At 59.8% G+C, this 57,671-nt stretch carries 48 protein-coding genes (2 of these 48 only partly in view); 26 read left to right on the forward strand and 22 right to left on the reverse strand.

The features are described from left to right. A protein-coding gene (locus tag ACQZ40_RS04325) for a DUF2867 domain-containing protein (protein WP_448747459.1) crosses the window boundary here: on the forward strand, window positions 1–343 show its 3' portion. Its footprint begins 146 nt before the window's first position; only the last 343 of its 489 coding nucleotides appear in the window; its start codon lies off the left edge, out of view; its stop codon occupies window positions 341–343. Here ACQZ40_RS04325 and ACQZ40_RS04330 read toward each other — a convergent pair. Continuing rightward, window positions 327–1,424 carry a TraB/GumN family protein gene (locus ACQZ40_RS04330; protein ID WP_125145308.1) on the reverse strand — a complete coding sequence of 366 codons (1,098 nt, stop codon included), beginning with the start codon at window positions 1,422–1,424 and terminating at the stop codon, window positions 327–329. The two genes, ACQZ40_RS04325 and ACQZ40_RS04330, sit on opposite strands and share 17 nt — an antisense overlap. Before the next feature lie 80 nt (window positions 1,425–1,504). Beyond that, window positions 1,505–2,452: a tyrosine recombinase XerC gene (locus tag ACQZ40_RS04335; RefSeq protein ID WP_142844366.1), complete on the reverse strand. Its 948-nt coding sequence runs from the start codon at window positions 2,450–2,452 to the stop codon at window positions 1,505–1,507. 121 nt (window positions 2,453–2,573) lie between these two features. Between ACQZ40_RS04335 and ACQZ40_RS04340 the strand changes: the two genes are divergently transcribed. From ACQZ40_RS04340 to fdhD, 8 genes are all read left to right on the forward strand, one after another. Then, entirely contained in the window at window positions 2,574–4,790 is a 2,217-nt protein-coding gene (locus tag ACQZ40_RS04340; protein ID WP_142844365.1) for a primosomal protein N', read from the forward strand. Between the two features lie 79 nt (window positions 4,791–4,869). After that, window positions 4,870–5,256 (forward strand): AGROH133_08824 family phage infection protein, encoded by a 387-nt coding sequence (locus tag ACQZ40_RS04345; protein ID WP_003523527.1) that lies wholly within the window; start codon window positions 4,870–4,872, stop codon window positions 5,254–5,256. Window positions 5,257–5,517: 261 nt separating this feature from the next. Further along, window positions 5,518–6,084 (forward strand): F0F1 ATP synthase subunit delta, encoded by a 567-nt coding sequence (locus tag ACQZ40_RS04350; RefSeq protein WP_170988551.1) that lies wholly within the window; start codon window positions 5,518–5,520, stop codon window positions 6,082–6,084. Further along, on the forward strand, window positions 6,084–7,613 hold the full coding sequence (atpA, locus tag ACQZ40_RS04355; RefSeq protein ID WP_004443771.1) for a F0F1 ATP synthase subunit alpha: 1,530 nt from the start codon (window positions 6,084–6,086) through the stop codon (window positions 7,611–7,613). The genes ACQZ40_RS04350 and atpA overlap by 1 nt, the downstream gene beginning before the upstream one ends. A 30-nt stretch (window positions 7,614–7,643) precedes the next feature. Next, window positions 7,644–8,522: a F0F1 ATP synthase subunit gamma gene (locus ACQZ40_RS04360; RefSeq protein WP_035263533.1), complete on the forward strand. Its 879-nt coding sequence runs from the start codon at window positions 7,644–7,646 to the stop codon at window positions 8,520–8,522. 23 nt (window positions 8,523–8,545) lie between these two features. Then, window positions 8,546–10,000, forward strand: coding sequence for a F0F1 ATP synthase subunit beta (atpD, locus tag ACQZ40_RS04365; protein ID WP_065656966.1), 1,455 nt, complete (start codon window positions 8,546–8,548; stop codon window positions 9,998–10,000). Between the two features lie 130 nt (window positions 10,001–10,130). Beyond that, window positions 10,131–10,541 carry a F0F1 ATP synthase subunit epsilon gene (locus tag ACQZ40_RS04370; protein WP_003492358.1) on the forward strand — a complete coding sequence of 137 codons (411 nt, stop codon included), beginning with the start codon at window positions 10,131–10,133 and terminating at the stop codon, window positions 10,539–10,541. Between the two features lie 353 nt (window positions 10,542–10,894). Continuing rightward, window positions 10,895–11,701, forward strand: coding sequence for a formate dehydrogenase accessory sulfurtransferase FdhD (gene fdhD / locus ACQZ40_RS04375; protein ID WP_080856820.1), 807 nt, complete (start codon window positions 10,895–10,897; stop codon window positions 11,699–11,701). 45 nt (window positions 11,702–11,746) lie between these two features. On the opposite strand, the gene ACQZ40_RS04380 is transcribed toward fdhD, so the two are convergent. The 5 genes from ACQZ40_RS04380 to ACQZ40_RS04400 all read right to left on the reverse strand — a co-directional run bounded on the left by ACQZ40_RS04380 (window position 11,747) and on the right by ACQZ40_RS04400 (window position 21,110). After that, entirely contained in the window at window positions 11,747–13,516 is a 1,770-nt protein-coding gene (locus ACQZ40_RS04380) for a methyl-accepting chemotaxis protein (protein WP_080857099.1), read from the reverse strand. 331 nt (window positions 13,517–13,847) lie between these two features. Continuing rightward, window positions 13,848–14,324, reverse strand: coding sequence for a chemotaxis protein CheW (locus ACQZ40_RS04385; RefSeq protein WP_003504949.1), 477 nt, complete (start codon window positions 14,322–14,324; stop codon window positions 13,848–13,850). Window positions 14,325–14,551: 227 nt separating this feature from the next. Further along, window positions 14,552–18,712: a translocation/assembly module TamB domain-containing protein gene (locus tag ACQZ40_RS04390; RefSeq protein ID WP_448747460.1), complete on the reverse strand. Its 4,161-nt coding sequence runs from the start codon at window positions 18,710–18,712 to the stop codon at window positions 14,552–14,554. Window positions 18,713–18,757: 45 nt separating this feature from the next. Next, window positions 18,758–20,683 (reverse strand): autotransporter assembly complex protein TamA, encoded by a 1,926-nt coding sequence (locus tag ACQZ40_RS04395; RefSeq protein WP_078052390.1) that lies wholly within the window; start codon window positions 20,681–20,683, stop codon window positions 18,758–18,760. A gap of 175 nt (window positions 20,684–20,858) precedes the next feature. After that, window positions 20,859–21,110 carry a YMGG-like glycine zipper-containing protein gene (locus ACQZ40_RS04400; RefSeq protein ID WP_003492347.1) on the reverse strand — a complete coding sequence of 84 codons (252 nt, stop codon included), beginning with the start codon at window positions 21,108–21,110 and terminating at the stop codon, window positions 20,859–20,861. 370 nt (window positions 21,111–21,480) lie between these two features. Here ACQZ40_RS04400 and hemA point away from each other — a divergent pair, with 370 nt between their 5' ends. After that, entirely contained in the window at window positions 21,481–22,698 is a 1,218-nt protein-coding gene (gene hemA / locus ACQZ40_RS04405; RefSeq protein WP_078052391.1) for a 5-aminolevulinate synthase, read from the forward strand. Between the two features lie 35 nt (window positions 22,699–22,733). Here the strand turns inward: hemA and dxr are convergent, their stop codons facing one another. After that, window positions 22,734–23,927 (reverse strand): 1-deoxy-D-xylulose-5-phosphate reductoisomerase, encoded by a 1,194-nt coding sequence (gene dxr / locus ACQZ40_RS04410; RefSeq protein WP_448747461.1) that lies wholly within the window; start codon window positions 23,925–23,927, stop codon window positions 22,734–22,736. 188 nt (window positions 23,928–24,115) lie between these two features. On the opposite strand from dxr, the gene ACQZ40_RS04415 reads away from it, so the two are divergent. Together ACQZ40_RS04415 and ACQZ40_RS04420 are read left to right on the forward strand one after the other, a co-directional pair. After that, window positions 24,116–24,817: a phosphatase PAP2 family protein gene (locus tag ACQZ40_RS04415; RefSeq protein WP_448747462.1), complete on the forward strand. Its 702-nt coding sequence runs from the start codon at window positions 24,116–24,118 to the stop codon at window positions 24,815–24,817. Window positions 24,818–24,847: 30 nt separating this feature from the next. Beyond that, window positions 24,848–26,101: an FAD-dependent oxidoreductase gene (locus ACQZ40_RS04420; RefSeq protein WP_448747463.1), complete on the forward strand. Its 1,254-nt coding sequence runs from the start codon at window positions 24,848–24,850 to the stop codon at window positions 26,099–26,101. A 6-nt stretch (window positions 26,102–26,107) separates the two neighbouring features. Here ACQZ40_RS04420 and ACQZ40_RS04425 read toward each other — a convergent pair whose 3' ends face one another. The 4 genes from ACQZ40_RS04425 to ACQZ40_RS04440 are packed head-to-tail and all read right to left on the reverse strand — an operon-like array spanning window position 26,108 to window position 30,010. After that, window positions 26,108–27,034 carry an ROK family protein gene (locus ACQZ40_RS04425; protein WP_448747464.1) on the reverse strand — a complete coding sequence of 309 codons (927 nt, stop codon included), beginning with the start codon at window positions 27,032–27,034 and terminating at the stop codon, window positions 26,108–26,110. Window positions 27,035–27,037: 3 nt separating this feature from the next. After that, window positions 27,038–28,210, reverse strand: a complete 1,173-nt coding sequence (nagA, locus tag ACQZ40_RS04430; RefSeq protein WP_448747465.1) for an N-acetylglucosamine-6-phosphate deacetylase — start codon at window positions 28,208–28,210, stop codon at window positions 27,038–27,040. Then, on the reverse strand, window positions 28,207–29,229 hold the full coding sequence (locus ACQZ40_RS04435) for an SIS domain-containing protein (protein WP_448747466.1): 1,023 nt from the start codon (window positions 29,227–29,229) through the stop codon (window positions 28,207–28,209). The genes nagA and ACQZ40_RS04435 overlap by 4 nt, the downstream gene beginning before the upstream one ends. A 28-nt stretch (window positions 29,230–29,257) precedes the next feature. Continuing rightward, a complete protein-coding gene (locus tag ACQZ40_RS04440) occupies window positions 29,258–30,010 on the reverse strand; it encodes a GntR family transcriptional regulator (protein ID WP_448747467.1) in 753 nt (250 codons plus the stop codon). 153 nt (window positions 30,011–30,163) lie between these two features. Here ACQZ40_RS04440 and ACQZ40_RS04445 point away from each other — a divergent pair, with 153 nt between their 5' ends. From ACQZ40_RS04445 to ACQZ40_RS04470, 6 genes are all read left to right on the forward strand, one after another. Continuing rightward, complete coding sequence (locus tag ACQZ40_RS04445; RefSeq protein WP_065656974.1) at window positions 30,164–30,346, forward strand: hypothetical protein; 183 nt, start codon at window positions 30,164–30,166, stop codon at window positions 30,344–30,346. A 115-nt stretch (window positions 30,347–30,461) separates the two neighbouring features. Continuing rightward, on the forward strand, window positions 30,462–31,643 hold the full coding sequence (locus ACQZ40_RS04450; RefSeq protein ID WP_059759936.1) for a Gfo/Idh/MocA family protein: 1,182 nt from the start codon (window positions 30,462–30,464) through the stop codon (window positions 31,641–31,643). Window positions 31,644–31,655: 12 nt separating this feature from the next. Continuing rightward, on the forward strand, window positions 31,656–32,540 hold the full coding sequence (locus ACQZ40_RS04455) for a carbohydrate ABC transporter permease (RefSeq protein WP_003521273.1): 885 nt from the start codon (window positions 31,656–31,658) through the stop codon (window positions 32,538–32,540). Then, window positions 32,537–33,394 carry a carbohydrate ABC transporter permease gene (locus ACQZ40_RS04460; RefSeq protein WP_174036526.1) on the forward strand — a complete coding sequence of 286 codons (858 nt, stop codon included), beginning with the start codon at window positions 32,537–32,539 and terminating at the stop codon, window positions 33,392–33,394. The genes ACQZ40_RS04455 and ACQZ40_RS04460 overlap by 4 nt, the downstream gene beginning before the upstream one ends. Before the next feature lie 38 nt (window positions 33,395–33,432). Next, a complete protein-coding gene (locus tag ACQZ40_RS04465) occupies window positions 33,433–34,665 on the forward strand; it encodes an ABC transporter substrate-binding protein (protein WP_065656975.1) in 1,233 nt (410 codons plus the stop codon). Window positions 34,666–34,853: 188 nt separating this feature from the next. After that, complete coding sequence (locus ACQZ40_RS04470; protein WP_174036525.1) at window positions 34,854–35,966, forward strand: ABC transporter ATP-binding protein; 1,113 nt, start codon at window positions 34,854–34,856, stop codon at window positions 35,964–35,966. Window positions 35,967–36,118: 152 nt separating this feature from the next. On the opposite strand, the gene ACQZ40_RS04475 is transcribed toward ACQZ40_RS04470, so the two are convergent. Next, window positions 36,119–36,604 carry a hypothetical protein gene (locus ACQZ40_RS04475; RefSeq protein ID WP_003521277.1) on the reverse strand — a complete coding sequence of 162 codons (486 nt, stop codon included), beginning with the start codon at window positions 36,602–36,604 and terminating at the stop codon, window positions 36,119–36,121. Between the two features lie 244 nt (window positions 36,605–36,848). Between ACQZ40_RS04475 and ACQZ40_RS04480 the strand changes: the two genes are divergently transcribed. From ACQZ40_RS04480 to ACQZ40_RS04505, 6 genes are all read left to right on the forward strand, one after another. After that, window positions 36,849–37,712 (forward strand): MurR/RpiR family transcriptional regulator, encoded by an 864-nt coding sequence (locus ACQZ40_RS04480; RefSeq protein WP_448747468.1) that lies wholly within the window; start codon window positions 36,849–36,851, stop codon window positions 37,710–37,712. 81 nt (window positions 37,713–37,793) lie between these two features. Next, window positions 37,794–38,576, forward strand: coding sequence for an SDR family oxidoreductase (locus ACQZ40_RS04485; RefSeq protein WP_448747469.1), 783 nt, complete (start codon window positions 37,794–37,796; stop codon window positions 38,574–38,576). Window positions 38,577–38,620: 44 nt separating this feature from the next. Continuing rightward, window positions 38,621–40,540 carry a beta-N-acetylhexosaminidase gene (locus ACQZ40_RS04490; RefSeq protein WP_448747470.1) on the forward strand — a complete coding sequence of 640 codons (1,920 nt, stop codon included), beginning with the start codon at window positions 38,621–38,623 and terminating at the stop codon, window positions 40,538–40,540. Window positions 40,541–40,550: 10 nt separating this feature from the next. Next, window positions 40,551–41,984 (forward strand): M81 family metallopeptidase, encoded by a 1,434-nt coding sequence (locus ACQZ40_RS04495; protein WP_448747471.1) that lies wholly within the window; start codon window positions 40,551–40,553, stop codon window positions 41,982–41,984. Between the two features lie 62 nt (window positions 41,985–42,046). Beyond that, a complete protein-coding gene (locus tag ACQZ40_RS04500; RefSeq protein ID WP_020808536.1) occupies window positions 42,047–43,252 on the forward strand; it encodes an MFS transporter in 1,206 nt (401 codons plus the stop codon). 26 nt (window positions 43,253–43,278) lie between these two features. Continuing rightward, on the forward strand, window positions 43,279–44,019 hold the full coding sequence (locus ACQZ40_RS04505) for a copper homeostasis protein CutC (protein WP_271045514.1): 741 nt from the start codon (window positions 43,279–43,281) through the stop codon (window positions 44,017–44,019). On the opposite strand, the gene ACQZ40_RS04510 is transcribed toward ACQZ40_RS04505, so the two are convergent. The 7 genes from ACQZ40_RS04510 to ACQZ40_RS04540 form a co-directional block, all read right to left on the reverse strand. Further along, window positions 43,985–45,136 (reverse strand): glycosyltransferase family protein, encoded by a 1,152-nt coding sequence (locus ACQZ40_RS04510; RefSeq protein WP_448747472.1) that lies wholly within the window; start codon window positions 45,134–45,136, stop codon window positions 43,985–43,987. The two genes, ACQZ40_RS04505 and ACQZ40_RS04510, sit on opposite strands and share 35 nt — an antisense overlap. Then, window positions 45,133–46,380 (reverse strand): glycosyltransferase, encoded by a 1,248-nt coding sequence (locus ACQZ40_RS04515; protein WP_448747473.1) that lies wholly within the window; start codon window positions 46,378–46,380, stop codon window positions 45,133–45,135. Before ACQZ40_RS04515 ends, ACQZ40_RS04510 begins: the two co-directional genes overlap by 4 nt. A gap of 43 nt (window positions 46,381–46,423) precedes the next feature. Continuing rightward, window positions 46,424–47,632 (reverse strand): glycosyltransferase family protein, encoded by a 1,209-nt coding sequence (locus ACQZ40_RS04520; RefSeq protein ID WP_271045511.1) that lies wholly within the window; start codon window positions 47,630–47,632, stop codon window positions 46,424–46,426. Window positions 47,633–47,704: 72 nt separating this feature from the next. Further along, window positions 47,705–48,880 (reverse strand): ABC transporter permease, encoded by a 1,176-nt coding sequence (locus ACQZ40_RS04525; RefSeq protein ID WP_065656984.1) that lies wholly within the window; start codon window positions 48,878–48,880, stop codon window positions 47,705–47,707. Next, window positions 48,877–49,875 (reverse strand): ABC transporter permease, encoded by a 999-nt coding sequence (locus tag ACQZ40_RS04530; protein ID WP_080856806.1) that lies wholly within the window; start codon window positions 49,873–49,875, stop codon window positions 48,877–48,879. The genes ACQZ40_RS04525 and ACQZ40_RS04530 overlap by 4 nt, the downstream gene beginning before the upstream one ends. A gap of 1 nt (window position 49,876) precedes the next feature. Further along, the gene (locus ACQZ40_RS04535; RefSeq protein ID WP_448747474.1) at window positions 49,877–51,778 is read right to left on the reverse strand and encodes an ABC transporter substrate-binding protein; all 1,902 of its coding nucleotides are present in this window, start codon (window positions 51,776–51,778) and stop codon (window positions 49,877–49,879) included. Then, window positions 51,775–53,667, reverse strand: coding sequence for an ABC transporter ATP-binding protein (locus tag ACQZ40_RS04540; protein WP_125145288.1), 1,893 nt, complete (start codon window positions 53,665–53,667; stop codon window positions 51,775–51,777). The genes ACQZ40_RS04535 and ACQZ40_RS04540 overlap by 4 nt, the downstream gene beginning before the upstream one ends. Before the next feature lie 211 nt (window positions 53,668–53,878). Here ACQZ40_RS04540 and ACQZ40_RS04545 point away from each other — a divergent pair, with 211 nt between their 5' ends. Further along, a complete protein-coding gene (locus ACQZ40_RS04545) occupies window positions 53,879–54,841 on the forward strand; it encodes a glycosyltransferase family 32 protein (protein ID WP_448747475.1) in 963 nt (320 codons plus the stop codon). Here ACQZ40_RS04545 and ACQZ40_RS04550 read toward each other — a convergent pair. Together ACQZ40_RS04550 and ACQZ40_RS04555 are read right to left on the reverse strand one after the other, a co-directional pair. Beyond that, on the reverse strand, window positions 54,833–55,576 hold the full coding sequence (locus ACQZ40_RS04550) for a polysaccharide deacetylase family protein (protein WP_448747476.1): 744 nt from the start codon (window positions 55,574–55,576) through the stop codon (window positions 54,833–54,835). The genes ACQZ40_RS04545 and ACQZ40_RS04550 overlap by 9 nt on opposite strands. Beyond that, window positions 55,573–56,670 (reverse strand): glycosyltransferase family 4 protein, encoded by a 1,098-nt coding sequence (locus ACQZ40_RS04555; protein ID WP_448747477.1) that lies wholly within the window; start codon window positions 56,668–56,670, stop codon window positions 55,573–55,575. Before ACQZ40_RS04555 ends, ACQZ40_RS04550 begins: the two co-directional genes overlap by 4 nt. Window positions 56,671–56,797: 127 nt before the next feature. Between ACQZ40_RS04555 and ACQZ40_RS04560 the strand changes: the two genes are divergently transcribed. Next, window positions 56,798–57,671: the 5' portion of a nucleotide sugar dehydrogenase gene (locus tag ACQZ40_RS04560; RefSeq protein WP_448747478.1), read on the forward strand. Its footprint extends 467 nt past the window's final position; the window shows 874 of its 1,341 coding nt (coding positions 1–874); it begins with the start codon at window positions 56,798–56,800; its stop codon lies off the right edge, out of view.

The following is a 57,671-nucleotide window of genomic DNA, read 5'->3' on the forward strand; positions in this document are numbered from 1 at the left end:
TCGAAACCGCGTGGTGGCGCTTTTCGGTTTAAGAACGGTCGAAATGGTGGCTGGGACGTCGGCGGGTGGTTTTCCAGTCCTGTCCTCCACGCCACAGCGGACTGTGCTCGGCTTCGACGACCGCCATCTTGATTTCCGGATCGTCTTCGATCTCGAAGAGAAGGAAAACAGCCAGCTGGTGAGTGTCACCACCATCGTCAGGCGCAAGAACCTGTTTGGGCGGCTTTATCTTCTTGTCGTCGGACCGTTTCACCGCCGCATCGTGCCGGCGACGATGCGGCCGTTCTGCGCCAATGTCCGGCCTGTCAGCATCGGGAGTGAGCCGGTCAATCGACCCGCGTGAGGGTGAAGCCTTCCGCGCGCAGCAATTCGACAAGGCCTTCCTCGCCCGGCAAATGCAGTGCACCGACGGCCATGAAGACATTGCCCTTGGCAAGCTCGGGGGCCGCACGTTCCGCCATGACGTGGTTGCGGTCGGTGATGATACGCTGCTCGAAGGCGGCGTAGCCCTGTTCGCTTTCCGCTGCGGCCTTCTTGGGGTCCAGGCTCTTCAGCATGGGCATGGTCATGCCGATATCGCCGGCGACATAGAGATCGGTCATGGTTGTCATGATGTCATCCATGCGGTCGCCCAGTTCGAGCGTTTCGATCAGCGCCTGAAGATGAAATTCCATCGGCAGCTCCGACATGGCCGTCAGCTGTTCCACCATTGTCTCCAGCCCGACAAGGTGTTTTCCATCTGCAATGGCATCTTCGGCCAGCTTCTTGTCCAGAAAGGAGAGGCCTGTTGCCTTGCGGGCGAACTCACAGGCGGGAAGGGCGACGAAGCTCGAAAGCATCCACGGTTTCATGCGTGATACGGCGTTCAGCGGAATACCGCGCTCCTTGAGGCCCTTTTCCAGACGCGCGACATTTTCCGGCGACAGGATGTCGGTGATCGATTTGCCATCCAGAAACATGGTGAGTTCGGGCTTGCTCAGCAGCGACGCCGCGACCTTCTTGTCATCGACGATTTCGTCCGATTCAACGATCACCGTCGCGGCTTTTTCGAAGGCGGGGCTGGCGGCGGCAGGCATTTCCAGAACACGCGGATCGGTGACATGCATGGTGCCGAGAAGATAGGACGTGGGCGTTCCCGCCTTTTCGATGCGCCAGAAATTGCCCTTGCCGTTCGGGATCGCGGCCGCTTCCTGCTCGATCTTTGCGAAGGCTTGCGGATCGGTCTTGCGCATCTCCACGAGAATGTCACTGCCGGTGCAGGTGATCTGCTGTTGCGCGGCTTCCGCTTGCCCCAGCGAAAGCAAGGTCATGAGCAGGATTGCGACGGCGGTGACATGCAGGGCGGCAAGCAGCCACAGCAGGGCGTCGCCGGTCTTGCCCATCAGGGTGGCGGTGAGATTTTGCGGTTTTATCAGGCTGTGCATCGGTCCAATCCGGTTGTCGTTCGCTTATAGAACGGCGGCTTGGATGTCTGGTTAATTATTATGGTTAACCATTTCCTGCTTCATGCGCGCGGATGGGCGTTGTCGTAGATTTCCAGCAGTCTCGTAGTGTCGACCCCGGTATAAACCTGCGTAGTGGATAGGCTCGCATGGCCGAGCAGTTCCTGAATCGTGCGCAGGTCGCCGCCGCCGGCGAGAAGGTGCGTGGCGAAGGAGTGGCGCAGCGCATGCGGCGTGGCGTTTTCCGGCAGGCCGAAAGCGCCGCGCAGTTTCTGCATTTCCCTCTGGACGATGGCGGGCTGCAGCTTTCCGCCGCGTGCGCCGAGGAACATGGGCTCATCCGCCGACAGGGCATAGGGGCAAAGCTTCCTGTAGGTATCGACGGCTTCCGTCACCACCGCCAGCAGGGGCACAATCCGCGTCTTGTTGCCTTTGCCGGTAATGCGCAGGCTGCGGGCGCCGGGCGGGAAATCGGCCGGGGTAAGACCGAGCGCCTCGGAAATGCGAAGGCCGCAGCCATAAAGCAGTGAAAGAACCGCGGCATTGCGGGCGGCGATCCATGGTTCGTCGTTCAATTGCGCTTCACTCGTGGTGATTTTCAGCGCCTGCCGGTCGGTCAGCGGTTTCGGTAGCGATTTCGGCTGTTTGGGCGCGCGCATGGCGGTGGCGCCTGCGGCGTTCACCAGACCTTTTTTCTGCAGGTGATGGAGCAGGGAGCGCAGGCCTGCCAGATGCCTGCCCAGCGAACGTGCGCCGGCGCCTTCCTTGCGCCGGTTTGCCAGAAAGGCGCGAAGATCGACCGGACGCAGATCGGCAATATCGGTGATGGAGGCCGGTTTGCCGATATATCCTGTCAGGAATGTCAGAAATTGCCGGGTATCGCGCTCATAGGCCTCGACGGTATTGTCCGAAAGCCGGCGTTCGCCCGCGAGGGCGGAGAGCCAGGACTGGCGCTCATCGAGAAGATCGGCTTGGGCAAATGTCAGGATTTCGGTCACGCGGCGCTCCATTCCATGCTTCGAAACTATGCGCTTATGGTCAGCATTTGGTTAAGAGGTAGACTTTGCAAGGCGCGCCCACTACATCCGGGCGGTTTCCTTTTTCCTGTCGCCGGGGCATGGTCGCCACATCATGGCAAAAGATTCGTCCGATCTGTTTGGGGCTCTGTTCGACCCGCCGTCGCCCACGCGCACGGTGCCCGTTCTCGTGCCCATGCCGGCGCCCGGGCCCTACAGCTATTCGGTGCCCGAGGATATGGTGGTGGAGACCGGTTCCGTCGTGCAGGTACCGCTCGGCCCCCGACAAGTCTTCGGCGTGGTGTGGGACGATGCGGGCGAGAAGGGCGTCGATCCGAAGAAGCTGCGGCCCATCACCAAAAGTTTCGAGTGCCCGCCGCTGAAGGCGGAAATGCGCCGCTTTGTGGACTGGGTCGCCGCCTATACGCTTTCTCCGCCCGGCCTCGTGGCCCGCATGGCGCTCAGAGCCCCCGCGGCCTTCGATCCCGAACCGATGATCGAGGGGCTGCGGCTGACCGAAGGCCGGCCGGAGCGCCTGACCCCCGCCCGCGAGCGGGTTATGGAACTGGCGGCTGAAGGGCATGGCTGGACGAAGAGCGGGCTTGCCCATGCCGCCGGCGTTTCGACCAGCGTAATCGATGGTCTCGTCAAGCAGGGCGTGTTCGAGACGGTGTTTCTGCCGGCGCCGCCTGTCGTGGCCGAACCCGATCCTGATTATGTCGAGCCGCGTCTGGAAGGCCCGCAGAAACAGGCCGCTTCGGAAATACTCGAGGATGTGCGCAAGGGCGGCTTTCATGTTTCGCTGATCGACGGCGTCACAGGTTCTGGGAAAACCGAGGTCTATTTTGAGGCGGTGGCCGAGACGCTCCGGCAGGGCAAGCAGGTTCTCATCCTGCTGCCCGAAATTGCGCTGACGGCGGCCTTTCTTGAGCGTTTTCAGGACCGTTTCGGTGCGAAACCGGCGGAATGGCATTCGGACCTGTCACCGCGCATGCGCGAAAAAGTCTGGCGGCAGGCGGTGACGGGCGAAGTGAAGGTGGTGGCCGGCGCGCGCTCGGCACTTTTCCTGCCCTTCGACAATCTCGGTCTCATCATCGTCGATGAAGAGCACGACCCCGCCTATAAGCAGGAAGACCGCGTCTTCTATAATGCCCGCGACATGGCGGTGGTGAGGGCGCGGATCGCCGAATTTCCGGTCGTGCTGGTTTCGGCCACGCCTTCGGTGGAAAGCCAGGTTAATGGCAGCTCGGGGCGTTACAACACTATTCACCTGCATACGCGGTTCGGCGATGCGGCAATGCCTGACCTGCATCTTGTCGATATGCGGCGTCATCCGCCGGAGAGGGGAGGGTTTCTGTCACCCGTCCTGCTGCGCGGCATTGGCAAGACCATCGAAAAGGGTGAGCAGGCGCTGCTGTTCCTCAATCGTCGCGGTTATGCGCCGCTGACGCTCTGCCGGGTCTGCGGCCACCGTTTCCAATGCCCGCAATGTTCCAGCTGGCTGGTGGAGCACCGGTTCCGCAATCAATTGCAGTGCCACCAGTGCGGCCACAACGAGCCGACGCCCGATCATTGCCCGGAATGCGGCACCTTCGATCATCTGGTGGCCTGCGGGCCGGGTGTGGAGCGCATTGCCGAGGAGGTGGAGAAACATTTCCCGGAAGCCCGCACCATCGTGCTCTCTTCAGATCTCATGGGCGTCAAGCGCCTGCGGCTGGAGCTGGAGGCGATCGTCAAGGGCGAGGCTGATATCGTGATCGGCACGCAGCTCGTCGCCAAGGGACATAATTTTCCGCTGATGACACTTGTGGGCATCGTCGATGCCGATCTCGGCCTTGCCAATGGCGATCCGCGTGCTGCGGAGCGAACGTTTCAGCTGCTGTCGCAGGTGACGGGGCGCGCCGGGCGAACGGGGTTGAAGAGCCATGGCCTGTTGCAGACCTATCAGCCGCAGCATCCCGTCATGCAGGCCATCGTTTCGGGCGATGCATCGGCCTTCTACGAAAGGGAAATCGTGGAGCGGGAAAAAGCCGTTCTGCCGCCTTTCGGACGGCTTGCCTCGATCATCGTTTCGGCCGATACGCGCGGGGAAGCGGAAACCCATGCCCGTGGTTTAAGGGCCGCAGCCCCGCAAGTTGCCGGCATCATGCTGCTCGGCCCGGCGGAAGCGCCGCTCGCGCTCATCCGCGGTCGCCACCGTTTCCGCCTGCTGGTGCACGGGCGGCGCAATTCCGACATGCAGTCTTTTCTCCGCACGCTTCTGGCCAATGGCCCGAAAGAGCGCGGCAGCGTGCATGTGCAGCTCGATATCGACCCGCAAAGTTTCCTTTGAACTTTGCCGCCGGGGCGTTTTCCCGCTGTCATGACCGTGTCATAACGCAGCAGGCAGTCAAAATGATTTGGGGAACGAGATGGAGTTTTATTTTCCCGCCGAGTTCGGCGAGCAGCTGGCCTTCGGAGCGGCGGTGGTTTCGGCCGTGATGGGCCTTTTTTTCATGTTTGCGCCGGGTATTACGCTTCGTGCCTTCGGTCTCCAGCCGGCGGGTGAGCGCAGGGATGGTTATGCACTCGTGCGCTCGTCGCTTGCCGGGTTCTATCTCGGTCTCGGCGCCGCCGCCCTGCTTCTCGCGCAGCCCATGGTCTATCTCGCCTTTGGGGCGGCTTTCGGCCTCAGTGTCTTTGGCGGCATTCTCTCCATACTCTCCGATGGTGGCGCAACCATGCGGAATTTCTTACTTCTGGTTGTACACTTTCTGCTCGCTGCACTGTCGTTGAGCTACGTGTTCGGGCTGGTCTGAAGCGGGCTTTTTGCCTTTTGTGACGCACAGATGCCGCATCCTGGGCGAAATCGGAAAATTTAAACGCATTCCCCCTTGCCCAAACGGCGCTTTCCGCTATTACGCGTGTTGCGAGTCCCGGCGTCCTATGCTAGACGGACCGCGAAATTGGGAAAAGGCAGGGGGGAATTCCGGTCTTTTTCGGGGAAATTGAAACGATTTCAAGAATTTGATGCGGTGGAGCCCCATCGCTGATGGTCTTGGACGATTAGCAGGGAAAAAGTGCCCGTGGCAGACACCTCCCATGGAACATCCGGTGTAGCGGAAAGGTATGCGTCGTCGCTTTTCGAGCTTGCTTTGGAAGCGGGTGCGGTCGAAGCGGTTCAGGCCGATCTGGATAAGTTCGGCGCACTTCTCGACGAAAGCGACGATTTGAAGCGTCTGGTTGCGAGCCCGGTGTTTTCCGCCGAGGATCAGTTCAAGGCAATCACCGCGATCTGCGAAAAGGCCGGCATTGCCGGTCTCGCGCTCAATTTCCTCAAGGTCGTTGCGAATAACCGCCGTCTCTTTGCCGTTCCCGGTATGATCCGCGCCTACCGCACCATTGCCGCTGCCCACCGCGGCGAAATCACCGCCGAGGTTACCTCGGCACATGCGCTCGACGAGGCGCAGGAAACTGAACTGAAGGCGGCGCTGAAGAGCGTTACCGGCAAGGATGTGGCGGTTTCCGTTACCGTCGATCCGTCGATCCTCGGCGGCCTGATCGTCAAGGTCGGCTCTCGCCAGATCGATACGTCTCTTCGCACCAAACTTTCCACCCTTAAGCTTGCACTGAAAGAGGTTGGCTGATGGATATCCGCGCCGCGGAAATTTCCGCAATTCTGAAAGATCAAATCAAAAATTTCGGCAACGAGGCGGAAGTCTCGGAAGTCGGTCAGGTGCTTTCCGTCGGTGACGGTATCGCCCGCGTCTATGGCCTCGACAATGTTCAGGCCGGCGAAATGGTCGAGTTTCCCGGCGGCATTCGCGGCATGGCGCTCAACCTCGAAGCCGACAACGTCGGTGTGGTTATCTTCGGTTCGGACCGTGACATCAAGGAAGGCGACACCGTAAAGCGGACTGGCGCTATCGTTGACGTTCCTGTCGGTCCGGAACTGCTCGGCCGCGTCGTTGACGCGCTCGGCAACCCGATCGACGGCAAGGGCCCGATTAATGCCGCCAAGCGTTCGCGCGTTGACGTCAAGGCTCCCGGCATCATTCCGCGCAAGTCGGTTCATGAGCCGATGTCGACCGGCCTCAAGGCCATCGATGCGCTCATCCCGGTTGGCCGCGGCCAGCGCGAGCTCGTCATCGGCGACCGCCAGACCGGCAAGACCGCCATCATTCTCGACACGATCCTGAACCAGAAGGCCATTCACGACAATGGCCCGGATGGCGACAAGCTTTATTGCGTCTACGTCGCTATCGGTCAGAAGCGTTCGACCGTCGCCCAGTTCGTGAAGGTTCTGGAAGAGCGCGGTGCACTGCAGTACTCGATCATCGTTGCGGCCACCGCTTCCGATCCGGCTCCGATGCAGTACCTCGCTCCGTTCGCCGGCTGCGCCATGGGCGAGTACTTCCGTGACAACGGCAAGCACGCTCTCATCGGCTACGACGACCTTTCCAAGCAGGCCGTTGCCTATCGTCAGATGTCGCTTCTGCTGCGTCGTCCTCCGGGCCGCGAAGCTTATCCGGGTGACGTTTTCTACCTCCACTCCCGTCTTCTCGAGCGCGCTGCAAAGCTCTCCGACGAAATGGGCGCCGGTTCGCTGACGGCTCTGCCGGTCATCGAAACGCAGGGTAACGACGTTTCGGCCTTTATTCCGACCAACGTGATCTCGATCACCGACGGCCAGATCTTCCTTGAAACCGACCTGTTCTATCAGGGTATCCGCCCGGCCGTTAACGTCGGTCTGTCGGTTTCGCGCGTTGGCTCCGCCGCCCAGATCAAGGCGATGAAGCAGGTTGCCGGCTCGATCAAGGGTGAACTCGCCCAGTATCGCGAAATGGCCGCCTTCGCCCAGTTCGGTTCGGACCTCGACGCTTCCACGCAGCGCCTGCTCAACCGCGGCGCCCGCCTGACCGAGCTTCTGAAGCAGCCGCAGTTCTCTCCGCTCAAGACGGAAGAGCAGGTTGCGGTGATCTTTGCCGGTGTCAACGGCTACCTCGACAAGGTTCCGGTCGCACAGGTCGGCAAGTTCGAGCAGGGTCTGCTTTCCTACCTCCGCTCGGAAGGCAAGGCGATCCTCGACACCATCCGCACGGAAAAGGCTATCAGCGACGATACCAAGGGCAAGCTCAAGGGCGCTCTTGATAGCTTCGCCAAGTCTTTCTCGTAATCAGGGCTCTTTTACTCGGACGGATAACGGATGCCTTCACTAAAGGATCTGAAAAACCGCATTGCCTCCGTAAAGGCGACGCAGAAGATTACCAAGGCGATGAAAATGGTCGCCGCGGCGAAGCTTCGGCGCGCCCAGGAAGCTGCGGAGGCCGCCCGGCCTTATTCTCAGCGCATGAGCGCCGTACTCGCCAACATCGCCAAGGCGGTCGAGGCGGACGTTGCTCCGGCGCTGATGACCGGCACCGGCAAGGACGACGTGCACCTGCTCGTCGTCTGCACGGCTGAACGTGGCCTTTGCGGCGGTTTCAACTCGCAGATTTCCCGTTTTGCCCGCGATCACGCCCGCAAGCTGATTTCGGAAGGCAAGACGGTCAAGATCATCACGGTTGGCAAGAAGGGTTACGACAGCCTTCGCCGCGAATTTGCAGCCAACATCATCGAGCGCATCGAACTGCGCGACGTGAAGAAGGTCGGTTTTGAAAACGCCGACCAGATCGCCAAGAAGGTGATCTCGCTCTTCAACGCCGGTGAGTTCGATGTCTGCACGCTGATCTACTCGGAATTCAAGTCCGTCATCAGCCAGATCCCGACCGGTCTGCAGCTCATTCCGGCCGCAACGCCTGTTGTGGAAGAGGATGCCGCAACGCAGAACGCCGTCTACGAATATGAGCCGGATGCGGCTTCTATTCTGGAAGACCTTATTCCGCGCAACATTTCGGTTCAGGTTTTCCGGGCTCTGCTCGAAAACGTTGCCGGTGAAATGGGCGCCAAGATGAGCGCGATGGACAATGCAACGCGCAATGCCGGTGAGATGATCAACAAGCTGACGCTTTCCTACAACCGTCAGCGTCAGGCTCAGATCACCAAGGAACTCATTGAAATCATTTCGGGCGCGGAAGCGCTCTGAGGTAAGGAAAGAGGGTAAGGATAATGGCTAAGGCAGCTACCCCCAAGAAAACCGCAGCGGTGAACGGCGCGGGCAAGGTTACCCAGGTTATCGGCGCTGTTGTCGACGTGGCGTTCGAAGGCGAACTGCCTCCGATCCTGAACGCGCTCGAAACCGAGAACAATGGCAACCGCCTCGTTCTGGAAGTCGCGCAGCATCTCGGCGAAAACGTCGTTCGCACGATCGCCATGGACTCGACCGAAGGTCTGGTTCGCGGTCAGGGCGTCGTCAACACGGGTGCACCGATCTCCGTTCCGGTTGGTCCGGAAACGCTCGGCCGTATCATGAATGTCATCGGTGAGCCGGTTGACGAAGCCGGTCCGATCGTTACCGCTTCCAAGCGCGCCATCCACCAGGACGCGCCGGCCTATGTCGAGCAGTCGACGGAAGCACAGATCCTCGTCACCGGCATCAAGGTCGTCGACCTTCTGGCTCCTTACGCCAAGGGCGGCAAGATCGGCCTGTTCGGCGGCGCCGGCGTTGGCAAGACGGTTCTCATCATGGAACTGATCAACAACGTCGCCAAGGCGCACGGCGGTTACTCGGTATTCGCCGGTGTTGGTGAGCGTACCCGTGAAGGTAACGACCTCTATCACGAAATGATCGAGTCGAACGTCAACAAGCTCGGCGGCGGCGAAGGCTCCAAGGCAGCACTCGTTTACGGCCAGATGAACGAACCGCCGGGCGCCCGCGCTCGCGTCGCTCTGACCGGTCTGACGATCGCTGAAAACTTCCGTGACGAAGGCCAGGACGTTCTGTTCTTCGTGGACAATATCTTCCGCTTCACGCAGGCTGGTTCGGAAGTGTCGGCTCTGCTCGGCCGTATTCCTTCGGCCGTGGGCTACCAGCCGACGCTCGCAACCGACATGGGCCAGATGCAGGAACGCATCACCACCACGACCAAGGGTTCGATCACCTCGGTTCAGGCCATTTACGTTCCCGCCGACGACCTGACCGACCCGGCACCTGCCACCTCGTTCGCCCACCTTGACGCAACGACGGTTCTGTCGCGTTCGATCGCTGAAAAGGGTATCTACCCGGCTGTTGACCCGCTCGACTCCACCTCGCGTATGCTTGACCCGATGATCGTCGGCGAAGAGCACTATGAAGTGGCTCGTAAGGTTCAGTCGACCCTGCAGCGCTACAAGGCTCTGCAGGACATCATCGCCATCCTCGGCATGGACGAACTGTCGGAAGAAGACAAGCTGACGGTTGCCCGCGCCCGCAAGATCGAGCGTTTCCTGTCGCAGCCGTTCTTCGTTGCTGAAGTCTTCACCGGTTCGCCAGGCAAGCTGGTCGCTCTCGAAGACACGATCAAGGGCTTCAAGGGCCTGGTCAACGGCGAGTATGACAACCTGCCGGAAGCTGCTTTCTACATGGTCGGTTCGATGGAAGAAGCCATCGAAAAGGCAAAGAAGCTGGCTGCCGAGGCTGCCTGATCATGAATTGGCGGGCGCGTGGCTTTAGCTGCGCGCCCTGCCAACAATGGTGGCGAAACCGGACGGCTTTCGCCTGCGTTGTAGAAGACAAGTCCGTGACGCCCGCGTAATTGAAAAGAAGTGAATAGCCATGGCTGACAGTTTCAAATTCGATCTCGTTTCCCCGGAGCGTCTGCTCGTTTCCGAAACGGTTACGGAAGTCGTCATCCCGGCTACGCTGGGTGAAATGACCGTTCTGGCCAATCATGCGCCGACGATGACCACGATCAAGCCGGGCCTGGTAACGGTGAAGTTCGCTTCCGGCGAGACGCATAAATATGTCGTCTTCGGTGGTTTTGCCGATATTCTGCCGACCGGCTGCACGCTTCTCGCCGAATCCGCCGTTTCGGCCGATGACATGTCCCCCGACACGCTGCAGAAGCGTATCGATGCGGCCAAGGCCGAAATCGAAGAGGGCAATCATCACCACGAACACCTGACCAAGCTTGAAAAGCATCTTTATGAACTGACGAACCTGCATGAGGTTCTCGTCGCTGCTTGAAAGCACCGGGCGGGTTCGAAAGAATGACTGCCCACAAAAAACCTAAAGCAGAAAGCGGCCGTTTCGGTCGCTTTTTTGTTTGGGCGGTTGTCTCCCCATATCAGGCGAAGCATGGCTGCTTTCGCACAGACGCCCCTCACCCGGCCCGGTCTGAGCTTCCGAACGGCGTTGGCGGGAAGGCATCAGTGGTGCACGTGCGGAAAATGGGTGAGGCAAGGAGCCCCTTCAACGGGCGCACCCGGGAAACCGATTCCGATTTTCAGGGCTTTCGGTTAGATGTGATACCGGGAAGAAATGCTGCTTTGAGATCGTGAGAGAGACGAAGCGAATTTTCGTCATGGAGGAGTGATCGGGTGTCGGCAAAGGCAAGTTACCGGAGGGTCGCAAGAACCGCTTTGCGCGAAGGGGTCATAGTGGAGGGCGAGAGGGCGGTGCCGGAGGAGGTGCCGGTTGCCTTTTCCTATGGCGGCAGCACCCATGCCGTGATGATGGCCAGCCCCGCTGATCTTGTCGATTTCGCGGTCGGTTTCAGTCTTACGGAAGGCATCATATCCACAAGGGCAGAAATCCGTTCCATCGAGGTGATCGAGGCCGGGCAGGGCTTCGATGTTCAGGTGGATTTGCAGGATGCCAATGCGGATGCGCTGAGGGCAAGACGGCGGCATATGGCAGGCCCCGTCGGCTGCGGTCTTTGTGGCATTGAATCCATAGAACAGGCGGTCCGCGTGGTACCGGAGTTGAGCGGCGTGGAAGTCTCCATTGACGGAGATGACATCGTTGCTGCGGTGAAAGCGCTGAATGAAGCGCAAAGCCTCAATCGCGAAACAAGGGCAGTTCACGGCGCGGGTTTCTACAATCCTCAAAAAGGGCTGCTTGCTGTCCGCGAAGATGTCGGCCGGCACAATGCGCTCGATAAGCTCGCAGGTGCGGTCGTCAATGCGGACCTATCGCCCGATACGGGCATTGTGGTGGTCACCAGCCGACTGTCGGTGGAAATGGTCCAGAAGACCGCCATTCTTGGCAGCCCCATTCTGGCGGCGATCTCCGCGCCCACGGCGCTTGCCATCGAAACGGCCGAGAGTTCGGGTGTCACACTTGTGGCGCTGGTGCGGGGTGAGGATTTTGAAATCTTCACCCGGGCGGATCGTATCCTTCTATAACATTAAGGCCGCCGTTTCCCGGCGGCCCTTGGCTTCAGAGCGGGCCTAGAACTCCGCCCATTCGGCTGCTGCGTTTCCGTGAGACCTTGGCGCGGCGGCATATCGCGGTTGCGGCGTCGGGAGCCGGGTGACGACGGCCGGTTTTTTGTCGGCCGGGCGGGCGGGCGATGCCTCGTGGGATATTCTGAACTGCCGCAGCAATTCGTGCAGATTTTCCGCTTCCGTGGCGAGGCCGTGGCTGGCGGCGGTGGTTTCCTCCACCATGGCGGCGTTTTTCTGGGTGGCCTGATCCATGACGTTGACGGCCTGATTGATTTCGCTGAGACCGTTCGCCTGCTCGCGCGAGGCTTCAACGATCGCCGAGACATTGGTGTCGATCTCGCTCATCTGCGACTGGATATCCCGGAGCGCGCCGCCGGTTCTGCCCACCAGATCCACACCGTTGGCGACCTGCTCGCGGGAGGTGTTGATGAGGGATTTGATTTCCTTGGCCGCAACGGCGGACCGTTGTGCGAGTTCGCGGACCTCCTGCGCCACAACGGCGAAACCCTTGCCCGCTTCGCCGGCCCGGGCGGCTTCGACACCCGCATTGAGGGCCAGAAGATTGGTCTGGAAGGCGATGTCGTCAATGACGCCGATGATATTGGTGATTTCACCCGAGGACCGCGAAATCGCATCCATGGCGGAAATTGCCTGCTGGACGATATCGCCGGAATGTTCGGCATGTTCTCTCGTTCGCAGCACCAGCTTTCCGGCCTCGCCGGCGCGCCGGCTGGCATCGGTAACGGTGGTTGTGATTTCCTCCAGCGCGGCTGCTGTCTCTTCCAGCGAGGCGGCCTGCTGTTCGGTGCGCTGCGAAAGCTGATCGGCAGCGATGCGGATTTCGCCGGAGCCCGAAGCGATTGTCGAGGCATTATGGGCGATAGTCTGCATGGTGGCCTGCAGCTTGGCGACGACTTCGTTGAAGTCCGCGCGCAGCTTCTCCATGCTGGGCACGAAGCTGTTGTCGAGGCGCTGCACAAGATCACCTTCGGCCAGCGCCCGCAGGGCATCGGCAAGCACACTGATGGCGCTCATGCGCGGCGTGACATCCGTGGCGAATTTCACCACTTTGACAACCTTGCCCGCTTCGTCCAGCACCGGATTATAGGCAGCCTGGATCCATATTTCCTTGCCGTTCTTTCCATAGCGGACAAATTCATCCGAGATGAATTCCCCTGCCGCCAGTCGCGGCCAGAAATTGCCATAGGCGGGCGAGGCGGCATAGGCCGGATCGCAGAAGATGCGGTGATGCCTGCCCTCGATTTCCTTGAGGTCGTAATTCACCGTGGCGCAGAAATTCGGGTTGGCGGTGATGATGGTGCCATCCGGGAAAAACTCGATGGTGGCCTGCGAACGGGAGAGCGCCTCCAGCTTGCCCGCATCGTCCACGGCCCTGATTTTCTTGGCGGTGATGTCGGTGGCGATCTTCACGACCTTATAGGGTTTGCCGGAACGGAAAACCGGGTTGTAAGAGGCCTCGATCCAGATGACCGAGCCGTCCTTGCGGATACGGCGATATTCCCTGGCCTGGAACTCGCCACGGGCGAGAGACTCCCAGAATTCCTGATAGGCCCGCGACCCGGCAAGCTCGCTGTCGCAGAAGATGCGATGGTGCTTGCCGACGATCTCGGTGAGATCATAACCCAGCGCTGTGCAGAAATTTTTATTCGCGGTGAGGATATTACCCTTGAGATCGAATTCTATGACCGCCTGCGATCTCGATATGGCATCGAGTATATTTCTGTTATCTGCGCTTTTCCCTAACCCCAGCATTATACGTCCCCCAAAAACGGCCCACGGCGCGGTGAGCCGCACAGGATATGCGGTCCACGTCGTATCATGTTGAACAACGAACAGGTTTGCCGCCGAAGGCAGCAATGCAGGCACTTCCGTCTCTCCACCTCGGTCAGGTATTGGGCCAGCGTGAAATTCCTGCCGGCGTGATACTGCTCCACGGCTTTTAATATTAGATATCTATAATATTAAAATGTTCTTATTTAGTAAGGCGACGTAAAGAGTAAAAACAAAACCGCCGGGCAGGAAGCGCCGGCGGTCTGGATTGATCGATAGTCTTCGTGTGGCGTGGCCAGCCGAAAAGGCCTGATTAGGCCGCGAGATCTTCCGCTTCGGTTCCCTTGAACATTTTCGCAAGGTTCAGGAAGCAGATCATGCCGTGTTCGTTGGCGATGATGCCTTCCGAATAGGACTTGTCGAAGGAAGCCGATATTTCCGGAACCGGCTGAACCTGGTTTGCCGGGATCGTCAGAATGTCGGAAACGCGGTCGACGAGCATGCCGATGACCATGTTGTGCACTTCCGCCACCACGATGGCGCTTCTCTCATTGGCGACAGTGCTCTTCATGCCGAGCTTGTGAGCCAGATCGATGATCGGAATAACAGAGCCGCGCAGGTTCATGACGCCGATGACGTCTTTCGGCGCGTGGGGAATGGGCGTAGAAGGCGCCCAGCCGCGAATTTCGCGGATGGTCGTCGTCTTCACGCAGAATTCCTGATCATGCAGGCGGAACGCGATGATTTCGAGCGTCTCACCGCCAAAATTGGTAGAGTTAATCATTGCCATCAGAATTCTTCCCAATGCTCGCTGTGGAGGCCGGCGCAAGTGCACCGACACTTGCATATGCGGATTTGGCGTTCTGCCTGGTGCCTGAACAGCCGGAAACAATATTTCCGTCTTCAATGGATGATTTGTATCATCAGATGGTTTCGCAAACCTAAATGCGAAGTGGCCCTAGAGTATTTTACGCATTGTCCGGATGTAAAAACCGCCACGCACTTTTACTGGAAATGCTAATATTCCTTTTCATAAAATATGCCGGCTGCGCCTTCGCCATCGCCACCCGCTTCCCCGCGTAGCTTCACACCCCGTCCGACATCGAGGTTGATGATGGCTTTTGCGCCGGATTCGCCGCTTTGCTGTAGCTCGAGATAGGTTCTTTCGTTCAGATATTTACCGGCCGAAACACGGGCCTGTCCTTCGGAATCGGTCGAAATATCGAGATCGTCGACGCCGAGATTGCTTCTGAGCTTGTCGAACAGCGAAGTGGAACGCCCGCCTGCCAACTGGGCGGCGGCATCGGCCAGCCTTGCGATTTGCAGAGCCGAGAGTTTCGACATGGACTGGCCGAAGATCAGCTGCGCCATAACTTCATCCTGCGGCAGGGCCGGTGCCGAGGAGAAAGCAAAGGTCGGATCGTTGGCGTTGCCGGAAACGGCCACCGTGATGGTCGTCGAGCCGACCGTCGAGTCCGCCTTCATATCGAGGACCGGAACGAGGCCGCCGCCGAAACTGATATTGCCGGTGGTGAAATCGAGGCGGCGAGTGAGGATTTCGAGCCGGCCACGGCGCATTTCGAAGCCGCCGGAAATGACCGGAACGGCTGCCGTGCCACGGATCGTCAGATTGCCCGTGAGTTCCGCATCGATGCCGCGTCCGCGTACGAAGATGCCGCTCGGTGCGTTCACCTGCAGATCGAGATTGATGGTGGACGAACTGCCGCTGCCGCCCTGATCAGCCCCGAGCGCCTTGGCCTGCGCGCGCACCTTCGGCGGGGCGTTCTTGTGCTTGACATCGATTTCCGTCAGCGAGGCCGGAAGCTTTTCCGGAATGGTGATGGCGCTTCTGTCCAGCGTCAGGTTGCCGCCCAGCACGGGAGAATTCAGCAGCGGGCCCTTCAACGTCAGCGTGCCGCTCACCACCGTCGTCACCAGCGTGCCGTCATTATAACCGGCGCGATTGAGCGTGATCGATATATCGGCGGGGAAACCAGAACCACCGGCTATGCCGACGCTGCCGGTTCCCGAGATCGTTCCGCCGCCCGCCAGCTTGCCCGTCAGTCGCGAAATGACGGCGCGGTCGCGGTCGAAGGTGATGGTGGCGCCCAGATCGTTGATGGTCAGGTTCCGGCGCACATCGGTCAGGCGCGTACCATCGGTGGTGATGCTGCCGGTAACGACAGGTGCGGAAGCGCTGCCGGAAATCTTCACATCGATGGCGGCGGTGCCGTCCACATCGAGGCCCTGCGATGCGGTTTGCGCCGCGACGGCGGAGAAGGGCAGTCTGCCGGAAAACGCCATGGAAAGCGGACGATTGCCGGCGATGCCGAGCGAGCCGCCGCCGGACAGCGACATGCCGCCCTGGCCGGATACATTGGTGTCGATCTGCAAGGTGCCGCCGGCAAAGCGGCCGTTCGCCTTGATGCCGAGCGCGGCGAGGCCTGCCGAACGTGTCTGCGCGACCTCGGCATTGGTCCAGTTCAGATTATAATCGACCGCGGGGTTCGATGCCGCACCCTTGGCGCTCACCGTGCCGGAGATGCTGCCTGCCGCATCCAGTCCGGTGGCGAAGGCATTTGCGAGACTGGCGGGCAGCGAACGGATATCGGCATTGATGTCGAGCGTCGATCCGGCGCTGCCGTTGACCTCAACGCGCCCTTCACCTGTGATGATGGTCAGATCTGAGATACGGGCCGTGCCGTTCTGGATGGCGATGGTGCTCGGTTTCTCAAGGCGAACCGCAATGCCCTTGGGGGCGGCGGAAAAGGCGTCGACGCGCACTGTCATCGGCGATCCGCCGGTCTCAGCGCTGCCCTTTACCACGAGCGGCGCATTGTCGTAACGGCCATTGACGTCGAACTGGGTCGTCGTGCCGGAATGGCCGATGGTGGCATTCAGGCCCGATATCGCGGCGGCGCCGGCATTGACGCTATCGGCGCTGACCTTGCCATTGATGGCGAGAGCCTGAAGATCGTCGATGGAAATATCGGCGGCGAGTTTCGAGATCGTTGTCGTTCCCTGGCGGATGCTGTTGCCATTGGCCTTGATCGTCGCGGCAATTCGGCCATTGGCGTTGCTCAGGGCGATATCGCCGGCAATGTCGCCATCCGCCTGCTGCGCGGCGAGGGCCGCGAGCAGGGCAAGATCGGGGAAATTGAAGGAGAGATTGCCCGATGGCAGGAATTGCTGCGAGAATTGCAGCTGCCCGTTCAGGATATTCCGGCCCACGGCCACATGCAGCTCGGGGATGGCCGTGCCGTTTTCGGTCTGCACCACATCGGCATTGGCGTCGATCTTCTGTCGGTCGAGACTGCCGCTGGCGGTGAGCTTTGCCTGAGGCGCGGCGGGATCGGCCTTGCCCGTTGCATTGACCTTCAGCGATTCAAGTGTTCGCCCGGCAAGGATTGCGCTTTCGGAACTCAGGGTGACGTTGAAATCCGGTGCTGCCAGCGCGCCGCTGGCCTCGATTGCAAAATCGGCGACGCCCTTCGCCTGCGGCGTCAGTTTTTCAAGAGCGGGAAATTTACCCGTCAGGCTGGCGCTCAATGCATCGTTTTCGAGGCCGACATTGCCGGTTGCTTCGATGGTTCCCGACTTGACGACGAGGTTTTCAAGGCTGGTGCGTCCGCCGATGGTCACGTCGATATCGCCCTGGAGGGCAATGGTGGTGTCGAACTTTTCCGCAAGGGCCGGTGGAAGGGTAGCGGGTAGCGCGAAGAGCTGCACGCTGGAGGTCAGGCGATTGCCGGCGAGATCGAAACTGCCGTTCAACGTCCCACCGACACTGGCGCTTTCCAGCATCGCGCCGTCGAAGCCGATAGCTGACGAAGTGAGGCTGAGCGGCGCCTTGATGGTGAGGGGCGCCCGCACCAGCCGGTCGATATCGGGGCTGACGAAGGAGGATTGCGCCACGGACAGGACCGTCGCGATCGTGCCGCTGCGATTGGCGATGTTGAGATCGGCGCTTTCGGCCGTCACCTTGACGTCATCGAGCCTGCCTTGCGGCAGGGAAAGGCTGCGCAAGGATACCGTCGTGTTGAGATGCGCGGCCTCTGCACCGCCCTTGAGGGAAAGATCAAGGCCGTTGATGAGGGCCTGAACCTCGCCATTCTCCAGCGGCCAGCGAAAATCCACGGGGCCAGCGGTGCCGATGAGATTGGCGGCGAGATCGTTCTGACCGTTCGGATCGACCGTGCCTGACGCCGTCACCAGCAGGGTGCCGGTCTCCAGCGTGCTGCTGCCGATTTCGATGCGGCCCTGTGGCGAAAGGGTTGCATTTGCGTCGAGCTTTGTCTCGCCAGCAAAAAGCTGACGGAAGGCCGGGGGCAGAAGCAGGTCCGGCTGGCCGCCGCCTGCAATTTCGATACGGCGGGTGCCATCATCTGCAAGAAGGTGGCGGCCGGTGACGTTGACGACAGGGTTGCCGGCGACATTGCCGCGCAGCGTACCCGTCCAGTCGGAAAGCGGGCCTTCGCCGTTGAGGTCTATCGCCACCGCAGGCGTTCCCGGAAGCGAAAGCAGCGTTGCGAGAAGACCGCCTTCGGGCTCCTTCATCTCCGCTTTCAGCTTCAGGACATTCTCATTCGGAAGGAAGGCGATGTCGGCATTGACCTCCGCATCCGGCGCATTGAGCCGATGGGCGGTGAGCGATAGCCGCATATCGTCCTGGGCAGCCGTCAGGTTGCCTTCCGCGTTGAGGTCGAACGGACGGCCGAGAAGCGATTGGCCGAGGCTGATATCTGGAAAGCTGAACTTGTCGACGGCGATTTCGATCGGCAGCGAGGAATTGCCGGAGCTCTTGGTCGATGTCTGCTCCGGGGCGAGCGGTTTGCGCTCGACATCGATCGATCCGGCCGAGACCCGGTCGGCATGGAAGGTGCCGGCAAGCAGCGAGAGCGGCGACCAGTCGACGGCGATCTGGTTCACGCGGGCATAGGGTCCCTGCCGGTCTGAAAGGGTGACATTGTCGAGCCGCAGGCGGCCGGTCAAAAGGCCGCTCGGGGGCGAAATCTCGATTACCTGATCGGGCGTGGAAACGAGCGATGAAATCTGCTTTGCGGCAATTCTTGCGCCCATCGGGGTAAAACCGACGAACAGAACCGCAAGCAACACCAGCACGACCCCGCACAAAGCAGCGTAGCCCAGCCATTTCAGCAATCGAATCAACGTTTTCATAAAGGGTAATCTACACTCTGTTGCAAGGGTGTTCGACTGCGGCGTTTAAAAAGACTGACCGATGCCAGCATAAATGCCGAAACTGTTGCCACCATCGTATTTGTCGAGCGGCATGGCGACATCGAGACGCAGAGGCCCGAAGGGCGTCGCGTAACGCAGACCGATACCGGCGCCAGCCCGGATATCGGAAAAATCGGGTGCCACGTCTTCCGAAACCACACCCGCATCGATGAAGGGGACGATGCCGATCGTGTCGGTGACCTTGATGCGGGCCTCGATGGAGCCGACGACATAGGAGCGGCCGCCCGTCGCATCGCCGGCGGCATTATAGGGCGATATTTCCTGATAGCTGTAGCCGCGTACCGATCCGCCGCCGCCGGCATAAAAGCGCCTGGTGGTGGGTATGTCCTGCAGATCGCTGCCACCGACCAGCACGCCGCCGGAAAGCTTTCCGGCCATGATCAGCCTGTCCTCGGCGCCAAGTCCCTTGTAGCCCGAAATGGAGCCTTCGAAAGAGGAAAAGAAGGTGCCGTTCAGTGCTTCATAGCTCGGCTTGGCGGCCACAGAGGCGCGAAAGCCTTCGGTCGGGTTGAGCTTGTCGTCGCGTGTATCACGAACGAATTCCAGCGGGATGGAGGTGGTGAGATATTCGTTCTTGCCGAATGCGTCTTCCGTATCGGCCCATTGCACCTCAAGGCCGGCTGCGGCTGTATCGGTATCGTTCAGCTCGTAGGCGAAACCGGCCGTACCAGTCACGGTCTTGGCATCGTATGTATCGGGATGTTCGGTCTTGGCAATCAGGCTGGTCTTGAAGGTGGTGCGTGGATTGAACATGCCGGGCTTGGTGAAAGTGATACCCGCCGAATAATCCATGCCTTCGACGCTCGATGCCTCTGCGATGCGCGAAACCGAACCTTCGATACGCAGCGATTCCGCCTGCCCGAACAGGTTCCGGTGACCCCAATAACCCTGGAGGCCGATGCCTTCCGTGGTGGAATATTGCGCGCCGACGCCGAAATAGCGGTGCTTGCCTTCCGAAACCTCGATGGTAAGCGGAATGGTGCCGTCGCGCGCCAGCGTTCCCGCTTCCTTGATGGTCAGGCTGGAAAAGACGCCGAGCTGTCGCAGCCGGTCGGCGGCCTTGCGCAGTTTTTCCGGCGAATAGGGCTCGCCGCCATTGAGGCGCGAATAACGGCGGATAAAATCGCCATCGACGGTTTTTTCACCCGTGACGGTCACCGTGCCGAGGGGCGCCACGGGACCGCCTTCGGCCGCCATGGTAATGTCCACCGTGTTTGTCGCGTGGTTGGCGACGGCCTCGCGTTTCGTCAGCTTCGCAAGCGGACGGCCTTCGGCCTTCAGATCATCGATCAGCTTGTTGCCGGCGCGGATGATGGCGAGAGAACCCGCGTCGCCGCCGGTCGTCAGGCCATATTCCTCAAGGTTGCGGCCGGTGACATCGCCTTCAAGCCTGACATTGCCGAGTTTGAAGACCGGGCCGGGCGTAACCGTAATGACCACGGGTACCGGAGCGGAATGATCGAACACCGGATTGGGCGGCAGGCTATCCACATCCTTGCCGGCAACGGTGACCTTGACGATGCCGCCATAACGGGCGTTTTCATAAAGCGCCGCGATCAGCCTGTCCCGGTCGTCTCTTGCCTTTATCAGAAGGCCAAGATCGCCGGAGGCCGGTTTGTCCTTGTCGGCAAGAAGAAGCGAACTGTTTTCCAGGCTGTCTTTCAGGGAACTATCGGCGTCCGTGGCATCGAGCGTGACGGCGTATTTGACGGGGTTGATAACCTCGACCTCGGGTTCTTCCGAACCCCAGAGGCGCATGCCGAACAGTTTGAAGGCAAAGGCATCACGGGTAAACGCCGGATACAGGGCGAACGTCACAGCAACCGCAAGCGCGGTGCCAGCTTTCCGATACGCAATACCTGTCTTCGGGTTAGTTCGTGTTCTTCGCATAAGCTGCTTTATGGTTGAGCCTTTATTGTCGCCCTAACCCGTTTCCTGTCCGTTAACATTGCAATTTAATCATAAATAAACGGCTTTGAGGACCCTTGCGCTTGTGTTTTGCCGCCCAAAACGCAAAAAGCCCCGGTTGACCGGGGCTTCTGTGCAACGGTATTTCGCGAAGCGATTAGCGGCAACGCGCCGTGTAACGCTGACCGTACTGGTCGCGATAATAGCAATAGCCCGGTTCGGAAGCATTGCCGATGAGGGCACCGCCCACGCCGCCGATTGCCGCACCCACTGCCGCGCCACGAACGTTGCCCGTGATAGCGCCGCCAAGGACAGCACCGGAAACGGCGCCGATTGAAGCTCCCTTTTCGGTCTGCGTGCAGCTTGCGAGCGACAGGCCGACCAGCGCAAATATGATTGCCTTTTTCATGAAACTCTCTCCAACGTTACAATGAGCTCTTGTGGCTCGGTAGGCGTCCCATATTTATCTGCGGCGACTGCTACCTCCGACCGCCACAGATAACTAACAATTCGATGTCGTTTAGGGAAGCCTCCACTTTCGGCATTCCTCCGAGCGTAATCGATTGCGTCCCAAACAACGGCGCGGCGCAAAAAAGGTTCCAAAAATCCGGGTTTTTTGATGTGAATCAATTTTGTACTTTTCATCGGGTTCTATAAACGGTTTATTGGAATGGTTCAAAACAACGGCGAATTGACGCAGACGCGGTTAATGTGGCCCGCAAGGGTTGACGGTCCCGGTGTCGAGGCACAAAACGATCTGGTCAATTCTGGAGCATGGCATGGACTTCGAGGCATTTTTCACGACGGAACTGCAAAGCCTGCATTCTGAGGGACGTTATCGCGTTTTTGCGGATATCGAGCGCCAGCAGGGCAATTTCCCACGTGCGACACGGTATAACGCCAATGGCGAGCGCAAGGATGTGACCGTCTGGTGCTCCAACGACTATCTCGGCATGGGCCAGAACCCGAAAGTCATCGAAGCCATGAAGGCCGCCATCGATCACTGTGGCGCGGGTGCGGGAGGCACCCGGAATATTTCTGGCACCAACCACTACCACGTCCTGCTCGAGCGCGAACTTGCCGATCTCCACGGCAAGGAATCGGCGCTGATTTTCACCTCGGGTTATGTCTCCAACTGGGCCACCCTCGGCACGCTCGGTCAGAAAATTCCGGGCCTGATCATTTTCTCGGATGCGCTCAACCATGCATCGATGATCGAAGGCATCCGTTATGGCCGCTGCGAGCGGGTGATCTGGAAGCACAACGATCTCGAAGACCTCGAAGCCAAGCTCAAGGCGGCGGATCCGAATGCGCCGAAGCTGATCGCCTTCGAATCCGTCTATTCGATGGATGGCGATATCGCTCCGATCAAGGAAATCTGCGATCTGGCCGACCGTTATGGCGCCATGACCTATCTCGACGAAGTTCATGCCGTTGGCATGTATGGACCGCGTGGCGGCGGCATTGCCGAGCGCGAAGGCCTGATGGATCGCCTGACGATCATCGAGGGAACGCTCGGCAAGGCCTTCGGCGTCATGGGTGGCTATATTACCGGCTCCACGGCAGTTTGCGACTTCATCCGCTCCTTCGCTTCCGGCTTCATCTTCACGACGGCCCTGCCGCCGTCGCTTGCCGCCGGTGCGATTGCGTCGATTCAGCATCTGAAGGCAAGCCCCTTCGAGCGCGCCCGCCATCAGGACCGGGTGCGCAAGCTTCGCGGCCTTCTCGATGCGCGCGGTATTCCGCACATGGACAACCCAAGCCACATCGTGCCTGTCATGGTGGGTGATGCCGCCAAGTGCAAATGGATTTCGGATATCCTGCTCGACAGTCACGGTGTCTATGTGCAGCCGATCAACTATCCGACCGTGCCGCGCAAGACCGAGCGCCTGCGCATTACGCCGACACCGCTGCACAGCGATGCCGATATCGAGCATCTGGTCGGCGCGCTGCACCAGCTCTGGTCGCATTGTGCGCTGGCGCGGGCGGTGGCGTGAGGCCGCAGTTTAGATAAGAGAAGACCGGGCCGCGTTTACGCGGCCTTTTCTTTGGTGGCGATCAATTCGCGGGCGTGACGACGGGCCTCCTCATCCGCTGCGAAGACATCTTCAATCGTGGCGGCGGAGCGGCCGTCATGCATGCGGTCCATGACCGTTTCGACGATCTCGGCCATATCGAGAAAACCGATATCGCCCGCAACGAAAGAGTGAAAGGCGGTCTCTTCGGCGGCGTTCAGGGCAGCGCCCTGTAGACCGCCGCGCTCCAGCGCGGTGCGAGCCAGACGGATCGCCGGGAAACGGGCCTCATCCGGCGCTTCGAAATCGAGCCGCGCAAGTTTTGCAAAATCCAGCCGCTCGACACTTAGATTGCCGCGTTGCGGATAGGTGAGGGCATAAGAAATCGCAGTGCGCATGTCGGGAGAGCCGAGCTGGGCGATATAGGAGCCGTCGGTGTAACCCACCATCGAATGGATGATCGACTGCGGGTGGACGATCACCTCCACCTGATCGGGCCTGAGATCGAAGAGATATTTCGCCTCGATCATTTCCAGCCCCTTGTTGAACATGGAGGCGCTGCCGATGGAAACCTTCAGCCCCATCGACCAGTTGGGATGGGCGCGGGCGATATCCGCCGTGACATTGGCCATCTCCTCGCGCGACCAGGTGCGGAACGGGCCGCCGGATGCGGTCAACACGATGCGTTCCACGGCCTGCTTGTGTTCGCCCGTCAGGCATTGGAAGATTGCGCTGTGCTCGCTGTCGACCGGGATCAGCCTGCCGCCGCCCTGCTTGACCGTGCGCAGAAAAACATCGCCAGCCGAAACCAGGCATTCCTTGTTGGCGAGCGCTATGTCTGCGCCACGCCGTGCGGCTGTAAGAGTAGGTGCAAGGCCGGGGGTTCCGGCAATCGCCGCCATCACCCAGCCGGCATCCGTCGACGCGGCCTCTTCGAGGCCGGATTTACCTGCCGCAACCGCGATGCCGGTGCCGGCAAGGGCCGATTTCAGCGCTTCGTATTTGTCGTCCTCGGCGGTAACCGCAAGCCGCACGCCGAATTCCCGCGCCTGTTCCGCCAGAAGCGCGATGTTGCCCGCGCCGGTCAAAGCCGTGATCTCGAACGCGTCGCGGCCACCCAGTTGGCGGACGACATCCAGCGTATTGGTGCCGATCGAACCGGTCGAACCCAATATTGTCAGCTTGCGTGGCATTTCACTGGCATTCGTCATTTTCAGTCCGTCGGTCGTTTCCGGTTCGCACCTCTCGGTGCACGTCGTTTTCCCGAAAACGCCATGCACTTTCGAGCAACATTCCTTAGCCTCTACCCGCGAAAACCAGCCATAACAAGGACAAAGCCGGGGCTATTGTTTTTGCGGAAGGCAAAGCCATATGCAAGAAAAACAATGAGAGGATATCGATGCGACGTTTTCTGGTTTCCAGCGGGTGGATTTTTGCGGCAAGCCTTGTGCTGGTCCTTGTCTTCATTCCTTTTGATCCGCGTCTTTCCGAAAGCGCGCAGGCGCTGCCAGGCGGCGTGGTCTCCTTCAATCGGGCGATTACCGATTTCGGAACCTTCCGCTGGATGCTCTATTCCACTGGCCTTCTGGCGATATTGGCCTATGTCGCTGCACGGGTTTTAAAGGCGCAGACCTATAATGGACGGCTGAGGACGGCATGGCGGCTTCTTACCTATTTCTTTCTGACGATCGGAACGGCGAGCATTCTCGTCCATACGCTGAAATTCCTGATAGGACGGGCACGGCCGGAGCTTCTGCTGGAAATGGGCGCCTATAGCCTCACCCCATTTACCGGCGACAATCTCTATGAAAGTTTCCCCTCGGGCCATTCGACCGCCGCCGGGGCATTTTTCGGCGCTTTCGCCATGTTGATGCCGCGCTTCCGCTGGGCGTTTCTCCTGCTTGCCCTTTTCATCGGTGTTTCGCGTGTCATCGTCGGCGCACATTATCCAAGCGATGTCGCCGCCGGGCTGTTGCTCGGCATGTGGACGGCCATGGCCTTCGCCTTTATCTTTGCCCGGTCCGAAATGCTGTTCCGGTTCGATGCGCAGGGCTGGCCGCAGCCAAAGAATGTAAACCTCCCGGCGGCGGATACGCGATAAGGACCTCAAGCGGGATTTAGGGGGAAGGTGATGGAAGAAGCGACAATCGCTCCGCGAAATGACGGCGGTGCCGTTCAGCGCATCCGCACGTCCGTCGCCGTGGCCGGTGGCGGGCCGGCGGGCATGATGCTTGGCCTGCTGCTTGCGCGCAGCGGTATCGATGTTGTGGTCGTCGAGAAACACGGGGATTTTCTCCGCGATTTTCGCGGCGACACCATCCACCCTTCAACGCTTGAATTGATGGAGCAACTCGGTTTCATCGATGAGTTTCTGAGCCTGCCGCACACACGTGCACCAAGGCTGAATGCGGTTATCGGCGGCGAGCGTATCACGATAGCGGATTTTTCCCGCCTGCCGGTCCGCCACCGCTTCATCGCCTTTATGCCGCAATGGGATTTTCTCAATTTCATTGTCGGCAAGGCGGGACAATACGAAAATTTCCGATTGCTGATGAATGCGCCGGTGACCGGACTGATCGAGCGCGGTGGCCATATCGGCGGTCTCACGGTCAGCACGCCGGAAGGCATCATCGAGATAGAGGCCGATCTGGTGGTGGGGGCGGATGGGCGCAACTCCACCGTCCGCGAGGCGGCGGGGCTGGAAGTGCAGCGCTTCGGCATTCCGACGGAGGTGCTGTGGATGCGCCTTTCGAAACAGCCCGACGATCCGACGGAAACCATGGGGCATGCCGGCTCGCGGCAGGGTTTCGTCATGATCAACCGGGGCGATTACTGGCAATGCGGTTATGTGGTGCGAAAGGGGTTTTTCGCTGACATAAAGCTACAGGGAATTGAAGCCTTCAGGGACAGGGTTGCGGAAATCTGCCCTTTCCCACGCGAAAGGCTCGATGAGCTCAAGAGTTGGGACGATGTGCATCTCCTGACCGTCCGTATCGACCGGCTGAAGCGCTGGTGGAAACCCGGCCTGATCTGCATCGGTGATGCGGCCCACGCCATGTCCCCCGTCGGCGGTGTCGGCATTAATCTGGCCATTCAGGATGCGGTTGCGGTGGCCAATATATTGGTGCCGGTGCTCGTCTCCGGCCGGGCCATTGCCGATGATGATCTCGCCGCAATTGAAAAGCGGCGATCCTTCCCGACCAAGGCCACGCAATTTCTGCAGCGGATGATGCGTATCGGCGGCAAAAAGGGACGGGCAGATGCGGAAAAACCGAAGGGACCGCCAGCCTTTGTGCTGGCCATCATGCGGTTTCCGCTTCTTTCCCATTTGACCGGCCGGCTGGTGGGGCTGGGTTTCCGCCGGGAAAAGATCGAGACGATGTGATGCCGCTCAGGCAGTGCCGGCGGCTTCTTTCTCATACTTCAGCCCGATAACGGCGGATCCGATCAGCCCCGGCTCGATGCGGCAAATGGCGGGCACGACCAGGGGGCGGTCGAAGCGCCTCAGAATGCAGCTCCTTACCACCTCGTCCAGAGCGGCGAGAAGCGCCTTCGAATTCGAAAGTCCGCCGCCGACCGGCACGATGGTTGCGCCGGTAACGTTGATCACCATTGCCAGAGGCGAGGCGAGAATATCGATAAGGACATCGATGGTTCTTGCGGCCTTCGCATCGCCCGCCTGCCAGGCTGCAATAATATCCTCGCTGGTCATCGCCTGCTGGTGAAGATGCGAATGTAGTTTTTCCATGCCACGGGCGCTGCCGATTGCGTCGACGCAGCCGGTAAGCCCGCAACCGCATTCGAAACGCGGCAGCGAAACCGGCGGATTTCCGGCCAATGTCGCGGCCACCGGCCCATGTCCCCATTCGCCGGCGAAACCGCCGTCGCTGTTGATGAGCTTGCCGTCGATCACCAGCCCGCCGCCGACACCCGTTCCGAGGATGACGCCGAAGACCACGCGATGACCCCGTCCGGAACCGATTTCCGATTCGGCGATCACGAAGCAATCCGCATCGTTCGATACGATGACGGGAAGGTTCAGCGCCTTTTCCAGCTCGTCCTTCAAGACCCTGCCATGGATGCTCTGAATATTGGCGACAGTGGCTTTGCCGGTGTCGGGATCGATGACACCGGCAATCGACAGCGACACGCAGGCGGGTGTGCCGCCGCTATTGTCGATGACGGATTTCAGGCCGGCGGCGAAGTCTTCGAAACTGGTCTTGGGCGTCGGGATACGCGGCACGGGCCGAATATCGTCGGGAGCGTAGGCAATAGCGCCCTTGATGGTCGTTCCGCCTATATCGAAACAAACGATCATGATTCAGGCTCCGGAACGGGTGGCATCGTGGATTTTTTCTGCACCGATCCATGTCGAATGCATCTGAAGGTCGGGCGTCAGCATGACGAAATCCGCATCGAAGCCGGGCAGGAGCTTACCCTTGCCGGAAGCGCCGATTGCCTCGGCGGGATAAGCAGACGCCATTCTCAAGGCTTCTTCCAGCGGTGTGTCCAGCTTTTCATGCATGAAGCGTATGCAGGAGAGCATATCGATATCCGCCCCCGCCAGCGTGCCGTCGGCCAGCGTCAGCCTGCCGCCGTTGCGATAGACGCGCCTGCCGTTCAGTTCGAAACCGTCATCATCCGTGCCGATGGTGGACATGGCGTCGGTGACGAGGAAAATGCGCCCGGGATTATTCTTGGCGCGAAGCGCAATGCCGATCGCTGCAGGATCGACATGGAAGCCGTCAGCGATCAGTCCGCAATCCAGCTTGCCGTTCGAAAGTGCCGCACCCACCAGTCCCGGCTCGCGATGGCCGAGCGGGCTCATGGCGTTGAAGAGATGTGTCACCATGGATGCGCCTGCCTCGGCATAGGCCGTCGCGACGCCAAGGCCCACATCGGTATGGCCGAGGCTGACGACGATGCCGGCTTTGTGCAGCGCTGTGACCTGCGCCTCGGTTACGTTTTCCGGGGCGATGGTTGTCAGCACGAAGGGAAGCTTCGTCTTGCAGCCCGTCAGAACCGCAAGATCGGCCGTTTCCATCTTTCGGATCAGCGCCGGATCATGGGTGCCCTTGCGGGCGACGGAAAGATGCGGCCCTTCGAAATGGAGGCCGAGAAAGCCGGGCACCCCTGCCTTGTGCGCGGCGATGCCGGCTTCGGCGGCTTTGGCCGTGATATCCGGCCGGTCGGTGATGAGTGTGACCATCAGCGCCGTGGTGCCGAATTGCGCATGGGCCGAGCAGATGCGGGCAATGCCTTCCACATCCGGCTCGTTATTGAACATCACGCCGCCGCCGCCATTGACCTGAAGGTCGATGAAGCCTGGCGCAATGAGCAGTCCTTCCGCATCGATGATTTCGGCGTCTGCGGGCACGGACATGCGGTCGACGATGTTGGCAACACGGCCATCACCGGTCACGAGCGCTTTGCCATCGTGCCACGCGGCGCCATCGAAAATGCGGGCGCCGACAAATGCCTTGCTGCTACTCATTGGGTTTCCGTTACCTTCTTCAATGCCACGGGCGCATCCGGGTTGAAGCCGCGGGCGCGCGACAATTGCTCGATGAAGCCGTAAAACGGCGCGATCAGCAACAGGGCGTCTGTCAGCGGGTGATTGGTTTCCACAAACGGCAGGGGCTTGGCCGGGCTACCTTTTGCGGAGGTGACGAAAACACTTGCGCCCTTGCCGGCGAGACCGGCCGCGATATCCGTCACGGAGGTTTCGGCGCGGTCACGCGCGGCAAAAGCGATGACGGGAAATTTCGGTGCGACCAGCGAAACGGGGCCGTGCATCACTTCCGCCGACGAATAGGCCTCCGCGTGGAGTTCGCAGGTTTCCTTGCATTTCAGCGCGGCTTCCGCGGCAATGGCCAGCGCCGGACCGCGGCCCAGCATATAGAGCGATTCCTCACCCTTGACCGCTTCGCCGATCTGGCTCCAGTCGAGTGCGATGGCCTTGGCGAAATTCTGCGGCAAGGCGCTGACGGCTTTGGCGAGCAGGCTGTCTTCCGTCCATTCGGCAAGGATTGCGAGGCCAGCGACGATGGAGTTGACGAAAGATTTGGTTGCGGCCACCGCCTTTTCAGGGCCCGCCTGGATATTGATGGCGTGATTGGCCGCCTCACCGAGCGGGGAGGGCAGGGTGTTGACAAGCGAGAAGGTGAGCGCACCGCCCTTGCGGGCGCTTTCCGCCAGAGCGACGATGTCAGGGCTTTTACCCGATTGCGAGACGGCGAAGGCCGCCGCCCGGTCCAGCCGCAGTTTCGTCTGGTAGATCGAGGCGAGCGAGGGGCCGAGCGAAGCGACCGGAAGCCCGGTCTGCAATTCGATCGCATATTTCAGAAAATGCGCGGCGTGGTCGGAGGAGCCGCGTGCAATGGTGACGATAACGGCCGGGTCACGGGCCTTCAGCCTGTCTCCGGCTTCGTGGAAGTCGGCATTGGCATTGTCCAGCAGGCGGGCGACTGCATCGGGAATCTCATCGATTTCCTGGCGCATCAGGGTTGTCATCGTTTCATGTCCTTGATCAAGAGATTTGTCACTCGGGCCCCATCGTCAGTTCGGCGACGAGGTCATAGGCGTCGCTGCGGTACAGCGCGCGGGATATTTCCATGAGGCGCCCGCTTTCCAGATAGGCCATTCGCTGAACGGAAAGCGCTGCCGAGCCCGGCGGAACCCCGAGCAGCAATGTTTCCTCATCGGTGAGGTTACGGGCGGAGATGCGCTGAATGGCGCGCACCGGGCGAATGCCGTTTTTCTCAAGCTCCAGATAAAGCGAGTTTTCCACCAGTTGCGGGTCAGGCAGGATATCGCCCGGCAGGCTGGTAACTTCGAGTGCGACTGGCTGGTCATTGGCAAGACGCAGACGCGTGAGCCGCGCCACCATGGCGGATTGGGAAAGGCCGAGCGCCATCATCTCGTCGCCGGTCGGGTGGAATAGGCCCCTGTCCAGCCAGCGGGTGCTCGCCGTCATTCCGCGCCGGCGCATGTCCTCGGTAAACGAGGTGAGCTTGGTAAGGGGCTGCTGCATGCGGGTGATGGGCTTGACGACGAAAGTACCCGAACCGTGCCGGCGAACGAGAAGGCCGTCGCGGACGAGATCGTCCACCGCCTTGCGCACCGTGACGCGGCTGACGCAGGCGCTTTCGGCGATATCCCGCTCCGGCGGCAAGGCGTCGCCGTGCTTCAGGCGGCCGCCATTGATGGCGTCTTCAATCGTCTGGCGCAGTTTCAGGTAAAGCGGGCCGCCGCCTGATTGCAGGTCGTCCAGATTAAGCGCTGCCCCGTTCATCCATAACCTCTGTCACGATCCATGTGGTCGGCGATATGGCCGGCTCTGGCTATATCATATGCCGCGTAATCAGCAATACCAAAATAGAACCATTGCTAGATTTGTACGATTAATCGGTGGTTTTTTCGATATTTTGCCGAATAATAAGGCTGCATGCTTGATATTTTCGCATTAACCAAAAAAATTTTCTCGATAACGGAATTGCTCTGGACGATTGGCATTTTTTTGGTATTGTTTTTTACGTCGGTGGTCGGCGGCGATGCGTTTCGCATCCGTCGCGCCGGGAAAATCGGTTTTCGACTCGCGGCAGCGTTTGCGAAATCGAATTTAGCTTGACCGTTGTGAAAATTAATTTCATCGTGGCAGGAAATTATCGCAGATAACTGGATGACCAGCACAGAAATGGTCGCTTCTGCGAAAATGAATTACGAATGAACAGGGAACAAAGTTCATGAAGGTGGGAATTATCGGACTCGGATTCCGTCTCGGTTATCTGGGCTACGTTTTTCATGAGATCGACAAGGATTTCGAGATCGTCGGTTACGTCGATCCCGCGCCGGCGGGCCTGCCGGGCCTGCAGGAAAAGGGCATTTCGGCCGGCAAGGCTTACGATAGTCCCGAGGCGCTGATCGCAAACGAAAAATTCGATCTCTTGATGATCGGCTCACCGAACCACATGCATCTGGAGCATATCCGTATCGGGCTTGAGGCCGGCTGCACCATCTTCTCGGAAAAACCCATCGTCGTCAGCATCGAGGAAAGCCTTGAGCTCGCCCGGCTGCTCAACAAGCACGGGCATGAGCGGCTGCTCGTCGGTCTGGTTTTGCGTTATTCCCCGCTCTACCGCGATCTGCGCGCCGCGCAGGCCGAAGGCAAGCTGGGCGATGTCGTTTCCATCGAGGCCTCGGAGCATATCCCGCCCTATCACGGCGCATTCTTCATGCGCGACTGGCGGCGTTACGAGAATTATTCCGGCTCCTTCATGCTGGAAAAATGCTGCCACGACCTCGATCTCTATAACGGCGTGGTCGGTGCGCGGCCGCGTTTCGTCTCGAGCTTCGGCGGGCGCAAGAGCTTCACGCCGGCAAACGCGCCGCAGCATGACGGCATCAACGACATGGAGGTTTACCATCGCAAGCCGAGCGGCTGGATGGGTTCCGACAAGGTCTTCGACAGCGACGGCGACATCATCGATTACCAGACGGCGATCGTCGAATATGAGAACGGCGCGTCGCTCGCCTTCCATACCAATCTCAACGTTCCCGACGATTTCCGCCGTTTCTGCGTCATTGGCGCCAAGGGCATGGCCGAGGGCGATTTCGTGCGCGGCTTCCTGAACGTGCACAATGCCCGGACAAATGAAAAGACCGTGGCCAAGACCTATTCGGCGGCAACCGCGCTCTCGCAGCATTATGGCGCGGACGAGCAGATGGCCGAGGACGTTATCGCCCATATCGTCAAGGGTGCGGCCCTTCCGGTTTCCGCGCTCGATGCGATCGAGGCCGGTATTCTGGCGCTTGCCATGGATGAAGCGCGCCATGGCCGTAAAGTGATCGATCTCAAGCCGGTGTGGGAGGAATACGATTTGGCGCTGCACGGGCAGCCGAAATCCCCCGCTGTGAAATCGGCTTGAGGGGGCGGCGCGATGGATGCGAAACGCAGCGCGGTCGTCTTTGCCTGGCTTCTTCTTCTGCCGGCGCTTTTATACATCACGGTTATCGTTGCTTATCCGCTCGTCGATACCTTCATCCTGTCCTTTACCGATGCGTCGCTTAGAAAAACGACGAATTGGGTCGGCTTCATCAACTACGAGAAGATTTTCAACGCGACTTTTGCCGATGTCATCACGCGGACCTTTATCTGGACGTTCTTTTCCGTCTCGATAAAGATGATCATCGGCACATTCGGTGCGGTCTTGCTGAATTCGGCCGTGCCCGGCCGGGCGCTGTTCCGTATCCTGACCATGCCGCCATGGATCGTGCCGATGGCTATTGGCATCTTCATGTGGGGCTGGATGTATAACGGCCAGTTCGGCATGATTTCCGGGGTGCTCCAGAACCTCGGCCTGGTGGATGGTCCGGTCGCGTTCCTCGCCTATGGCAGAACGGCCTTCTGGGCAACGATCGTCACCGACGTCTGGATCGGCGTGCCGATGGTGACGCTCTATCTGCTGGCGGCCATCCAGGCCATTCCGCAGGATCTCTACGAGGCCGCGTGGACAGACGGGGCAAGCCGCTTCTACCGCTTCCGCCGTATCACTCTGCCGCTGATGCTGCCGGCCATGATTACCATGTCGATGATCTCGCTGATTTCGACCTTCAATTCCTTCGATATCATCTGGATCCTGACGCAGGGCGGACCGACCGGCCAGACGACGACCATGATCATCGACACGTACAAGACGGCGATCGGCTCTTACAAATATGGTGAGGGTGCTGCGCGCGCCGTGCTGATCTGCATCTTCCTGTCGATCTTCACCTATTTCTACTTCCGCATTACCAGCCGCATCTCGCAGGAGGCCAGCCGATGACCGACAAGAATGCGATGATCAACCGCTACAGGTGGTATGAAATCGTCGGGATTTATTGCGGTATCGCCGTGTTCCTGACCTTCGTGCTGGCGCCCTTCGTGGAAGGATTTCTGGTTTCGCTGAAGCCGCTCAGCCTGCTTTTCTCTTCGCCCTACAAGTTCTGGCCGGAAAACGGTTCCTTCGAAGCCTACCGGACCATGTGGGTCAGCGTTCCGGGCTTTGCCCGCTACGTTTTCAACTCCTTCTTCATCTCCACCATTTCGACCATCATCGTCCTCATCCTGGTGGTGCCGGCTTCTTATGCTTTCGCCCGTTTCGAGTTTCGTGGGCGTGGGCAGTTGCTTGGCGCATTTCTGGCGATCAACATGTTTTCGGGCGCGGTGCTTCTGATCCCGCTTTACCGGCTGATGCGCAACATGGGTGTGCTGAACACCTATCTGGCGATGATCATTCCCGGCGCGGCCTTCCTGATCCCCACCGCCATCTGGCTGTTGCGCACCTATATGCTGCGTATTCCGCGGGAACTGGAAGAGGCGGCCTATGTGGACGGTGCGAGCTATTTCTATACCTTCCGCCGGGTGATCCTGCCGCTGGCGATGCCGGGCATCGCCGTCGTCTCCATCACCACCTTCATCGGCGCTTACGCCCAGCAGTTCATCTTCGCGCTCACCTTCAATTCCAAGACCGAATATATGCCGCTGCCCATCGGCCTCTTCGCCTATTTCGGTCGCCAGGAAGTCATCTGGAATGAGTTGATGGCGGCCAGCTTCGTCGGCATTGCGCCGGCCATGGTCGTGATCTTCTTCATGCAACGATATCTCGTCAGCGGCCTGACCGCCGGCGCGGTGAAATAATCAACAACCGGAACGACCACCAAAACGGGAGACTACCTATGGCACTGAAACATTACGGATTGGCGCTCTGCGCTTTCGCATTTGCCGGTTCCACTGCCCTTACGACGGTGACGGCGCACGCCGCCGACAAGGAGATCAGCTGGATCTATTGCGGCGACAAGATGGACCCCATCCATGAGAAATACATCAAGGAATGGGAAGGCAAGAACGAGGGCTGGAAGGTCGTGCCTGAGGTCGTCGGCTGGGCCCAGTGCCAGGACAAGGCGACCACGCTCGCCGCTGCCGGCACACCGGTCGCCATGGCCTATGTGGGTTCGCGCACGCTGAAGCAGTTCGCGCAGAACGATCTCATCGTTCCGGTGCCGATGACTGAAGACGAAAAGAAGAGCTACTACCCCAACATCGTTGACACCGTGACCTTCGAGGACACGCAGTGGGGCGTGCCGGTCGCCTTCTCGACCAAGGCGCTTTACTGGAACAAGGACCTGTTCAAGCAGGCGGGTCTCGATCCGGAAACGCCGCCGAAGACCTGGGCCGAAGAGATCGCGTTTGCCAAGCAGATCAAGGAAAAGACGGGCATCGCCGGTTACGGCCTGCCGGCCAAGACCTTCGACAATACCATGCACCAGTTCATGCACTGGGTTTACACCAACAACGGCAAGGTGATCGACGGCGACAAGATCACCGTCGACAGCCCGCAGGTTGTTGCAGCGCTGAAGGCCTATAAGGACATCACGCCCTATTCCGTCGAAGGCCCGACGGCCTATGAGCAGAACGAAATCCGCGCCATCTTCCTCGATGGCAAGGTCGGCATGATCCAGGCCGGTTCGGGCGCCGCCACGCGCCTGCAGGAAACTAAGATCAACTGGGGCATCGCCACGCTGCCGCTCGGCCCGGAAGCAAAGGGTCCCGGCACGCTGCTCATCACCGACAGCCTTGCGATCTTCAAGGGAACCGGCGTGGAAGAAAAGGCGACCGAATTCGCCAAATTCATCACCTCTCCCGGTCCGCAGGGCGAATACGAACTGCAGGGCGGCGCGGGCCTCACCCCGCTGCGTCCGTCGCCGAAGGTCGATGAATTCATCGCCAAGGATCCCTTCTGGAAGCCGCTGATCGACGGTATCGCCTATGGTGGTCCTGAGCCGCTCTTCACGGACTACAAGGGCTTCCAGGACACGATGATCGAAATGGTGCAGTCTGTCGTTACCGGCAAGGCAAGCCCGGAAGATGCCGCGAAGAAAGCGGCTTCGGCTCTCGAGCAGTATAAATAATCTTTCATGAGCACGGATGCGGGCGCTGGCCGTCCGCATCCGGCAAGTTTCGCCGTGGGAATGCCTTGCGTCTTCCGGGATGCTCTTTCCCCCTGTTTTCAACGGTTCCGATCCGGTGTGGCTTTGCCCCTGTTTCGGAACATCTCTGAACGTGGCCAGATGTCGGCCGCTGACGGGAGAGGCAAGTCTTGGGTCAGCTTTATCTCAACAACGTCCGCAAGAACTATGGACATTTCGAAGTCATCAAGGGCGTTCAGCTCGACATCAGGGATGGCGAGTTCGTCGTTTTTGTCGGCCCCTCGGGATGCGGCAAATCCACATTGCTGCGCATGATCGCCGGCCTTGAGGATATTTCCGCTGGCGACGTCGTCATTAACGGCGTGAAGGTCAATGACTTGCCGCCGGTCAAACGCGGCATCGCCATGGTTTTCCAGTCCTATGCGCTCTACCCGCACATGACGGTTTTTGAAAACATCGCTTTTCCGCTGCGCGTCGAGAAGATGGAGGAGGACAAGATCAAGCAGAAGGTCGAGGGCGTCGCCAAGATTCTCCAGCTCGATCAGCGTCTGCAGCAGCGCCCGGGCATGTTGTCCGGCGGTCAGCGCCAGCGCGTGGCGATCGGCCGCGCCATCGTTCGCGAACCGAAGATATTCCTGTTCGACGAGCCGCTTTCCAACCTCGATGCAGCACTTCGCGCCGATATGCGCATCGAACTCACCAATCTTCACCGGACGCTGAAGGCGACGATGATCTATGTCACCCACGATCAGGTGGAAGCCATGACCATGGCCGACCGTATCGTGGTGCTGAATGCCGGCGAAATTGCCCAGGTCGGTGCGCCGCTCGAGCTTTATCACAAGCCGGCTAACCTCTTCGTGGCAGGTTTCATCGGCAACCCGAAAATGAATTTCCTGAAGGTCACGTGCAAATCCGTCAGCGCCGAGGGTGTGACGGTGGAATATGAGGGCCAGACGATCACCGTGCCGGTGGAGCCCCGCGCCGGTCTTGAAGGCACGCTGCTGACGCTCGGCATCCGCCCGGAACATACCGGCCTCGAAACGGCCGACCTCAATGTCACGGTCGCGCCCAGCGTGATCGAGCGGCTCGGGGTCAATACCATTGCCTATGGCGTCGCGCCGACGGGTGAGAATTATTGCGCGCTGCTTTCCGGCTCCGCACCTGTGGTCGTGGACGAGCCCATCGTCACCGGTATCAAGGCATCGGATTGCCATCTGTTTGACGAAAGCGGCATTGCGCTGGAGCGGCGCGTCGATCTTTCAGTCCTCAAGTTGATCCAGTAAGGCGCAGGAGCCGGGCCATGTTATCTGTTTTTCCATGCCCGGCTGTTCCTGACGCGATCCGTCCCCGGCAGCATTTTTCCGCCCCTTCCAGACGAAAAAACAACGCCGGGCTTTCGGCCCGGCGTGCGAAGCTTTTCCAGATGTCCGCCGGATCACGGCATGGGGTTGGGCATGTAGCCGGTGAAACCGCTGATCTTCCAGCGTCCCTGATGCAGCCGGCAATAATAGAGCGTCTGCCATTTCATGACGTCGAAGCTGCCATCGGCCTTGCGAAGCCCACCGTCGAACTTTTTGCGCACCAGCGCGGTCTCACCTTCCACTTCGATTTCTTCCAGCGTGGTGGTCGCAAAGATCGCATCGCGCGGGTTATCTGCGAATTGCTGGGTTTGAAAATCCTGCGCCTGCCGCAGCCACTCGTCGCGATAGGCGCTGAGCGAAGGGAACGACAGGCGCCAATTGTCTGGGTTCGCATCCCGGTTGGCGTTGATGCCGAGAAAGCCGTCTTCGACGAAATCATCCGCGACCTTCGACCAGTCGGCAGCAAGAAAAGCGTCGATGTCCCGCGTTACCAGCATCTCCCAGATGGAATGGCGGGCGATATCTGTTTCGGGAAAGGGGTTTTTGAAGGGATCACGCATGGTTTGGGTCCATTATTGAAATTATTTTCAAGATTTGGAGATTTCTCTGGTGTTGATTGTTGGCATATGCTCATCTCTCAATCAACAGAGAAAATAATTTTCAAATCAAAGGTGCGCGCGGTGTCGTCAGCAAGACGAAACATCCTCGATTCATGGATCTATGCGGTTGACGGGCGCGCTTTCTTAGGGTGCATCGGAAACGGGGCCAAGCCTTAAGTTTTGGCGGAACGGAGACCCGGTGAACATGGATATTTTCGCAAAAATACAGGAAGACAGGGCACAATTCTCGCAGTCGGAGCGGCGGATTGCCGATATTCTGGTTTCGGACTTCGAATTCGCCGTCAATGCCTCGATCATCGAGCTGGCGGCCCGCGCCGAAGTGTCTCCGCCGACCGTGACGCGGTTCTGCCGTCGGCTGGGGTGCCAGAGCTTTTCGGATTTCAAGGTCAGCCTCGCCAAGACGGCCTATGTGGGTATTCGATACCTCACCTCCGAACCCTCCAGCACTGGTCCCTCGGATGTGGCGGAAGAGGTGCTCGCCAAGGCACAGGAAGCGCTTTTCCTGTTGCACAGGACGCTCGATCCCGCCCTTGCCGATGAAGCGGCGATCAGGATCGCCAATAGCGGCATGATCTATGCCTTCGGCGCAGGCGGCAACTCCTCGATGATCGCTTCGGAAATTCAGAATCGGCTGTTCCGCCTGGGCCTGCGCGTTTCGACCAGCGCCGATCACAGCATGCAGCTGATGATGACGGCTGCGGCGCGCAAGGAAGATGTCATCATCGGTTCGTCCTTTTCAGGCCGCAACATGGAACTGGTGAAATGTTTCAGGCTGGCGCGGGAAATGGGGGTCACCACCATTGCGCTCACCCAAAGCGACACGCCTGTTGCCGCGGCCGCCGACATGGTGGTGGCGGTCAATGTGCCCGAGGGAAACAATATCTTCCGCCCCACCTCATCGCGCTACGCCTATCTGGCCGCCGTCGATGTTCTGGCGACGCTTGCTGCCTATCATCAACGGCAACGATCGATGGTGACGTTGCGTCATATCAAGCAGCAGCTCGTGGAACATCGTGACCCGGATGACAAGCAATTGCTCGGTGACTGAGGCGGGCTGACGAAAATTCAGGCTGGTTTGCCTGAGACCCGCTTTGTGGCGGGTCGGAAAGCTTCAAGGGAGTTGTAGGAGATGAAGGACAGGAAAGACCAGCTCGCCGTCGTTACCGGCGCGGCAGGTGATATTGGCCGGGCAATTGCCACGGCGCTCGCTGAAAGCCATGCAAAGGTCGTGTTGGTCGATATCGATCCCGACGCCCTTTCGAGCGCGCTATCCCTGCTTTCCAGTCCCCGCTTCGTTGCGAAAACCTGCGATGTCACCGATCTGCAGGACCTTGCGAGGCTGGCCGCCGAGGTTGCGGAGCTGGGCGATGTTGTAACCCTCGTCAACAATGCGGGTGCGGCAAGAGCGGTCAGCCTGCACGACACGACCGCCGATATATGGCGCAGGGACAATGCCCTCAATCTGGAAGCGCCGTTTCTCTGCTTCAGGGCTTTCGAAGAGGCGTTGAAGCGGACCCAGGGGTCGGTGGTCAATATCACGTCCGTGAACGGCATGGCGGTGTTCGGCCATCCGGCCTATAGCGCGGCGAAGGCCGGGTTGATCCATCTGACCAAGCTGATCGCCGTGGAATACGGCAAATTCGGCATCCGTTCCAATGCCGTTGCGCCGGGCACCGTGCGCACCCAGGCATGGGAGGCGCGGGCCGCCGCCAATCCTCAGGTCTTCGAAGAGGCGAAGCACTGGTATCCGCTGCAACGCATCGTGAGGCCCGAAGATGTGGCCAACGCCGTCGCCTTTCTGGCCGGCCCACAGGCGGAGGCGATCAGCGGCGTGTGCCTGCCGGTCGATTGCGGACTGACGGCGGGGCAGGCGCCGCTGGCCCGGACCTTCTCGCAATCCGAACATTACTGACCGAAGCCCTTCTGAGGGCTCAATGCGCAATAAAGGGGAGCATCATGGCGCTCGCACATTATCGTCTCGAAAATTCCTGGCATCCGCTCAAAGATTCCGCCTCCGGCGGTTTTACCTTTACCCTGGTCAATCTTTCCCGCGAGCCGCTGAAGGATTTTCGCATCGTCTACACGTCGTTGACGCGGACGGTAGACAAGCCCGCTTGCGACAATGCCGTTTACCTGCGCCGCAACGCCAATTTCCATGAGTTTGCACCGCCGCCGGGCTTCGTGCTCGAGCCGGGGAAATCCTGGCGCTTCACCGTCGATGGCCTGCTGCGGCCGGCCCGGCATCGCACGGATGGCGCGAAATCCGCTTATGTCAGCCTTGCCGATGGAACGCATCGCGCCGTCGAAGTCGGTGACCTGATGCTGGATGGGCGTCACAGCGAGCCGGCACCGGTGCTGCTTCCGGAAGGCAAGCTCGATCTGCCCTTTTCCATCCAGCCCTGGCCCGCTGAAATCGACGCCGAACCGGGCGACGGTTTTCCCGTCGCGCTCTTCCCAGCGGAAGATGCGGGTGCAGAAGAAGTGCTTGCGGTGGAAACCGTGCTTTCGCTGTTCCGCCGGCTCTTTGCCGTCGGGCACGTGCCCTTCAGCCTTGCGCCGGTTCATGAGGGAAAACCGCTTCGCTTCAAGCGGCATAGCGGGCTGGAAGCGGAAGGTTATCGCCTCACTTTTTCAAAAGAAGCGGTGGTCGTGGAATATTCGGCCGCTGCCGGTCTGCAATATGGCCTGACGGTTCTGGCGCAGCTGCTGCATGGCGCGCGCATCGATCCCCAATTCCGCTTCCCTGCCTCCGGCACCATCAGCGATGCGCCCCGTTATAGCTGGCGTGGCTGCCATCTCGATGTCTCACGGCAATTCTATCCGACAGGCGATGTCCTGCGGCTTATCGATATTCTCGCATGGTTGCGCATGAACCGCTTCCATTGGCACCTGACGGATGACGAGGCATGGCGGCTCGAAATCAAGGCCTATCCGCTGCTGACCACCGTTGGCGCAACGCGCGGCCCGGATGCGCCGCTTCTGCCGCAGCTCGGTAACGGGGCTGAGCCGGTGTCTGGCTATTACACACAGGATGAGGTGCGCATGGTCGTTGCGCATGCGGCGGCATTGAACGTCGAAATCGTGCCGGAAGTCGATATTCCCGGCCACAGCACGGCGGCTCTCGTGGCCTATCCGGAGCTGACGGACGGGCAGGAAGCGCCGGATAGCTACCGCTCTGTGCAGGGATATCCGAACAATGCGCTCAACCCGGCCATCGAGCCGACCTATGAATTCCTCGGCAAGATATTCGACGAGATGGTGGAGCTGTTCCCGTCGCGGCTGATCCATATTGGCGGCGATGAGGTTGCGGATGGGTCGTGGCTGGCCTCGCCGCTTGCCAAGGCGCTGATGGAAAAGGAAGGGCTCGACGGCACCTTCGGTATCCAGTCCTATTTCATGAAGCGCATTCAGGCGATGCTGCATGAGCGCGGCCGCCAGCTTGCTGGCTGGGACGAGGTTTCCCACGGCGGCGGCGTCGATCCCGCCGGAACGTTGCTGATGGCGTGGCAGAAGCCGGAAGTCGGGCTTGAACTTGCAAAGCAGGGCTATGACGTGGTGATGACACCGGGTCAGGCCTATTATCTCGACATGGTGCAGGATGAAGCATGGCAGGAGCCGGGCGCAAGCTGGGCCGGCACCGTTCCGCCTTCGCATACTTATGCCTATGAGGCTGTCGGCGAGTTTCCCGAGGAGTTGAAGGAGCGGATGAAGGGCGTTCAGGCTTGCATCTGGTCCGAACATTTCCTCAATCGCGCCTATTTCAACCATCTGGTTTTCCCCCGTCTGCCGGCGATTGCCGAGGCGGCGTGGACGCCAAAGGCGCAAAAGGACTGGCTGCGTTTTGCGGCCATCGTCCCCTTGAACCCGGTTTATTGAGGAAGGCGACATGCGTATTGCCGTTGGTGGAATTCATACCGAATGCAGCACCTATTCGCCGGTGCTGATGGGCGAGCAGGATTTTCGCGTCTTTCGCGGCGCGGAACTGCTGGAGGCCGAATATTTCAATTTCCTCGGCGAGGGCGGGGCGGACGTGTTGCCGCTCCTGCATGCGCGGGCGGTGCCGGGTGGACCGGTTTCGCGCGTGGCCTATGAGGCGTTCAAGGCGGAGTTTCTCGAACGCCTTAAGGCCTGCCTGCCGCTGGACGGGCTTTATCTCGCCATGCATGGCGCGATGAATGTCGAAGGCATGGACGATGCGGAAGGTGACTGGATTTCAAGCGCCCGCGCCGTCGTCGGGCCGGATGTCGTGGTCTCTGCGAGCTATGACTTGCACGGCAATGTCAGCCAGACGATCATCGATCAGCTCGACATATTTGCCGGCTATCGAACTGCGCCGCATATCGATGTGCGCGAGACGATGGTGCGGGCGTGGACGATGCTGCTGAAGGCCCTGAAGACGGGCGAAAAGCCCGGCGTCGCCTGGGCGAAAATTCCGGTTCTGCTGCCGGGTGAGAAGACCTCCACGGAAGACGAACCTGCCAAAAGCCTTTATGCCGTTCTGCCGGATCACGATGCGCGGCCCGGCATTTGGGATGCGAATTTTATGATCGGCTACGTCTGGGCGGACGAACCCCGGGCGACGGCCTGCGCCGTGGTGACGGGAACGGACAAAGCGGCCGCACAGGCGGTCGCGACCGAGATCGCGCAATCCTACTGGAATGCCCGGCAGGATTTTCGTTTCGGCCCCGTGACAGAGCCGCTCGAGGCCATTCTGGATATCGCCGAAAACACGGTAACGCGGCCGATCATCTTGGCCGATTCCGGCGATAACCCGACCGGCGGTGGGGTGGGCGATCGCGCCGATGTTCTGGCTGCGCTGATTGCGCGCAACTGGCAGGGCGCGTTGCTGGGCGGCATCACCGACAGGCCGGTGGTCGAAGCCTGTTTTGCGGCCGGCGAAGGTGCTGCGCTTTCCCTGAAGATCGGCGGCAGTCTCGATCCGCAGAGCCCGTCCGTGACCGTCGAGGCCCGCGTTGTGAAACTGGACGATCCAGGTGCTGCTGACCAGCGGCAGGCAGTGGTCGCCATCGGCGGCATCACGGTCATTCTGGCGGCGCGGCGCAGGCCCTATCACATGATTTCCGATTTCACCCGTCTCGGCTTTAATCCAAAGGAGGTGCGGCTGCTGGTCGTCAAGTCCGGTTATCTCTCACCGGAGCTTGCGCCTATAGCCAATCCTAACCTCATGGCGCTGACGGAAGGGGTCATCAATCAGGATATCGAAAACCTTCCCAATCGCCGCCGGGACGGCGATTTTTACCCATGGAAGCCGCATTTCGATTATACCCCTCAGCCCATCCTTTCGGCCCGCTGGCGATGACAGCGGTTCGGTAGCTTTTACCCAGCGATCCGGCGGTGCCGGATCATCTCAGGCGAATATCCATGCCGTCGGCTCTTTCCATCGTCATCAACAATCCGTCGATCCGCATCGGGGCGCTCGCCATCCTGTTCTTCGGGTTCTCGAATGCGGCGACCGCCCCCTATCAGGCGGTCATCGGCATTCGCGAAATAGGACTGAGCAACAGCGTCTATTCGCTGTTGATGCTGTTTGCTGCCGTCATCAATGTCAGCGCCAGCGTTTTGATGGGCATTGTCGCAGACAGGCTGGGTGAATATCGCAAGCCAATGCTCTATATCGCGCTCTTTGGCGTCAGCGGTTATCTGCTGGTCTATCTGGCCGGCAACGCCACCGCCTTCGTCGCTGCAAAGCTGGTGCTTCTGCCGATTTTCGGAGCGATGAATTCGTTGATCTTCGCCCATGTGCGCGCCGATGCGCGCAACCTTTCGACGGGTGAGATGATCGCGGTGAATTCGATCATGCGGGCAACCATCTCGCTTTCCTGGGTGCTGGTGCCGGGCATTGTCGGTGTTTTTCTGGTGAATTCCGGCAATATGCTGATGGCGTTCCTGTTTTCGGGCATCTGCGCGCTTGTCTGCTTTCTGCTCGTCGCCTTCTGCCTGCCGCGGGCCGCCACGCCGGCTTCGGCAAATACCGAAGCGCGGTTTGGCCTGCGCGCTTCGCTTGCGGAAATCGGATCGCGGCGGGTGCTGCTCCGGATCATCGCCATCGCGCTTATCTGCTCGATGCTGCATCTCAACGATTCCGTGCGCTCGCTCATCATAACCGGACAGGCCAAGGGTACGGTGGCGGATATCGGCATTGTTGCGGGTATCGTCGCTGCGCTGGAAATCGTCTTCATTCTCCTGTGGGGCTGGATCGAGAAGAAGGTTCCGCAGACACTGACACTTGCGGCGGGAGCGGGGCTTTACGCCATCTATCTCATTCTGCAGGGGCTTGCTTCAGCGCCGTGGCATATCTACGCCCAAACGGTCATCAGTGCGCTGGGCGCCGCCGCGATCATCAGCATTCCAATTACCTACTTGCAGGAACTGATCGCGGACCGGCCGGGACTCGGAAGCTCGCTGATCGCCGTCAACATCTTCCTCGGCGCTGGTCTGGGCGCGTTGATTTTTGCCGTTGGAACCCTGGTCTCCAGCTATTCGGGAACTTCCATATTGGGAGCGATCGTAGGGCTCGGCGGCGTTTATATGCTTTACGCGCTTGATGGAAAGGGCCGCCGCAGGTAACGGCCACTCAAATGAAAGAGGTTACGATGATTCTCGAAATTTGCGTGGACGATGTCGCCGGTCTGGAAGCGGCGGTCAGCGGCGGGGCCGATCGGATCGAGCTCTGTGCGGCGCTTTCGGGCGGCGGTGTAACGCCATCGGCGGGTTTTATGCAGCGCGCGGCGTCCTGCGGGTTGCCGGTGAGCGTCATGATCAGGCCCCGCGCCGGTGATTTCGTGTTCACGCGCGACGAAGCGGATGTGATGAAACGCGATATCGACGCGGCACGTGCCGCCGGTCTTTCCGGCGTGGTGCTCGGCGCATCGCGTGGCGATGGTTCACTAGATATTGTCTTGCTTGAAGAACTGCGCAGTCATGCCGACGGGCTGGATGTGACGCTGCACCGGGCCTTTGATGTCGTGCCTGATATGGACGAGGCCCTGGAAGCTGCCATCGCATTGGGGTTCCCAAGAATTCTCACCTCAGGCGGCGCGCGTTCGGCGCTCGAAGGGATTGAGGCTTTGGCCCACCTGTCCGAGATGGCGGCAGGCCGGATCGTCATCATGCCCGGTGCCGGCGTGCGTCCCCAGAGCGTTCAGACCTTGCTGAATCGCTTTCCGATCAGGGAAATCCACGCATCCTGTTCCGCCGTTCCATCCTATGATCCGGAAAGCAGGGTGGCGAAGCTCGGTTTTACCGGCGCAGGGCGCAAGGTTACCGATGAGGCGGCGGTTCGCGAGTTGAAGACGATCCTCACCGCTCATCGTAAAGACGGCGCAGCGCTCTAGCCGTTCCGGTCGCGCCATCGAGATCGAGCGTGATCGTGCCGGGCGCCGGCAGGGACAATGCGGCCTTGATGGCATCGGCCATCGCTTGCGCAGAAATATCCTTCTCCTCCAGCACATGCGCCAGCCCCAGCCGCGCCAGCCGTTCGGCGCGGGCGCTCTGTTCGGTTTCGCCCCCGGCTGCGAAGGGGATCAGAAGCGAGCGGCATTTTGCCTGAAGAATATCGCAGACGGTGTTGTAACCGGCCTGTGAAATCGAAAGCCGTGCGCCGGCGAGCAAACTTGCGAAATCCTTGCGGAAACGGAAGACGGACACATTGCCCGCCGCCCGCGCCGAGATCGCATCGAAATCCGCCTGCGGCATGTTTGGACCGGTCACGAGGCACCAGCTCTTGATGCCATCCAGTAGGGGGGCAGCCTCGAGAGCAGCCCGTATGAGTGCGGCCCCAACGGCACCACCGCCTGCGGAAACCACGATATCGAATTTCTCCGCCGGTTCCGGCGGCGGAAGGGGGGCGACGAGGCCGGTATAGACGATGCGCTGGCTGATTTCGCCTGCGAGGGGAAACGTGTCTTCCAGCCGGGCGAAATCCGGATCGCCATGGACGAGCACCGCATCGAAATGTTTCTTCACCAGTGACACGGTCTCTTCGTCCCGGCCCGGTTTGGTCTTTTCCTGCAAGATGTCGCGCAGCGACGCCATGACGAGCGGGCGCGGTTCGCTGTCTTCTATCTCATCGAGAAGCGGCAACAATTCGAAACGCACCTGCCTGCGGCCGAAGGGGAACGCCTCGATGATAACGATATCGGGTTTGGCGCCGTGATAGGCGCCGATCAGCATATCGGTTCTCAGCCTCTTGAAGTCGTCATCCACCGGTTTGCCGGAACTGTCGACCAGGCCGGCAAAGCTGCCGTCGCTGACGGCGATGGGCGGCAATTCGACATGGCGGATGCCCTCGCCCGGAAAGCCCGGAACCGGCGTGCCGCCCGTGACCAGCACGACATCGAAACCGTTCGCCTGAAGGGCATTGGCAATGCGGCTGGCGCGGGCGATATGGCCGATGCCGAGAAGGTGCTGGACGTAAAAGAAAACGCAGGGGCGTTTTTCCGTATCGGTCATGGCGTTTTTTCCCACTCGGTCTCGAACAGGGCCTTCAACTCGACAATGCTGGTGCGATGGTCGAAGGCGGTGCGCACACGGTTTTCGGCGGCGCTGCCAAGACGCTGGCGCAATTGCGGATCGGTGATGGCCGTGCGCAGGGCCTCTGCGAAGGCGGCCGGATTTTCCGGTTCCGTCAGCAGGCCGTTTTCACCACTGACGAAGAACTCCGGAATGCCGGAAATATTGGTGGAGATGCAGGTCAGCGCCTGGCTTGCGGCCTCGACCAGCACATTTGGCAGGCCGTCGCGGTCGCCATCGCTGGTGATGCGGCAGGCAAGGGCGAAGAGGTCCGCTTCTCGGTAGTTCTCCAGCACCTGCTTCTGGTCCATGGCGCCGGTCCAGACGATCCTGTCGGCAACGCCGAGTTCGTCAGCGAGTTTCTTCAGGGAGGCCAGTTCATCGCCGCCGCCGATATGGGTGAAGCGCCAGTGGATATCCCGGGGCAGCGAGGCGAGCGCACGCAGGAGAATATCGATGCCCTTTTTCTTGACCGCCCGGCCGACGCTCAAAATCCTGACCGGATCATCGGCATCTGAACCGTCTCTTGCCGGTCGTGGCGTTTCGAAATGCGGGAAACGGGTGAGATCGAGGCCGTGATAGCTCAGATGCACATTCTGCCTTGACCCGGAAAGGGTCTGCAGATGCTGGAAGCCGCCGGCAGTGCAGGTCACGGCCCAGCGGGCGCTTTGCAGCTTGGCGGCAAGGTCGCGGTCGCTGGAGGTCCAGATGTCCTTGGCGTGGGCCGAAATCGTCCAGGGCGTGCCGGTGATGAGGTGGGTATAGGCGGCGACAGAGGCGGGCGTGTGAATGAAATGGACATGCAGCCATTCGGCATCCGCCGGCCATTCATGCGCGAGCACCGCAGCCTGCCCGAAACGGCGGAAGCGATTGCGGCTGAGATCATGCGGCAGGTCGGTGAAAAACCGGCGAAGCGCCTTGGTGAAACCCGGCTTTTTTCGGCACGCCCACAATGCCTTCAAAACCCGCAGCGGTTCCTCGTGCAGATATTCCGGAAGATATGTGACGGGCGCGCGGATTTCATCGTGAACGGGATGGCGCTTCTTGTCCGTGGGCCGGCGCATCGACATGAGTTCGAGTTTCAGCCCTGCCTTTTCCAGCCCCAGAAGTTCCTGGGCGATGAAAGTCTCGGACAGGCGCGGATAGCCCTTGAGGAGCACCACGATTTTTTTTGTATCGGTCACGTTGCGCGTGTCTCTTTTGAAGCGGTGTTTGTCGGGGAATCGGTCACGCGGTCAGCGTGATCGGCGCCTTGTCGCCCTCGGACGGCAGCCATTCGGCTATCCGGCGCGATATGTTTTCCAGACCGTCCAGCTTCAGCCCGCGCGCATTGACAGAGGGCGGTGCGCGGTTCGGCAGCGCTTTCAGAGCGGCCGCCATCTTAGCGGGGTTCTCGGCATCTTCCGGCAGAAGCATGTCGAAAAGGCCAAGCTCCGAGGCACGGCTGGCGCGGATAAGCTGCTCTTCGCGCGGCACCGTGCGCGGCACGACGAGGGCGGGTTTGTCGAAGGACAATATCTCGCAGACGGTGTTGTAACCGCCCATGGAGACGACGGCCTGCGCGCCGGCGACGAGGTCTTCCATGCGGTTGTCGAATTCGATGATTTCGATATGCGGAATATCGGCAACACTGCTCGTGAAGCGCTGGCGTTGATCCGCTGGCATATAGGGGCCGAGCACCACCAGCGCCTTGTGCGTCAGTTCGCTGTCATGGCGATAGGCGTTGATGACGTCGTCGATCAATTCGCTGCCATCGCCGCCGCCGCCGGTGGTGACGAGAAGGTAATCGCCTTCCGGCCGATGCGATACGGTTTCCGCCTGCGTCTTGGATCTTTGCAGGAAACCGACGAAATCCATCTTGTCGCGAACGGTGTGCGGAACGTCGAGCCCCGTCAGCGGATCGTGGAAATCGGGTGGGCCATAAATCCAGACGTGGTCATAGAACTGGCCGATCTTGGTCATGACATTGTTGCGCTTCCACTCCGCTTCGAGCAGCTGCGGTGCATCCATGACATCGCGCAGGCCGATGACGAGCTTGGTGCCCTGTCCCTTGAGATAGGCGAGCGTTTCCTCCACCTCGCCGCGCAGGCCCATGGGCTCCTTGTCGACGATGAAGATATCCGGCTGGAAGCTTTCGGCGGTGTGGTAGATGATGGAGCGGCGCATCTTCAGCGTTTCCTGAAGATCGATATGCCTGTCCATGGACGTATATTCGCCGTTGCGCAGCTTGATGACGCTCGGGATTTTCACGAAATCGACGCGGGCGCGATAATCGAAAGCGCCGGCAATCGTCGCGCCTGAAATGATGAGGACGTTGAGGCCGCGATAATCCTCCACCAGAGCATGCGCGATGGTGCGACACCGCCGCAGATGCCCGAGTCCGAAGGAATCGTGGCTGTACATGAGGATACGCGCGTCGTTCAAACGGGAGGTCATGGGCCACACCTCTTTTTGCCTTTCACAAAAAAGGCGATGGCGAAAGGGCAGTTTATCAAAGGGTGTTCCATTTTATCTGAAAGGATCCGCAGCATCACGTAGTCCGTCGCCGAAGAAATTAAAGGCCAGAATGACGAGAACGACAGGGATCGTCGGGATGAGAAGCCATGGATATAGCGCAATGACGCTGACGCTGCGCGCCTCCGTGAGCAGAATTCCCCAACTTGTGATCGGTGGTCTGAGACCGAGGCCGAGGAAGCTCAGTGCGGTTTCGCCGAGAATCATGCCCGGTATCGTCAGGGTGGCGGATGCGATCAAGTGTGACATGAAGCCGGGAATAAGGTGTCTGCCGATGATGCGCGGCGTTCCGGCACCCATTAATTGTGCAGACAAAACATAGTCTTCTTCACGAAGCGCCAGAAGTTTTGAGCGCACGGCGCGCGCAAGGCCCGTCCAGTCCAGCATGCCGAGAATGATAGTGATGCCGAGATAGACGAGGATGGGGCTCCAGGTCACCGGCATGATCGCCGCAAGCGCCAGCCAGAGCGGAATGCTCGGGATGGATTGCAGCACCTCGATGATGCGCTGGACGATCAGATCGAACGTGCCGCCGCGGTAACCGGCCAGACCGCCGATCACAATGCCGAGAACGAAGCTCATGGCGACGCCGAGAAGGCCGATGGTCAGCGAAATGCGCGCGCCATAGATGATGCGGGACAGCACGTCACGGCCGAGACGATCCGTGCCGAGCAGGAACAATTCACCGCCTTCTGCCGGGCAGACGAGATGGGTTCTGCCCTCGAACATGCCCCAGAAGCGATAGGTATCGCCCTTGCAGAAGAAACGCAGCGGCTGGATATCCGTCGGCACATCGCGGTAGACCCGTCTCAGATTGTCCATGTCGAGTGTCATTTCCCGGCCATAAACGAAGGGGCCGACAAATTTTCCGTCATTGAAGAGGTGAATGGCCTGCGGCGGGGCGTATATATGCTCGATATTGCGGGTGTGGAGATTATAGGGGGCGAGGAATTCGCTGATCAGGATCGAAAGATAAAGCACCACCAGAAAGGCGCCGGACCACACCGCGATCTTGTGCTGACGGAACTGCCACCACATGAGACGCAACTGCGAGGCCTTGCTGAAGGCCGCCATTCCTGACGTGTTGGGTTCGATCAGCGACGGGTCGAAGGGCGCGGTCGAGACATAATGGGGCAGCGCTTCGCCGGGTTTCGGAATGGATGAAGTCATTTGACGTTACCACCTCCGAAGCGGATTCGCGGGTCGAGTATGGCAAGGGCGATATCCGACACCAGAACGCCGATCACCGTCAGGAATGCGAGGAACATCAGGAACGAACCGGCCAGATACATATCCTGGCTCTGCAACGCCCTGATGAGCATGGGACCGGTGGTTTCGAGCGACAGCACGACGGCGGTGATTTCCGCGCCGGAAATGATCGCGGGCAGGATCGAGCCGATGTCCGAGATGAAGAAATTCAGTGCCATGCGCAGCGGATATTTGGTGAGCACCTTGAAGGGGTGCAGCCCCTTGGCGCGGGCGGTCACCACATATTGTTTCTGCAATTCATCGAGCAGATTGGCGCGCAGGCGGCGGATCATGCCTGCCGTGCCCGCCGTTCCGATGATGAGGACGGGAATCCAGATATGTTCGAGGATCGACTTGAACTTCGCCCAGCTCATCGCCTGGTTCAGATATTCCCGGTCCATCAGATGGCCGATGGAGATGCCGAACCAGATATTGGCGAAATACATCAGGATCAGCGCCAGCATGAAGTTGGGAATGGCGATGCCGAGCAGGCCGAGGAAGGTGAGCCCGTAATCGCCCCAGCTGTATTTATGCGTGGCCGAGTAAATGCCGATCGGAAAGGCAATGAGCCATGTTACGATGATTGTAAGGAACGACACCAACACCGTCAGCCACAGGCGGTCTCCCACCACATCGCTGACCGGCAGCTGATATTCGAAGGAATAACCGAAATCACCGACCAGCATACCTGTCGCCCAGCGGAAATAGCGGATCGGGGCTGGCTGGTCGAAACCGTAGCGGACACGCAGTTCCTCGATTTCGGCAAGGTTCGCCGTCTCGCCCATGGCGCGCAGCTCGGCGACATAACTTTCGAAATAATCGCCCGGCGGCAGTTCGATGATGGTGAAGACCAGCATCGAGATCAGGATCAGCGTGGGGATCATGACGAGGATGCGCTTGATTATATACCGCAGCATATCAGGCGTCTCCGTCATACCAGAAGGCATCCGGCATATAGACGCCGAGATAGGATGTGGGCTCGTAGCCGAAAAGCGCCTTGTCCGGCACGTTTCGCATGCGTTTGACATGAACGACGGGTTGCAGCGCGCCGTTGACGATGCCGATGGAAAACACCTGCTGCGTATAAATACCCAGCATTTCCAGCCAGATGGCTTCGCGCTCCTGTTCGGTGACGCTTCTGCGCCATTTTTTCAGGAGATCGAGCAGATGCGCCGCCTCCGGCAGATCGGGCTCCTTGCCCTCGCGGCCGCCGGAAAGATAATGCACACCCCAGACCGGCCATTGCAGCTGGTCGTCACCGGTGGGTGCCAGGCCGGATGGCAGCATGTCGGGCGTCGGCACACCGTTGTCCATGCCCATCCATACCGACATCAGCACCTCGCCGCCCATGGCGCGCTTGCGGAAGACATCGCGCTGGGTGGGGCGGACGGAAACGGCAATGCCGATATGCCGCCAGTGATCCGTCACCAGTTCCATCACGTCGGTTTCAAGCGTGCTTTCGCCCGTCGTTTCGACGATGATATAGGCCGGGCGGCCATCCGGCAGGAGCCGAAGGCCGGCATTGTCGCGCTTGTCGAGACCGGCTTCATCGAGCAGCCTGTTGGCCGCCGCCCGGTCGAAAGCGCTCCAGGCGTCCGCGAATTCCTGCCGGTAAAGCGTGCTTTCCGGCAGAACGGTATCGGCGCTTTCCTTTGCCAGCCCGTAAAAGCAGACCATGTTGATTTCGTGCCGGTTTATCGCGAGCGACAGCGCCCGGCGTACGCGCACATCCTGAAAAGCGCTGCGCCAGATCGGGTCGGCACAATTGAGGTTGGGCAGCAGCGCGATGCGCGAGCCCTGAGAGCGCTTGTAGAGGTTCACCTTCAGGGGAAAGCGCTTTTCGGCATCTTTGAGAAAGGTGTAATCGGCGAAATCGAGGCCGAAATATTGCAGATCGCTATCGCCCGAGGCCGTCTTGGCCGAGATGATGTCGGACGAAGTGACGTTGAGCAGGAAACGATCGAGATAGGGCAGTTGCAGGCCGTTTTCGTCGACCCGGTGATAATAGGGGTTACGCTCGAAGACGAATTGTTCGGCCGGCGGCGCAGTGGTGTTGCGCCAGGCATCCAGCGTCGGCAGATCGGGATTTTCGGGACGCACCTGCCGCGACATCTTGATATGCAGCCCGCTCCAGTCATCCGCCTTGTTTTTCTTGATCAGCTTGGCGAGCTTTTCCGCCGTTTGATATTTGACGTGGAACTGTTTCATATAGGCGGCGGGCAGGAACAGCCGCGCCGGTGAGGCCGCTGCGAGCTTCGCCAGAAAATCCGGGTTCGGACCATCCCAGGTATAGCGCACCGTCAACCGGTCGATGACTTCGATAAGCGGCGGCTTGCTGTTGACCAGAAGCTCTATCGGCGGGCCGCCCTTGTGGATTTCCCTGTTGAGGGCAACGTCCTCCCAGAAATAACGGAAATCCTCGGAGGTGAAATCGCTGCCGTCGGACCATTTGTGGCCTTCGCGCAGCTTGAAGGTGAAGATGCGTTCTTCCTGAACGTCGTAGCTTTCGAGAATATCCGGATGAAGCTCGAATTTCTCGTCATAACCGACAAGGCGGGCATAGCTGCTGATCGGCATCAGGCGAATGTCGCGCTGGCCGCCAATGAGCATACGCACCGAGCCACCATGTTTTCCCGGCTCACGGCCAAGCGCTTTCATGTCGATGACGCGCGGGTTTTTCGGCAGGCGTTCGGCCACGTCGGGCAATTCGCCCTTTTCCCGTTTTTCCTTGAAATAGGTGGGGTCGATATAGGCGGCCCGCGCATAGGCCGGCAGGAAGACGGAGGCCAAGAGGGCAAGGGTGGTGCGACGCGTGATCAAGGGCGAAGCTCCCGGATATCGGCATTGCCGTTTGCAAGCACGAAATGGCCTTCGCCGAGATCGGCGGAGATCATGTCGCCATCACCCTCGTCGCGGAACTGTTTGCCCCAGTCGAATTTGCCCGTCGCGCTGATCTTGCCGATGGTGCGGAAATCGAGCGGGCGGTCGAGATCGGGGAAAGGCACGGCCGCCAGAAGGGATTTCGTATAGGGATGAACCGGAGAGCGCATCAGGATTTCGCGCGGCGCCAGCTCCACGATGCGGCCCTCGCACATCACCGCCACGCGGTCGGCCATATAGTCCACCACCGCCAGATTATGCGAAATGAAGAGATAGGTCAGCCCGAGATCCTGCTGCAAATCCTTCAGCAGATTGAGGATCTGCGCCTGCACCGAGACATCGAGGGCGGAGACCGGCTCATCGCAGATCAGCAATTCGGGGCCGAGTGCCAAGGCGCGGGCAATGCCGATGCGTTGCCTCTGGCCGCCGGAGAAACTATGGGGGTAGCGGTTCAGCGCGCTTTCGCCCAGGCCGATGGCCCTGACGAGACCCCGGACTTTCTCCGCGCGGTATTTGGCGTCACCACGTCCGTGGATTTCCAGCGGCTCGCTCAGGATGTTGCCCACGGTCATGCGTGGAGACAGCGACGATATCGGGTCCTGGAAGACCATCTGTATCTTTGACCGCAGCTCTTTCAGGTCTCCGTCCCTGGCATTGAGGACGTCGATGTCGCCCTCAGGCCGGTGAAAGGTCACCGAGCCTTCATCCGGGCGAACGGCGCGCATGAGGATTTTGCTGACGGTGGTTTTGCCGCTGCCGCTTTCACCCACCAGCCCGAGGCATTCTCCGCGGCGAATTTCAAAACTGACGCTATTGACCGCCTTGGTGGCGTTGGCGTCGCCCTTGCGGAACCAGCTTGACTTCCGGGTCGTGAACGTCTTGCTGATATTGTCCACGGTCAGAAGCGGGCCGGGGGTCTTGTTCACCGCGGCGTTTTTTTTGCCGACGAGGCTTTCGTGGTCAATGTTGATTTCGCGAAGCGCCTTCAGCCTTTCGCCGGGCTTCATGTCGAAATGCGGCACGGCGGCCATCAGGCCCTTGAGATAGGGGTGGCTTGGCGACTTGAAAATGTCGTCGACCGTACCGGCCTCCATGATCTCGCCCTGATAGATCACGGCGACCTCGTCGGCGATATTGGCCACCACGCCGAGATCGTGGGTGATGAGCAGCATGCTCATGTTCAGGCGGCTCTGCAGATCGCGCAGCAGCTTGAGGATTTGCGCCTGTATGGTCACATCGAGCGCCGTCGTCGGCTCGTCGGCGATCAGAAGTGCGGGGCGACAGATCAACGCCATGGCGATCATGGCGCGCTGGCGCATGCCGCCCGACAGCTCGAAGGGATACATGTTTACGACCTTTTTGGGTTTGGAAAACCCCACGAGGTCGAGCGTTTCATGCATTTTTTCCGCACGTTCGGCCGGTGACAGGATGCTGTGAATCCTGAGCGCTTCGTCGATCTGGTTGCCGATGGTGTGCAGCGGCGAGAAAGACGTCATCGGCTCCTGAAAGATCAGGCCGATGCGATTTCCGCGTATCGAACGGATTTCCCGGCCGTCCTTCGGCAATTGCAGCAGATCGACAGGGCCGGCCGCGGCATTTTCCGGATCGGTGAACAGCACGCGGCCATTCACGCGTGCCGTCTTGGGATGGATGCCCATGATGGTCTGGCCGATGACGGATTTTCCCGAGCCGGACTCGCCGACGAGAGCCGTGACTTTTCCCGGAAGAATGCGAAGGCTCGCGCCCCTGACGGCATCTATGGTGCCGCCCATGAGAGAAAACGAGACCCGCAGATTTTCAATACGAAGCAAATCTGCGCCTGCGCTCATGCCAAAGGGTTCCTTGCCGTCTCTTTATCGTTGCCTTGTGACAATTTGCTCAGGAGGGCTTAAATCCACGTTATCGCAGGGTGTGTTGTCTGTCTATGCCTCTGAAACATCGAATTGTTTAGCGAATTCAAAGCCGGCTTCCGAAACACGACGGCTTGCCTGACGCCTTTTGTTTGGCGATATGTTAACGAGCGTTTCTGGATGAGGATCCATGTCCGACAAGAAATATTACGATGCCCAGCTGGATAAGGCCCGGCAGTTGCAAAATGGCGGTCAGTATGCGGAAGCCAATGCGCTTCTCTTATCGCTGGTTGCAGTAAAGGACGGCCACCTGATGGGTGAGCAAACGGTGCTCGGCCTGCCGCGCCGGCTGCATGCGGCACGGCTGCGCCTCGCCAAGGCCGAAGGCGATATGGTCGCGAAGATCGGTTATCAATATACGCTTGTTCCACCCCCGCAGGTGCTGGAGAAATATGCGCGGTTTTCCGCGGAAGAACGTCGCACGATCAGCCTCAAAAGCCGTGAAGATGTGCCAAGGCTCATTCACCAGATATGGATCGGGGAAAAAGCCCCGCCGGTATCGGTTGAGGCATGGGCCGCCCACGCTTCGAACCATGGTTACGACTATCGGCTCTGGCGGGAGGCCGATCTTGAGCGGGAAGGCGTGTTTTCGAACGGCGTCTTCAAAACAATGCTGGACAAGGGCGATTATCCGGGCGCGGTGGATGTGGCCCGTTATATCCTGCTGGAGCGGTTTGGCGGCATCTATCTCGATTGCGACTGGTATCCGGCGCGGGACGATGTGAGTTTCGATACATTCCTGCCTCTGGCGGGGCTGACGGTGTTTGACGAAAAAACGCCACGGGACACGGGGCAGGGCAGTATGCTGCTTGCCAATTCCTTCATCGCTGCGCCTGCCGGACATCCGGTTTTCAGCAGGATGCTGGATGCCTTTCCCGGGATTATCGAAGACATGCCGCGCGCGCCCGCCTGGTGGTCGACCGGCCCCTTGATCTTCACCATCATCGCCCGCGCGGGGAGCATCAGCCTCGCGCCGGCGGGGTTCGTTGCCACGTCCCTTCCCGACCGTGCACCCTTTGAGACGGTGGAAGCAGTCAGGCGGAAACTTTCCACTGAGGCGAGCGGATTGCTGATCGCCTGGAAATCATGGTGAGATTTCGTCGACAAGGTCTTTCGAAGAACGCCAGCGGGCGGCGGGATGTTCGGCGGTCACCTCGAAAAGCCGTCTCAGGAAGCGCCAGACATTGTCGTCATGGACGAGATGGTGGGTGAGAATGCCGGTCGTGCCGCCGTTTTCGGCGGTCGTCAGGATGCGGGCGGCGGTCTCCGCAAAGAGCACGTTGTCGTCACGGCCACCGCGGCTGCCGTGCCAGTCGATCACATCGACATGGGTGTTCAGGCAGGGCGGCAGGGCGCTTTTCTCCGGGCCGAAAACGGATAGGGCGCGATATCCGAGGCTCGCCAGTGCCTTCACGATACCGGCATCTATGCGGTTCCACGGCGGCACGAGCATCGGCACCAAACGCCCGCCATGCAGGTCGTGGAGTTTATCCAGTCCGGATTGCAATTCATCGAGAACGACAGCGGGATCGCGATGCGATCCGAGTTCCTGTTTCTTTTCCTTCTCGCCGGCATAATTCGTATGGGACCAGCCATGCACGGCGACCTGGGCAATGTCCGACACATTCAGATGCCGTGCGAGCTTATCGGTCGTCATTTCGGGGATGACCGCGAGTGTGACCGGAGCAGAAAAGCCGCCGCAAAGATCGAGCAACGTGTCGAGCGCGGGCGTCGGCTCCACCGCATCGTCGTCCCGGAGCCAGAGATCGGCGGATATGCCGCGCCGCCCGCATTCGTCCAGTGCCGCAACGAGTTTTTCCAGACTCATGATCTTCGCGCCTTTGCTTGCAGCAGGATATGGTTCAGTTCTTTTGCGGCATTTTCCAGAGATCGTTCGTTCCTCACGAATTGCCGAGCCGCCCGTGCCAGTTCTTCGCGCTGTCTGCTATCGCCGAGCAGGGTTTTAATCGCGTCGGCATAGGCGGCTCTATCATTTTCTGGTGTCAGTAATCCTGTGGCGCCGGATTTTACCACCTCGGGGACGCCAGCCACTTCTTCGGCCACAACGGGCAGGCCGGCAGCCTGCGCCTCGAGATAGGCGAGACCATAAGCCTCACCATGGCCCGGCCAGACATAGAGAGAGGCTTTTGAAAGGAGCATTGCGATCTCGGCCGCGGTTTTTTCCCCATGCCAGACGAGACGGTGATTGGGAAACGCGCTGAACATGCCCTGTACGGCCGTACGTTCCAGTCCGTCGCCGACGATATCCAGCGTCCAGTCGAGATCCTGCGGCAACAGGGCGAGCGCTTCGGAAAGGGCACGGTAGCTGTCGAGCTTGTCACCCGCCCGCATCATGGCGACGGTGATGAGCCTTGCGGGTGTCGGCTGAGGCGTGTTCTTGAGAAAGGCCCCGGCATCGATGAAAGGCGGCAGCATGGCCCAGCGAAGGGTGGGCGAGGCCCGCACAAGCCCTTCGCGATCCCGCGCGGTGAAGCAGATATTGATGGCGGCGGCGTTCAATGCGGTCAGCAACCCATCCTGAACCGCCTGCCATCCCATCCCATTCCGTTTCGGCGAATAGGACGCTTCGGCGCTGACATAGGGGATGTCGAAACGTTTGCTCAGTTCCGGTCCGAGCAAGTCCGGGGCCTTGTAATAGGGGTGGTAACAAAACCAGAGATCCGGCACGCCCTCCCGTCGCCAGCGCCGTGCGACGATCTCGATTTCGCGCTCGGCCTCATCGGCGAGCAAGGCCCTTGCCGGATCATCCGGCTGTTTCTGGAAGCTGCGCAGTTCCGAAGCGACGGAAACATCGTGACCGCCCATCGTGATCGCCATCATCAGCAAACGGGCCATCAGCCGGTCACCGGAGGGAACGGGATGGTTGGGAGATTTGAGCGGCGCATAAAAGGCGATCTTCATGGCGACGGTTGTGCGTTGGCGGTGGCTAGGGCGTCAACCGGAATTTGAAAGGGCCGAGCCTTGACAGGTCCGTCATTCTTGCCCAACTGAAAGGCATCTTTTGCACATGCGCGGAGCGTGACACGCTTTGACTTCCCCAGACATTTCCCGGAACCTGCTTTCCAGCATTGAAAACAAAAGCGCCAAAGCGGGGGTTATCGGCCTCGGCTATGTCGGTCTGCCGCTTGCCATGACGATCGCCAGGGGCGGTTTCAAGGTTGTCGGTTTCGATATCGATCCCGGTAAAATTACCGCGATCGAGACCGGGCGCAGCTACATCGAGGCCGTTTCGGACGAGGTGCTGGCGAGTGTGAGACAGGATGACGGCTTTGTCGCCACCTCGGATTTCTCCAGGCTGGCCGAATGCGATGTCATTGCCATCTGCGTGCCGACACCCCTGACGAAATATCGCGAGCCGGACCTTTCCTATGTCGAAAAGACCTGTCGCGATATTGCCGCCCATCTGCGCAAGGGGCAGCTCGTGGTTCTGGAATCGACCACCTATCCCGGCACGACTGACGGGGTGGTGAAGACCATTCTGGAAAGCACGGGGCTCGTCTCCGGCGTTGATTTCTTCATCGGTTTTTCACCCGAACGGGAAGATCCCGGCAATCGCGATTTCGAGACCTCGACCATTCCGAAGGTTGTCGCTGGCGATGGCGAGGCGGCGGGAAAGCTGATGGCGGCATTTTACGGTTCGGTGGTCAAAAAGATCGTCCCCGTCTCGACAAATGCCACGGCCGAGGCGGTGAAAATTACGGAAAACGTCTTCCGTGCCGTCAATATCGCGCTGGTCAACGAACTTAAGGTCGTCTACGAGGCGATGGGTATCGACATCTGGGAAGTGATCGATGCGGCGAAGACCAAGCCGTTCGGTTTCATGCCGTTTTATCCCGGCCCGGGCCTTGGCGGCCATTGTATACCGATCGATCCTTTTTACCTCACCTGGAAATCGCGCGAAT

This window comes from Agrobacterium sp. 16-172Ci, assembly GCF_053522725.1.

Bases quoted from the DNA above. Each gene is read 5' to 3' on its own strand.
- ACQZ40_RS04330 (WP_125145308.1), bottom strand. From the start codon at position 1,424: ATGCACAGCCTGATAAAACCGCAAAATCTCACCGCCACCCTGATGGGC.
- ACQZ40_RS04335 (WP_142844366.1), bottom strand. From the start codon at position 2,452: ATGGAGCGCCGCGTGACCGAAATCCTGACATTTGCCCAAGCCGATCTT.
- ACQZ40_RS04340 (WP_142844365.1), top strand. From the start codon at position 2,574: ATGGCAAAAGATTCGTCCGATCTGTTTGGGGCTCTGTTCGACCCGCCG.
- ACQZ40_RS04345 (WP_003523527.1), top strand. From the start codon at position 4,870: ATGGAGTTTTATTTTCCCGCCGAGTTCGGCGAGCAGCTGGCCTTCGGA.
- atpA (WP_004443771.1), top strand. From the start codon at position 6,084: ATGGATATCCGCGCCGCGGAAATTTCCGCAATTCTGAAAGATCAAATC.
- ACQZ40_RS04360 (WP_035263533.1), top strand. From the start codon at position 7,644: ATGCCTTCACTAAAGGATCTGAAAAACCGCATTGCCTCCGTAAAGGCG.
- atpD (WP_065656966.1), top strand. From the start codon at position 8,546: ATGGCTAAGGCAGCTACCCCCAAGAAAACCGCAGCGGTGAACGGCGCG.
- ACQZ40_RS04370 (WP_003492358.1), top strand. From the start codon at position 10,131: ATGGCTGACAGTTTCAAATTCGATCTCGTTTCCCCGGAGCGTCTGCTC.
- ACQZ40_RS04380 (WP_080857099.1), bottom strand. From the start codon at position 13,516: ATGCTGGGGTTAGGGAAAAGCGCAGATAACAGAAATATACTCGATGCC.
- ACQZ40_RS04385 (WP_003504949.1), bottom strand. From the start codon at position 14,324: ATGGCAATGATTAACTCTACCAATTTTGGCGGTGAGACGCTCGAAATC.
- ACQZ40_RS04390 (WP_448747460.1), bottom strand. From the start codon at position 18,712: ATGAAAACGTTGATTCGATTGCTGAAATGGCTGGGCTACGCTGCTTTG.
- ACQZ40_RS04395 (WP_078052390.1), bottom strand. From the start codon at position 20,683: ATGCGAAGAACACGAACTAACCCGAAGACAGGTATTGCGTATCGGAAA.
- ACQZ40_RS04400 (WP_003492347.1), bottom strand. From the start codon at position 21,110: ATGAAAAAGGCAATCATATTTGCGCTGGTCGGCCTGTCGCTCGCAAGC.
- hemA (WP_078052391.1), top strand. From the start codon at position 21,481: ATGGACTTCGAGGCATTTTTCACGACGGAACTGCAAAGCCTGCATTCT.
- dxr (WP_448747461.1), bottom strand. From the start codon at position 23,927: ATGACGAATGCCAGTGAAATGCCACGCAAGCTGACAATATTGGGTTCG.
- ACQZ40_RS04415 (WP_448747462.1), top strand. From the start codon at position 24,116: ATGCGACGTTTTCTGGTTTCCAGCGGGTGGATTTTTGCGGCAAGCCTT.
- ACQZ40_RS04420 (WP_448747463.1), top strand. From the start codon at position 24,848: ATGGAAGAAGCGACAATCGCTCCGCGAAATGACGGCGGTGCCGTTCAG.
- ACQZ40_RS04425 (WP_448747464.1), bottom strand. From the start codon at position 27,034: ATGATCGTTTGTTTCGATATAGGCGGAACGACCATCAAGGGCGCTATT.
- nagA (WP_448747465.1), bottom strand. From the start codon at position 28,210: ATGAGTAGCAGCAAGGCATTTGTCGGCGCCCGCATTTTCGATGGCGCC.
- ACQZ40_RS04435 (WP_448747466.1), bottom strand. From the start codon at position 29,229: ATGACAACCCTGATGCGCCAGGAAATCGATGAGATTCCCGATGCAGTC.
- ACQZ40_RS04440 (WP_448747467.1), bottom strand. From the start codon at position 30,010: ATGAACGGGGCAGCGCTTAATCTGGACGACCTGCAATCAGGCGGCGGC.
- ACQZ40_RS04445 (WP_065656974.1), top strand. From the start codon at position 30,164: ATGCTTGATATTTTCGCATTAACCAAAAAAATTTTCTCGATAACGGAA.
- ACQZ40_RS04450 (WP_059759936.1), top strand. From the start codon at position 30,462: ATGAAGGTGGGAATTATCGGACTCGGATTCCGTCTCGGTTATCTGGGC.
- ACQZ40_RS04455 (WP_003521273.1), top strand. From the start codon at position 31,656: ATGGATGCGAAACGCAGCGCGGTCGTCTTTGCCTGGCTTCTTCTTCTG.
- ACQZ40_RS04460 (WP_174036526.1), top strand. From the start codon at position 32,537: ATGACCGACAAGAATGCGATGATCAACCGCTACAGGTGGTATGAAATC.
- ACQZ40_RS04465 (WP_065656975.1), top strand. From the start codon at position 33,433: ATGGCACTGAAACATTACGGATTGGCGCTCTGCGCTTTCGCATTTGCC.
- ACQZ40_RS04475 (WP_003521277.1), bottom strand. From the start codon at position 36,604: ATGCGTGATCCCTTCAAAAACCCCTTTCCCGAAACAGATATCGCCCGC.
- ACQZ40_RS04480 (WP_448747468.1), top strand. From the start codon at position 36,849: ATGGATATTTTCGCAAAAATACAGGAAGACAGGGCACAATTCTCGCAG.
- ACQZ40_RS04485 (WP_448747469.1), top strand. From the start codon at position 37,794: ATGAAGGACAGGAAAGACCAGCTCGCCGTCGTTACCGGCGCGGCAGGT.
- ACQZ40_RS04490 (WP_448747470.1), top strand. From the start codon at position 38,621: ATGGCGCTCGCACATTATCGTCTCGAAAATTCCTGGCATCCGCTCAAA.
- ACQZ40_RS04495 (WP_448747471.1), top strand. From the start codon at position 40,551: ATGCGTATTGCCGTTGGTGGAATTCATACCGAATGCAGCACCTATTCG.
- ACQZ40_RS04500 (WP_020808536.1), top strand. From the start codon at position 42,047: ATGCCGTCGGCTCTTTCCATCGTCATCAACAATCCGTCGATCCGCATC.
- ACQZ40_RS04505 (WP_271045514.1), top strand. From the start codon at position 43,279: ATGATTCTCGAAATTTGCGTGGACGATGTCGCCGGTCTGGAAGCGGCG.
- ACQZ40_RS04510 (WP_448747472.1), bottom strand. From the start codon at position 45,136: ATGACCGATACGGAAAAACGCCCCTGCGTTTTCTTTTACGTCCAGCAC.
- ACQZ40_RS04520 (WP_271045511.1), bottom strand. From the start codon at position 47,632: ATGACCTCCCGTTTGAACGACGCGCGTATCCTCATGTACAGCCACGAT.
- ACQZ40_RS04525 (WP_065656984.1), bottom strand. From the start codon at position 48,880: ATGACTTCATCCATTCCGAAACCCGGCGAAGCGCTGCCCCATTATGTC.
- ACQZ40_RS04530 (WP_080856806.1), bottom strand. From the start codon at position 49,875: ATGCTGCGGTATATAATCAAGCGCATCCTCGTCATGATCCCCACGCTG.
- ACQZ40_RS04540 (WP_125145288.1), bottom strand. From the start codon at position 53,667: ATGAGCGCAGGCGCAGATTTGCTTCGTATTGAAAATCTGCGGGTCTCG.
- ACQZ40_RS04545 (WP_448747475.1), top strand. From the start codon at position 53,879: ATGTCCGACAAGAAATATTACGATGCCCAGCTGGATAAGGCCCGGCAG.
- ACQZ40_RS04550 (WP_448747476.1), bottom strand. From the start codon at position 55,576: ATGAGTCTGGAAAAACTCGTTGCGGCACTGGACGAATGCGGGCGGCGC.
- ACQZ40_RS04555 (WP_448747477.1), bottom strand. From the start codon at position 56,670: ATGAAGATCGCCTTTTATGCGCCGCTCAAATCTCCCAACCATCCCGTT.